We start from the raw sequence: 56,290 nt of genomic DNA, 5'->3' as shown, positions 1-56,290 counted from the left end.
CTGAATAAACACGTTTTGGACCACCCCAAATACCAATAATTAAAAACATTGGGATTAATCCAGCCTCAAAAAATAAATAAAAAACAACTAAATCAAGTGCACAAAAAACACCAATCATGAAACTTTCCATGATTAAAATTGCAATTAAAAAATCTCGTAATCTATTTTTTACTGAATTGTTAACTGAAATGATACAAAGTGGAGTTATAAAGGTTGTTAAGATTATAAATAATATAGAAATTCCATCAACACCAACTTTATAATTAATAAATCCTTCAATCCATGTTCTATCTTCAACAAATTGAAAATTAGATATACTTTGATCAAAAGATATCCACAAATAAATAGAAATTAAAAAATTAACTATACTTGTAAATAAAGCTACATATTTAGCTGTTGAATTATTTCCATCTTTATCTTTAGTAAAAAATAAAAAAAGAGCTCCTATAGTAGGTAACAAGATTAAAGATGATAAAATTGGAAAGCTCATTATTTAACTATCAAAAAGGTTAATAAAGCAGAAAAACCTAACAACATTACAAAAGCATATTGATAGATAAAACCACTTTGAAATTTATTTGCTTTAATTGAACATTTTTTTATAAAAGAAGAAATTCCATCTGGACCAAATCCATCTATTATAGTTCCATCACAGACTTTCCATAAAAATGTCCCAAGTTTTTTCGATGATTTAATAAAGATAACCTCATACAACTCATCGAAGTACCATTTTTTAACAAGGAAATTGTATAAAGGTTTATTTATTGACGCTATTTCATTTGGCAATTCTTTGTTCTTAACAAATAAATAATAAGCAATAGGTATTGATAGGATAACTAAACTAGGTGTTAAAAGTAAAAACCATGTTGGTGGATGATCTGTGCTTAGAGGTTCTAAAAATTTGATTGATTCTGACCAAAAGTAATTGTCACCACCATGTCCAATGAACAAATCTTTAAATAAAACGCCTGCAAAAATTGCACCAATAGAAAGCACAAATAATGGAACAAGCATTACCAAAGGTGACTCGTGCGTTTCCTCAATTTTAATCTCTTTATTGTTATATTCACCATGAAATGTTTTAAATATTAGTCTCCAAGAATAAACTGACGTTAAAAATGCAGTAACTATACCAATACCAGCTGCATAATAACCTGTTGTATTTCCTTTCAAATATGCAAATTCAATAATTGCATCTTTTGAGTAAAAGCCTGATAAGAAAGGAAAACCTGTCAAAGCAAGAGTTCCTATAATCATTAAAGCATAAGTGTAAGGTAATTTTCTCCATACACCTCCCATGTTATTTATATTTTGCTCATCTTTAAAAGCATGAATTACTGAACCTGATCCTAAAAATAATAATGCTTTAAAAAATGCATGTGTAAATAAATGAAACATAGCTACATTGTAAGCGCCTACACCAGCTGCAAAAAACATATAACCAAGTTGGCTACATGTTGAGTAAGCAATTATTTTTTTAATATCTGTTTGAACTAAAGCTACCGTTGCAGCAAAAAAAGCTGTTGTCATTCCAACTACAGTAATCAAATTTAAAATTACTGGAGAAAATTCATAAATAGGTGAGCATCTAACAACTAAAAATACGCCTGCAGTAACCATTGTTGCAGCATGAATTAGAGCAGAAACTGGTGTTGGTCCTTCCATTGCATCTGGCAACCAAGTATGAAGTAAAATTTGAGCTGATTTACCCATAGCTCCGATAAATAACAATAAACAAACCAAATCTATCGCTTTAACTTCAAAACCTAAGAAGGATAAATTTTTATCTACCACTGTTGGGATTTGCTGGAAAACTTCATCATAATTGACAGTCCCAAACAAATAAAAGACTAAAAAAATACCTAATGCAAAACCGAAGTCACCTACTCTATTAACAACAAAAGCTTTAATTGCAGCTGCATTAGCACTTTCTTTTTTAAACCAAAAACCAATTAGGAAGTAAGAACAAAGACCAACTCCCTCCCAACCAAAAAATAGTTGAATAAAATTATCTGACGTTACAAGCATTAACATTGCAAATGTAAATAATGATAGATAAGCCATAAATCTTGGTTTATGAGGATCGTGGGACATGTAACCAATTGAATAAATATGCACTAAAGCAGATACAGAAGTTACAACTACTAACATTACTGCTGATAGAGGATCAATTAACATTGACCAATTAACATCAAGTGAACCTGAATTAATCCAAGTTGCTATAACAATATTTTCTTCATATTGGTTAATGATCACCTGATATAAAACAATTATTGATAAAATCGCAGATATAGTGACTAATGCACTAGTTGCTATTTCGGAATTTCTATCACCAATGTAACGCCCAAAAAAACCTGAAATAATTGATGCTATTAGTGGAAGAAATAAAATTGAAAGTTCCATTACTATCCTTTCAACTCATCAATTTCTTCAACTCTGATAGTTCCAGAGTTTCTATAGTAAACAACGATTATAGCTAAACCAATCGCAGCTTCTGCAGCTGCTACAGTTAAAATAAATAAGGTAAATACTTGACCAGCTAAATCTCCAAGAAAAATTGAAAAAGCAACTAAATTGATATTTACAGCTAATAAAATCAACTCAATACTCATCAATATAACAATAATATTTTTTCTATTAAGAAAAATTCCAATAACTCCAATTGAAAATATAACAGCGCCTAAAGTTAAATAGTGTCCTAAACCTATCTCAGTCATCTATTTTAACTCCTTTGTTAGAAGCAACTTCTACAACACTTACTCCTTCAGCTCTTTCACGAGAAATTTGTTTTATATAACTTTGTCTTTTGACGTTTGACCTTTGTCTAAAAGTCAGAACGATTGCTCCAACCATCGCAACTAACAAAATCATACCGCTAATTTGAAATACATGTATGTAATCAGTGTATAATATTTGACCTAATGAGTGTGTGTTACTTAAGTCTGAAACTTTTGATGAATTGTTAATATCAAAAATATCTGGTTTGTATTTCCATCCGCCAATTACAATAATTAGTTCAAAGAAAATGATTGTGCTAATAATTAATCCAACAGGAATATGTTTTGAGCTAGCAGCAGAGGCAAACCATTGATTTTTTTGTTGAGCAACATTTAGCATCATAACAACAAAAAGAAATAAAACTGCCACGGCTCCAACGTAAACAATTAACATTATCATACCCAAAAACTCGGCACCAATCATAATAAATAGACAAGAAATACTGATAAAATCTAATATTAAAAAGAAAACTGAGTGGACAGTATTTTTTGATACTGTAACCATTATTGCAGACACAACCGCAATTATAGAAAAAGTGTAGAAGAAAATAGCGTGAGCAATCATTTATCTATGTGAACTATCCGCTTTAATATTAGCGTCTAGAATATTCTCCCACCTGTCACCGTTATCTAATAATTTCTCTTTTGTGTAATATAATTCTTCCCTTGTCTCAGTCGAAAATTCAAAATTTGGACCTTGGACTATAGCATCAACAGGACAAGCTTCTTCACATAGACCACAATAAATGCATTTCATCATATCAATGTCATAACGAGTAGTTTTTCTACTACCATCTTCTCTTTGAGCAGATTCAATTGTAATTGCTTGGGCTGGACATACAGCTTCACAAAGTTTACATGCAATACATCTTTCTTCTCCATTTGGATATCTTCTTAAAGCGTGCTCTCCTCTAAATCTTGGGCTAATTTTTCCTTTTTCAAAAGGATAATTGATTGTTTTTTTTGGTTTAAACAATTCTTTTATTGCAATGAACAAACCGCCTACAAAATCAACCATGAAAATAGTTTTAAAAAATCTGGATAAATTCATAATTAGTTTGTTGGTAAAAGGTTAAAGTAAAATAAATAACTTGCAGTTAAAACAACCCAAGTTAATGACAAAGGAAGAAATACTTTCCAACCTAATCTCATTAATTGGTCATATCTATATCTTGGTACAATTGCTTTTACTAAAGCAAATAAGAAAAATAAAAGTAAAATTTTTAAAATTAACCAAATTGCACCTGGAACTAAAGTAAATGGATAAATATCTATTGGAGATAACCAGCCACCTAAGAATAATATAGCTCCCATAGCACACATCAATAAGATGTTTGCATACTCACCTAACCAAAACATTGCATACATCATTCCTGAATATTCTGTCTGGTATCCAGCAACTAATTCTGCTTCAGCTTCAGGTAAATCGAAAGGTGGTCTATTAGTTTCAGCTAAAGCAGAGATAAAAAATATTACAAACATTGGAAATAACGGAATTACAAACCATAGATTTTGTTGAGCAATTACGATGTCATTCAAATTCAATGAGCCTACGCACAACAATACATTGATGATAATAACTCCAATAGAAACTTCATATGATACCATTTGAGCCGCAGATCTAATTGCACCTAGGAAAGGATATTTAGAGTTTGAAGCCCATCCTCCCATAATTATTCCATAAACACCTAGCGATGAAACGGCAAATAGATAAAGTATACCGACATTAATATCAGCTAAGACCTGTGTTGCACTAAATGGTATAACAGCCCAAGCTATCAAGGCTAATGTCATAGTAACGATAGGTGCTAATATGAAGATTACTTTGTTTGAGCTTGATGGGATGATTATTTCTTTAAAAATATATTTCAACGCATCAGCTAATGATTGAAGTAATCCAAATGGTCCAACTACATTAGGTCCTTGTCTTTTTTGGACAAAAGCCCAAACTCGTCTATCTAGCCAAACAATCATAGCTACAGAAACCAAAACTGGAACTAACAAAAATAAAATTTTGTATACCTCTTGAAAGACTATATTTAAATATTCCATCTTAACCTTCTGTGCCTGTTGATTTTAAATTCATTTTTGCATTATTGCACTCAATCATTGTTTTTGATGATTTAGCAACAACATTAGAAAAATAATAATCTTTAATTTCAATTTTTAAATTTTCATTATTAAAATCAGAATTTGATTTGTTATTATTTTGTTCAGTTTGTTTTTCACTTTGCAATTTTAAATAATTTAACATGCTGCTATCTAGCTCTTCTTTATCGTTAAACAATTTTCTATTATTCATGAATTCAGCTAGTTCATTTATTATCTGCCAATCTTCTTTTGCATCTCCAGGTGGATAAGAAGCCTTAAATGCTTTTTGAATTTTTCCCTCTAAATTTGTATAATAACCGTCTTGTTCTGTATAAGCTGAGCCAGGTAAAATTATATCTGCACACTCTGCCCCTTTGTCACCATGGCTCCCTTGATAAATAACAAATTCATTTTTTTTAACAAAATTTAAATTATCTTGACCTATTAAAAACACTATTTCAAATTTATTTGATTTTAAATCTTCTATTAAATTTGTTTTATTATTTAAAACCCCTAAATCAAAATTTCCCACAGTTGCTGCATCACATGATAAAACATTCAAAGGATTCCACTCTTCTGAGAACTTGTTTTTTTTATTCAAAAAATCTTTCAAATTATCAAATAAATATTGTGCATTTTCTAATCTTAGTAAGGACTCACCAATTATGATCATTGGTTTTTTTGCACTTTCTATTTCTTTTGAAAGTTTGTGTGTGTCATCTATAATTTCTTTTATTGTTTTAGTTTGTCCATCTAAGCTTTCATAAGGATAAGTTAGATCTCCACAATCATTTAATGATACAATTCTCGTACTATTATTTAGATAAGATTTTCTAATTCTTGCATTTAAAATTGTGGCTTCATACCTAGGATTGGAGCCTAACAATAAAATTAAATCAGCATCTTCAATTCCGTTAATTGAGGAATTAAACAAATAATTTTCTCTTTTTGAAATATTAATATATCTATTATCTGATCTTGATTCATAATTATCAGTTTCAAGTGTTCGGTCAAAAAATTCTTTAAAAATGTACGCAGTTTCCATGTTTGTTAAATCTCCAACAAAACCAGATACTTTTTCTTTTGATGTATTTTCTAATTTAGATTTTATTATTTTATAAACTTCTTGCCACGAAGCTTTCTCAAATTTACCATTGTATTTAATATACGGGGTATCTAATCTTTGATGAAGTAAGCCATCACACGCATATCTAGTTTTATCTGAAATCCATTCTTCATTAATATCTTCATTAATTATTGGAAGAACTCTTTTTACTTCCCAATCGTATGTATCAACTCTAATGTTTGAACCTATTGCATCCATGACATCAATTGTTTCAGTCTTTTTTAACTCCCATGGTCTCGCTTCAAAAACATAAGGTTTTGATGTCAAAGCTCCAACAGGACATAAATCAACTACATTGGCAGATAATTCTGATTGCATTGATTGCTCAAGATATGTTGTAATTTGCATATCCTCACCTCTACCTATAGCACCAAGTTCTGGAACGCCTGCAACTTCAGTAGCAAATCGCACACATCTTGTGCAATGTATGCATCTTGTCATTTGAGTTTTGATTAATGGGCCCATATTTTTTTCTGGAACTGCTCTTTTATTTTCTTTAAATCTTGATTTATCTACCCCATAAAACATTGATTGATCTTGAAGATCACATTCACCACCTTGGTCACATACAGGACAATCTAAAGGGTGATTTGCTAGTAAAAATTCCATTACACCTTTTCTAGCTTTTTCAACTAAACTTGTATTTGTTTTAATATTCATTCCCTCTGCAGCAGGCATTGCACATGATGCAATAGGTTTTGGTGATTTTTCCATTTCAACCAAACACATTCTGCAATTTCCAGCTATAGATAATTTTTCATGATAACAAAATCTAGGTATCTCAACTCCTGCTTTTTCACAGGCTTGAAGAACTGTTAGCCCTTCTTCAACTTCTACATCAATGTCATTTACTTTCAATTTAAGCATTTTTTTTATCTAATAAATGTTGATCAACCAAATAAGGTATATTATTTTTTTTCTGAACAATTGGGTCTAAATTGTTTCTTTCCTGAATTTCTTTTTTAAAATGTCTTAACAAACCTTGAACTGGCCATGAAGAACCTTCTCCAAATGCACAAATTGTATGACCAGCGATTTGGGTTGTTACATCTCCTAACATGTCTACTTCATCTTTAGTTGCATCACCTTTTGCCATACGCTCAAGCATTCTCCACATCCATCCAGAACCTTCTCTGCAAGGTGTACATTGTCCACAACTTTCATGTTTATAAAATCTAGCAATTCTCGCCATACATTTAATAATGTCTTGATCTTTATTGATAACCACTATCCCTGCTGTCCCTAATCCACTTTTTTCTTCGACACACGCATCAAAATCCATTTTTAATGTTTCACATCTGTCTTTTGGAATTAGAGGCATAGAGGATCCACCTGGTATTACAGCTTGTAAATTATCCCATCCGCCAATCACTCCACCAGCGTGAACTTCTATTAATTCTTTTAAAGGAATGCTCATTTCCTCTTCTACATTACAAGGATTGTTAACATTTCCAGAAATACAGAAAATTTTAGTACCTGTATTTTTTTCTCTTCCTAAAGAAGCAAACCATTTCGCTCCTCTTCGTAAAATAGTTGGTACCACAGCAATCGTTTCAACATTATTAATTATAGTTGGACATCCATATAAACCAATCAAAGCTGGGAAAGGTGGTTTTAGTCTTGGTTGACCCTTTTTACCCTCTAAACTTTCAAGTAATGCTGTTTCTTCACCACAAATATACGCTCCTGCTCCATAATGAATATAAATATCTAAATCCCAGCCAGTTCCAGCTGCATTTTTTCCCAATAGTTTTTTCTCATAAGCTTCATCAATTGCAGCTTGAAGTTTTTGACCATCAACAAAATATTCTCCTCTAATATATATGTAGCAAACGTGTGCTTGAACTGCGTATGATGCTATTAGACAACCCTCTATTAGTTTATGAGGTTCAAATCTTAAAATATCTCTATCTTTACAAGTACCTGGTTCAGACTCATCACCATTAATAACTAAATAATGTGGTCTGGATCCAACTTCTTTGGGTGCAAATGACCATTTTAAACCAGTAGGAAATCCTGCTCCACCTCGACCTCTAAGTTGAGACTCTTTAATTTCATTAATAATCCAATCTCTTCCTTTTTCAGTAATTTCTTTAGTGTTTACCCAATCACCTCTTGATTGTGACGCAGCTACATCAGAACCTTTATCATTATATAAATTTTGAAAAATTCTATCTTGATCTTTAAGCATTTTTTAAATCCATTAGTGTTTTTCTATTATTCTCTGGCTCATTATTAATTCTTCCTCTGTATGAACCAGGTTTTGGAGTCTCTCCGTTTAAAATTTTATCTAAAATCTCAGATGTTTTTTCTTTATCAAGATCTTCGTAATAATCATCATTTATTTGCATCATAGGAGCAGTCACGCATGCACCTAAGCATTCAACTTCCATCCATGAACAACTTTTATCACTTGATAATTCACATTCATTTTCAGAAATTTTTTCCTTACAAGCTTCAACCAATTTATTTGCACCTCTTATCATACAAGGTGTTGTGGTACATACTTGAACAAAATATTTTCCAACTGGAGATAGATTGTACATTGTGTAGAAAGTGGCAACCTCATAAACTTTTATATAAGGCATGTCTAAAAACTTAGCGATATACTTCATTGCAGCTAATGGTATCCAATTATTATTTTGTCTTTGAGCAATATAAAGTAAGGCCATCACAGCACTTTGTTGTTTTCCTTTTGGATATTTTGCAACAATATTATTTGCTGCCTCTAAAGAGGTAGTATTAAATTCGAAACTTTCTGGTTGATCTTTTGCTGGTTTTCTTAAACTCATCTATCCACCTCACCAAAAACAATGTCTAATGAACCTAAAACCGCTGGTACATCTGCTAACATGTGTCCTTTAATTAAATAATCCATTGATTGCAAATGTGAAAAACCTGGGGCTCTAATCTTGCATTTATAAGGTTTGCTTGAACCATCAGAAATTAAATAAACTCCAAATTCTCCCTTAGGTGCTTCAACAGCTGTGTAAATCTCGTCCTTAGGCACTCTATAACCCTCAGTAAATAGTTTAAAATGATGAATTAACGCTTCCATTGATTGCTTAATATCTTTCTTTGATGGCGGGCTAATTTTGCCATCTAATGATTTAATTGGTCCTTTTTCCATTTTAGATAAACACTGTTTGATAATAGAAACACTCTCTTTCATCTCTTCAATTCTGCATAAATATCTATCGTAACAATCACCATTTTTTCCAACTGGTATTTTAAAATCTAAATCTTCATAACAATCATAAGGTTGAGACTTTCTTAAATCCCAAGGTACTCCTGATCCTCTAATCATAACTCCTGAAAAAGAATAATCTAAAGCATCCTCTTTACTTACAATTCCAATATCAACATTTCTTTGTTTGAAAATTCTATTGTCTGTTAAAAGACTTTCCAAATCATTAATCACTTTTGGAAATGTATCGCAAAAGTTTGAGATATCTTCCTCTAAACCTTTTGGTAAATCTTGGTGAACACCTCCTGCTCTAAAGTAGTTGGCGTGTAATCTTGATCCAGAAGCTCTTTCGTAAAATGTCATTAATGTTTCTCGTTCTTCAAAACCCCAAAGTGATGGAGTTAAAGCGCCAACATCAAGTGCTTGAGTTGTTACGTTAAGAATATGACTTAATATTCGTCCTATTTCACAAAAAATAACCCTTATATACTGAGCTCTGATCGGCACATCTATTTTAAGAATTTTTTCTACAGCAAGAGCAAAGGCATGTTCTTGATTCATTGGAGCTACGTAATCCAAACGGTCAAAATAAGGAACAGCCTGCATATATGTTTTGTTTTCAATTAATTTTTCAGTGCCTCTGTGAAGCAAACCTATATGTGGGTCTGCTTTTTCAACAACCTCACCGTCTAATTCTAATATTAATCTTAATACACCGTGAGCTGCTGGATGTTGAGGACCAAAATTTAGATTTAAATTTTTAATTTTTTTTGTCATTATTTTCAATTTCTTCTTTAATGTATTTTGTTCCTTCCCAAGGACTCTCATAATCAAAATTTCTATAATTTTGCTCTAGTTTAACTGGTTCGCTAATAACTTTTTTTTGATCTTCGCTATATCTAACTTCGGAATGACCAGTTAAAGGAAAATCTTTTCTTAAAGGATGTCCTTCGAAGCCATAATCTGTAAGTATTCTTCTTAAATCGGGATGATCTTTGAAATTTACACCATACATGTCAAAAACTTCTCTTTCCATCCAATTTGCTGCAGGAAAAACACTTGTTAAAGAAGGTATAACTTCATTTTCAGAAATGGAGTATTTTAGAACTAGTCTTTGATTAAATTCATGACTTAAAAATAAGTAAACTACTTGAAATCTTTGATTATTTTCAGGATAATCCACAACAGTAATATCTATTAACTGCCGAAATTTTGTATCAAGATTAGTTTTTAAGAATAAAATTACATCTAAAAAATCATCTTTATCTGTTTCTAGATAAATTTGATTATGTTTTATTTCTGAATTATTAATCTTCGTGGTTAATTCAGAATTAATTTTTTTTTCTAGATCCTCTAAACTATTCATGACTATCTTATAAAAGATCCTTTTTTTCTAATTTTTTTTTGTAATTGCAAAATTCCATATAATAATGCCTCTGCAGAAGGAGGGCATCCTGGAACATAAACGTCAACTGGAACTATACGATCACACCCTCTAACAACTGAATATGAATAATGATAATAACCTCCACCATTGGCACAGCTACCCATAGAAATTACATATCTAGGTTCTGGCATTTGATCATAAACTTTTCTTAAAGCTGGTGCCATTTTATTTGTCAATGTTCCAGCAACAATCATTACATCTGATTGTCTTGGTGATCCACGTGGTGCAGCTCCAAACCTTTCTAAGTCATATCTAGGCATTGCTGTTTGCATCATTTCAACCGCACAGCATGCAAGACCAAAAGTCATCCAATGCAAAGAGCCAGATCTAGACCAATTAATTAAATTATCCAGCGATGTAGTTATAAAACCATTTTTACTAAAATCTTTAGCAAGTTGTTTAAACTCATCAGGAACTTGTTCTATTTTATCGTTCATTAAATTAATTTTATTCCCAATCTAGAGCACCTTTTTTCCATTCATAAATAAAACCAACTGTTAGTATGAATAGAAAAATCATCATTGATGAAAAACCTAATAGACCAATGTTTCCTAATGATATTGCCCATGGAAATAAAAAGGCAATTTCAAGATCAAATATGATAAATAGAATTGCAACTAAGTAAAATCTTACATCGAACTCCATTCTAGAGTCTTGAAATGGTTCGAAACCACATTCATATGCAGATAACTTTTCTGGATCAGGTTTTTTTGGAGAAAGTAAAAAATTTAAGACTACAAAAGCAACACTTAAACCAAGAGCAATAACTAAAAATAGAATAATTGGTAGGTAATCTTTTAAAAATTCAGACAACATGGAAATCTATATATCAGTTTTTATCTGATGTTGAAGGGAAGATAAGTCACATTTAATTAATATTAACAGACAGTTTATTGGGAAAAAGTGGCGGGAGTGAAGGGACTCGAACCCTCGACCTATCGCGTGACAGGCGATCGCTCTAACCAACTGAGCTACACCCCCACTTAAGTTCAATATTTTATTTTTAATATGGATTTAGACTAAATTTATGCGCTGCCACCACATCTAAAATAATGTGGGTATTTGTAATCAGAAATTTGATTTAATCAAGCTTTATTATTTAAGTAAAAATTGATGTAAAGTAGATTTTATTTCAGATACTTATAAAAAAGTAATCTATGAAATTAGAAAATTTTGACAACTATTTTAAGCTATATTTAATTACAATTTTTCTATTTGCTAATTATTTTTTGATTCAAAAATATAATAATCCAGTTGAATGGACTATTTCTGAATGGCTTATTAATTATCAAGGTGGATTTACTAGACGAGGCTTAATTGGAGAATTAGTTTATCAATTACATAAAATATTTCCATTTACTCTAAGGGAAATAATTTTAGGTCTACAGATCCTAACATATTTTATTTATTATATTTTGGTATATTTTTACTTAAGAAAAATTAATAAAAATTATCTTTTAATTTTTGCAATATTTTCTCCTCTATTTATCATTTATCCAATTGCTGAAGTCGAGGTTTTAGCTAGGAAAGAAATATTTGTATTTATTGCGTTTGTTTTAATTTCAAATTTGTTCTCTGGTCAAAAAATAAATAATTTAAAATACATTTGTTTTTCAATAATTTTAGCCACAACTACTCTTATTTGGGAGGGAGTGATTATTTATTTATCTTTTTTTATATTAATACTAGTTGTTAAAAATAATTTTTTATTATCCAAAATTTTTTTGTTTAAATTATTTTTAAGTATTCTGCCTGTTTTAATAATATTTTATTTTATGTTTTATTTTAAACTGACTCCGCAAGAATTGAAAATGATGTGTGGCAAAATTGGTGAATGTTATGGTGCTATGACATATCTAAATAATGATTTGGCAAGTAATATTTCAGAAGTAAAATCAAAGATCAAATTTGAATTTATAATAAGATATATTTTAATTTTTTTAATAGGATTTTTACCACTCTTATTGTTGATAAATAAATCCGAATTTTTTTTTAAAAAAAAAAAATATTATAATAAAAGATTTTTTTTAGTTCTTTCTTTAACTTTTTTGCCTACACTGTTTTTCTTTTATATTGCTCAAGATTGGGGTAGATGGATAAATATATCCTATACACTTTTATTACTTACATACGTATTTTGTATTAAAAACAAATTAATAAAATTTAATAAATACAATTTAAATTTAAAATATTTATATAATAAAAAAATAGTAATCTTACTTTTAATAATATTTAGTTTTGGATGGAGTCCAAAAACCTTAATCAATGAGGATGTTGGATCTATACCAATATATAGAAAGGCAGCAATTATATTTAAAAATAGTTTGAATTAAAGTGGTGGGCAGTAAAGGACTCGAACCTTTGACCCCCTCGGTGTAAACGAGATGCTCTACCAACTGAGCTAACCGCCCCAAAATAGAGCTATTTATTACATCAACACTTAAATAAAGTAAATTAATTATTATTGAATGCTAGCTTGAGATTTGTCGTCTTTTTTAGCTAAATCCACCTCAACCCATTCTGTAGGTTTGAGTTCTTTAGTTAAAGCAATCTTAATTACTTGGTCAGCATATTCAACTGGCGTAATTTTAATATCATCTATAATTTTCTTAGGCATATCCACTAAATCTTTTTCATTTTCTTTTGGTATCAAAACTTCTTTAATTCCAGCTCTATGTGCAGCTAACAATTTTTCTTTAAGACCACCTATTGGCAATACTTGACCTGTTAATGTTACCTCACCAGTCATCGCAACATCTCTTCTCACAGGTATATTAGTAATCGATGAAACAATTGAAGTAACCATTCCTATTCCTGCAGATGGGCCATCTTTTGGTGTTGCACCTTCAGGTACATGAATGTGAAAATCTTTTTTCTCAAATAGAGGAGGAATAATTCCATACTCTAAACATTTTGATCTAACAAAAGATTTTGCAGCTTTTACAGATTCTTGCATCACATCACCTAGCTTACCAGTTATTTGCATTCTTCCTTTTCCAGGCATAGTCACAGTTTCAATTTTTAAAATTTCACCGCCATACTCGGTCCAAGCAAGTCCAGTTACTATACCTACTCTATTTTCAGATTCTAATTCACCAAATTTAAATTTAGCTACACCAAGAAAATCAGATAAATTTTTATTATTAATTTGGACTTCTTTTTCCTCGCCTGCTACAATTTTCTTAACTACCTTTCTAGCAAGTTTAGAAATCTCTCTTTCTAAGTTTCGAACTCCTGACTCTTTTGTATATCCTCTAATTACTTCTTTTATGATGTCGTCCTCCAATTTCATTTCTTTTTCTTTAACACCGTTATCTTTAATTTGTTTAGGAAGTAGATATTTATTAGCTATACTAATTTTTTCATCCTCTGTATAACCAGCCAATCTTATCACTTCCATTCTGTCTAATAATGGAGGCAATATATTTAAAGTATTTGCTGTTGTTACAAACATTACATCAGATAAATCATAATCAACTTCTAAATAGTGATCGTTAAAAGTTGTATTTTGTTCAGGGTCTAGTGCCTCTAATAACGCTGATGATGGATCACCTCTATAATCATTTCCAATTTTATCTATCTCATCCAGTAAAATTAAAGGATTTTTTGTTCCAGCTTTTTTCATCATTTGAATTATTTTACCTGGTAATGATCCGATATAAGTTCTTCTATGCCCTCTTATTTCTGCTTCGTCTCTCATCCCACCAACAGACATTCTAACAAATTCTCTATTGGTTGCTTTTGCTATAGATTTTCCTAAAGATGTTTTACCAACACCAGGGGGGCCAACTAAACATAATATTGGACCTTTGATTTTTTCCATTCTTTTTTGAACAGCTAAGAATTCTATTATTCTCTCTTTAACTTTCTCAAGTCCAAAATGATCTTTATCAAGAATATTTAATGCTTTAGTTAAATCTATATCAACTTCACTTTTCTTATGCCAAGGTAATTCCGTCATCCAATCTAGGTAGTTTCTAACCACTGTAGCTTCAGCTGACATTGGACTCATATTTTTCAATTTTTTAAGCTCTTGTAAACATTTCTTTTCAACTTCTTTTGGCATTTTAGCTTTTGTGATAGCTTTATTTAAACTTGTAGTTTCGTCTTTACCGTCTTCAATCTCACCAAGTTCTTTTTGAATAGCTTTAAGTTGTTCATTTAAATAATATTCTCTCTGAGTTTTCTCCATTTGAGTTTTAACTCGTCCTCGAATTCTTTTCTCTACACCAATTATGCTTGTTTCATTCTCCATAATTTTAATTATTGCGTTTAGTCTCTTTTTAACATCAACGGTTTCAAAAATTTGTTGTTTTTCTGAAATTGTAGCAGTGATGTGTGAAGCAATATTATCAGCTATTTGTGAAGGATCTTTTAACTGCTTAATTGTGTTTATTGTTTCGTTCGAAATTTTCTTATTTATTGAAGTTAACTTTTCTAATCTTCTTAAAGCAGTAGCTGCTAAAGGAAATAAATCCTCATCTTTTGGTAAGATATCATTGAAATATGTATATTCGCAGGTAATAAATTTCTCGTTATCTTTAAAGTCTAAAATTTTAACTCTTTTAATTCCTTCAACTAAAACTTTTACAGTTCCATCTGGTAACTTTAATAATTGTAGGATGCTTCCCTCACAACCATACATAAATACGTCTGTTTTCTTGGGATCATCAATCTCTGAGTTTTTTTGTGTTACAAGAATGATCTTCTTATCTTTTTTCATCACCTCATTTAGTGCAGAAATTGATTTATCTCTTCCTACAAACAGAGGTATTACCATGCTTGGGAAGACTACAATGTCTCTTAAAGGTAATAACGGCAATGATATTTTAACGTCCATAGGAATAATATGGATATTATATATTATATTGCAATAGGTTTTTGTTACTTATTAAGGATATTAAGCCGCTGATGTTTTGCCAGACTTAGATTTATTTTCGCCTTTAGAATGAACTAAAATTGGTTGTGATTGACCTTTCGCAGCTCCTGCATCAACAATTACTTCTTCAATGTTGTCTTGACTTGGGAGATCATACATTGTTTTTAATAATATATTTTCTAAAATTGATCTTAATCCTCTTGCTCCTGTTTTTTTGCTAATTGCTTTTTGAGCTATTTCTTTAAGAGCATTTTCTTTAAATGTTAATTTCGCTCCATCTAACTTAAATAATTCTTGATACTGTTTAGTTAAAGAGTTTTTTGGTTCTTGTAAAATTTTGATCAATGATTTTTCGTCTAAATCTTCAAGAGTTGCTATCATTGGTAGTCTTCCGATAAACTCTGGTATCAATCCAAATTTCAATAAATCCTCAGGCTCTAGTCCCTTCATCCACTCTCCTGTTTTTTTATCTTGAGTGTTTTTTACATCCGCTCCAAAACCAATTGAAGTACCTTTGTCTCTTTGAGAAATAATCTTATCTAATCCTGCAAAAGCACCTCCACAAATAAAAAGAATATTTGTTGTGTCTACTTGTAAAAATTCTTGTTGAGGATGTTTTCTACCTCCTTGAGGCGGAACACTTGCAACAGTTCCTTCCATTATCTTTAATAAAGCTTGCTGAACTCCTTCTCCAGATACATCTCTTGTAATGGATGGATTCTCAGATTTTCTACTAATCTTATCAACCTCGTCGATATACACTATTCCACGTTGTGCTTTTTCAACATTATAATCTGAAGCTTGAAGTAATTTTAAAATAATATTTTCAACATCTTCACCAACATATCCTGCTTCAGTCAATGTTGTTGCATCTGCCATTGTAAATGGAACATCTAAAATTCTAGCTAGAGTTTGTGCTAATAAAGTTTTACCACAACCAGTAGGACCAACTAATAAAATGTTGGATTTAGATAATTCTACATTCTTACTAGTTTTGTTTTCATAATTTAGTCTTTTGTAATGATTGTGTACGGCCACCGACAAAACTTTCTTGGCATGTGCTTGACCAATTACATAATCATCTAGCACTGTACAAATTTCTTTTGGTGAAGGTAGACCGTCTTGATGTTTAACAAAAGTGTCTTTGCTTTCCTCTTTTATTATATCCATACAAAGCTCAACACATTCATCACAAATAAATACAGTTGGACCTGCAATTAATTTTCTAACCTCGTGTTGGCTCTTTCCACAAAAAGAACAGTAAAGAATATTTTTATTATTTGTACTCATAATTTTTTAAACGAATCAATTTCATTACTTTATTATAGATGACTCATACTAATCAAGTTTGGATTAGTAAGTTATCAATATATTGTATATTATGATCTTTTTTCTACTACTTCGTCAATAAGACCAAATGATTTTGCGACATCAGCAGTCATGAAATTATCTCTCTCTAAAGCAGATTTTATTTCATCAACAGTTTTACCTGTATGTTTTGAATAAATTTCATTTAATCTTTTCTTTAATGACAAGACTTCATTAGCATGAATTTCTATATCTGTAGCTTGTCCTTGAAAACCTGCTGAAGGTTGGTGAACCATTATTCTTGAGTTGGGTAAAGAAAATCTCTTACCTTTAGTACCTGCAGCCAACAAAAATGATCCCATTGATGCAGCTTGGCCAATACATAAGGTTGATATATCCGGTTTTACATATTGCATGGTATCGTAAATCCCAAGACCAGCTGTAACCAGTCCACCAGGACTGTTGATATATAAATAAATTTCTTTCTTAGGATCTTCAGCTTCTAAAAATAATAACTGAGCTGTTACCAAGGATGCAATATTGTCATTTATCTGACCTGTTAAAAAAATAATTCTTTCCTTTAGAAGTCTTGAATAAATATCGTAAGCTCTTTCGCCTTTGCTTGATTGTTCTACAACCATCGGCACTAGATTGCTCATATGTTCTGATAATTTTGTTATCATAAATTGATTCGTTTTACTTATACAACTTGTGATTACTTTTTGCTAACTTTTTTTGTTTTTTTAGCAGCTGGTTTTGCTTTTGCTGTTTTTGTAGAAGGTTTTTTTTTCTCTGAAGCTTTCACTGCGGGCTTCTTTTTTGTTTCTTTTTTTGGTTCGTGATCATGCGAATGATCATGGTCATGATCGTGATCGTGATCGTGTTTATGAGCCTCTTTTAAGATTTTTTCCGCCTCATCTTTTGAAATTTCTTTTTTATTTGGTTTACCTTTTTCTTTTATAAGATTTAAAATTTTCTCCTCATAAACTGTCCCTCTTAGACTGGCTAAAGCAGATGGGTTTTTTTGATAAAAATCCATAACCATTTTCTCTTGTCCTGGCATCATTCTTAATTGTTTTTGAACTTCTGCTTGAATTTCTTGCTCACTAACTTTGATTTGATTTTTTTCACCAAATTCATTTAAGATTAACCCAGTTTTAATTCTTGTTTTTGCCTTTTCTTCAAAAGATTTTTTATTTTTTTTAGCCTCATCTTCAGACATTCCTTGTGAAAGAATCTTGACCTCTTCCTCTACTAAATTTCCTGGAACTTCTTCTACTTTAATTTTTTCAATTTCTTTTAAAATTTGATTTTTTGAAAGTTGATCTAAAGAATTTTTATATTCATCATTTATTTGTTTTGAAATTAAAGCTTTAAGATCTTTCAAATCTTTAGCTCCTAAATTTTTTGCAAAATCATCATCTATTTTCACCTCTTGTGCTTGTTTAACTGATAAAATTTTACAATTAAATTTAGCTTTTTTATTAACCAATTCTTTTTCAGGGTAATTTTCTGGAAGTGTTGCTTCAACAACTTTCTCATCATCTTTCTTAACACCAATTAGTTGCTTATCGAAACCTTTCAAAAATAAATCTTTACCTAACGTAAGCTGAGTATTTTTTCCTTCACTTCCTTTAAATTCTTTTCCATCAATTGTTGCTTTATAATCTAATGCAACTAGATCACCTTCTTTTGCTTTTGTATCAGGTGCACCTTCCTTGAAATTTGGTTGGTTCTTGGCAATTTCTTTTATTCTTTTATCTGTTTCACTATCATCAATTTTTACAGTGTATTCATCAAATTTAATGTTTTCTAATGATTTGATCTCTACTTTAGGTAATTCTGTAACTGACAAGACATATTCTAATTCTTTATCTTCACCATATGTCTTTAGATCTAATTTTGGCTGACCCGCTGGTTTAATTTTGTTTTCTTCCAACGCTTTTGTGGATGTATCTTTTAAAACTTTGTCTAATACTTCACCAAATACAGCTTTGCCGAATTGTCTTTTTAAAATTTCTTTTGGTACTTTTCCTGGTCGAAACCCTTTTAAATTTACTGTTCCTTTAATCTCTTCATATTTTTCATCCATATAAGAGCTCATAGTCTCTTTATCGATAAAAATTTTTAGATCTTTATTTAAACCTTTTTTATTTTCTACAGTAACTTTCATAATCATTTAATGGTAGGGCGAAAAGGACTCGAACCTTCACCGATTGCTCGACTGGTTCCTAAGACCAGCGCGTCTACCAATTCCGCCATCGCCCCAGTTAAATTAGGTGCTTTATATATTATTGAACTCATTTGTCCAATCCGAATAATAGTGTAAAAGGATATAAAAATATAAATAATATGATTATTTCACCTTGTATTAGTATTTGTAAAACAGATCCCTCAACAGGCTATTGTTATGGCTGTGGAAGAAATAATGATGAAAAAAAACTGTGGAAACTAGAAGAAACTACCGATGAATGGAAACAAAATAATTTAGAAAGTATCAGAAAAAGATTAACTGGTTGGCAATTAGATAGTTTTAACGAGTCTTACGATCATAAAATAAATAACGGAATATCTCTATTCAAAAAAAGTCTTAAAAATGAGTAAATCAACAATTGTAGTTATAATTTATATTATAGGACTAATCTTTGGTGCTTTAGTTTTAGATATGTGGAGCGCTGAGACTAGCCCTAAAGCATTACTGGGTATTGGGTGGACAGCACTTTTTTTAATTGGATTATTTTTTGCTGAAAAAAATGAAAAAAAATAAATTATTTTTTTTTTCTCTCATTTTATTTTCTTTCTCATTTATAAATCATTCATTTTCAGAAATTATAATTTTAAGTAAATGTGATCATAAAGAAGATAAATATTTAAAAAATGAATACATATTTAATCTTAATGAATTAATTATGACTAGAAATTATGTTTATGCAGAAAAAACTTATCAAAAATATAGAATTACTGATTTAAGTGTAAAAAAATCAAACTCCTATGTAAGAAATATTTACGAAGAAGATGGTAAAATTTTTACTTTAAAACATGGTTATCCTCAATTTTATACTCAAATATTAATTGAAAAGAACAAGCCTGAGATTTTTATTAAAAGTGTTATGAACGATATCGAGGGGATTTCAAAAATTTCTACATGTAAAAAAATAGAAAAATTTGCAAACCAAAGTTAGGTTTTCTTTTTTTTATTTTCCTTAAGTTTATCTAAATTTTTTTTTTTAAAATCAAATCTACTATTTGAAATATTAGATCTATGTTTAGCGAATGCTTGTTTTTGTGCTTGTCGCATAGCTCTTTTTGAAGACATAAATTCTAATTTAATATTCTATTTCTAAAGTATCAATTACTTTTAAATTTTTATCTGAAATAACAATCTCACCTGATGATGGTGCGTAGTTTAAAAGCTCAGATATTACAACGTAATGTGTTACAAAAATTATATTTTGTTTTTGATCCCACGTGTTTAAGAATTTATTAAAATCAATAACTTGTTGTTTTCTATTTTTAGCAAATTTTGCACTAAAAAATGAATTCAAAAAATTTTTTGTTTCATAACTTTTAAAGGCTATTTCTGCAGTTTCTTTGCATCTGCACCATTCACTAGAGTAAATTTTGTTTATTAAAATATCATTTTGTTTAAAAAAATTTCCAATTTTTTTTGATTGTACTCTTCCCTCGTCATTTAAGTTTCTTTGGGTTTCACAATTATTGACATCAAAATTAGAAGGATCCCCTCCTCCCGGTGCATAAGCATGGCGAATAAATATCAATTTACCACCTTTTTGAAGCTCACTAACAATTGCTTCATTTGAATCTGCTTTAATTGGAGAATTTAAGAATATAAATATAATTAAAAAATATTTTAAAATTTTCATTAATGAATAATAAATTAAAACAACTTAATAAGAAAATTATTAAATGTAGAAAATGTCCTAGATTAATTAATTTTATTAAAAAAATATCTACCAAAAAAAGAAAACAAAACATTAATGAAACTTATTGGGGAAAACCAGTTCCTGGATTTGGTAAGATAAATTCGAAATTATTAATTTTAGGTTTGGCGCCAGCAGCTCATGGCGGAACCAGAACTGGAAGACCTTTCACTGGAGACAAATCAAGCGACTTCTTGTTTTCTTGTTTAAAAAAAGCAAATATTTCTAATCTACCTTATTCAGAAAGTTTAAATGATGGATTGGAATTAAAATCAACTTTTATAACCAATATACTGAAATGTGTTCCTCCTGGTGACAAACCAACAAATGGAGAATTATCAAATTGCTCAAATCATTTTCAAAATGAGATTGAAACTTTAAGCAAAATCCAAACAATTGTTGCTTTAGGTAAAGTTGCTTTTGATAATTGTATTAAATATTACAAAAGTAAAAATAAATTAAATGGAAAGTATACTTTTAAGCACGGGAAATATTATGATTTATCAAATAAAATCAGATTGTACGCTTGTTATCATCCAAGTCCTAGAAATGTAAATACAAAATTAATATCTGAAAAAATGATAGTTAATTTTTTCAAAAAAATAAAAAAAGTAACAGCTATTTAGATTTTAAAATATAAGGCTCAAAGTTGTTTAAAACTATCTCAGGAATTTTTGTAGGTTTTCCGATTGTATTTACAAATACTAAATGTATTTTTGCATCCACAATTAATAAATCATCTCTGTAAATTGACTGATCCATTACAAAAGAGGTTTTTGACAAAGACGATATAAAAGATTTTATTGTTAAATTATCTTCTAAGTATGCTGATTTTTTATATTCAATATTGCATGACTTAACGATTATTAAAGAATTAAACTCATCTTTAATTTTCAAATTACTTAAACCAATAGCTAATAATGCTTCTGTTCTAGCTCTTTCAAAGTATTTTAAATAATTTGCGTAATAAACTACTCCTCCAGAGTCGGTATCTTCATAGTAAATTTTAACATTATGGCTAAAAGTTTTATGCATTGTTCATTAATATCAAATAATGAGAAATTTTTATACAAACTAAGATATAATAACTACAATGAAAGTTTATATAATTTGGTTAACTGGAGTAATTTTATGGAACTATGGTGTTCCTAACGCTACACCAACAGAGGACGTAATCGTAGCAATCATACTATCTTTTCTAAGTATGGGGCTAAAAAAATATACTAAACTTTAATTAATTTGCTGAAAAATAAATATTCTGAAAATAGGCTATAGATTTCATTTTAGAGTTATCTGTATCTGCCATAACCGCTAAACCATCTAATTCGTCTAAATCTAAATCGTGGAATTTCTTAAAATCTTCTTTTACATTTGATTTAACTGTTACCCATTCATCTAAATTAGTTTTGGTTGTGGCCATAACATTGTCTATAGATTTTTTTGTATATGGACTTGGCCAACTTTGCCCAACATCATTATTACTTGAAAACACATAGTTAACTGCTCTGTTTGATAATGGTGTTGCACCTGTTTTTTTAACAGCAAAAACTCTTGCTGCAAAATCATGTCCTTTTTTAGTGTCTTCTTTAATTCCTGATAAATCTTTCTCAACTTTCCACGTAATATTTATAAAAGGTGTCTTATTTAGATCAATTTTAACTTCTTTACCAAGACCAGATGCTGCATTATCGGCAACAGCCTTAAGGAAATTTCCATTTTCATTCTTACCAACAGTATATTTTGTCTCGTTCTTTGCTCCCCTTACTTTTCTGACAGTTAATTCTGAAAGTTCTGCTTCTGTAAAGTCAAACACTATAACTTCATTTGCAACAACTGAGCTAATTGAAATCAAAAAAATTGAGATGAGTTTAAAAAATATTTTCATAATTTAAGTTCTTAATACATTATTTAGACAAGATTTAAACATGCAAAAATCAGAATTAATTTTTAAATAAATGATATGAAAACAATTTCAATTTTTTTACTTTTAATTTATTGGTCAATAATGATATCTGCACCAATTATGTCTAATGACCTCAAAATGGGTAGTTCTAGAGCTATAAAATTAAATTCTAATTCTAAGGTATCAGTATAATTTTAGGTGCAACACAGGTGCCATCATGAATTTGTTTAAAAGCATCACCACCATTTTTTAAATCTCTAAATTCAATCCAATCTAGAGAGCCTATCTCTTTATTAGCTAATATTGCTAAAGTTTGCTCAAAATCCTTATTAGTATAACAGTAAGTTCCTATAACGGTCACCTCTTGAAGTGTCATTTTTCTAAAATTAAAGGTTCCAGCTGGCTGAGTTAAGCCTATGTGAATAATTGAACCACCTGGCTTAACTACTTCAATAGCCTGTTGTCTTGAAATTTCTAAACCTACTGTATCAAATACAATATCAAACTTATTACTTTCTATTTCGTTATGGTCTGGTGCAACATATTTTGCATCTAAATATTTTGAACACTCATTCAATCTCAATTTATTAGGATCAGAAAGAATTATATTTTTACTATTTTTAATTTTAGATAAAATTAAACCACATAACAATCCTATTGCACCACCACCTTGGATCAAAATTTTACATTCAGATAAAGGTTTTTTTAAAGATTGTTCACCAATTAATACTGCATGCAAAGAAACTGCAGTTGGCTCTGCTACTGGCGCTTCATTTTTATCTAATCCATCTGGGATTTCATAAATATTCTTATCAGGAGTTGAGACAAATTCAGCAAAAACACCTTGTCTTTCAATTGGTTTGCTCATTCCTAATATAATTCTATGAGGGCAAAGATGTTCTCTAGCACTTGTACAGTATTCACATTTACCACAAGTTATTAGAGGATTTAAAACAACGTCTTTACCTTTAAATTTACCATTTTGAACTTCACCACTAACTTCATGGCCTAATATTAATGGAGGAATTCTTCTCTCATCATGTCCATGATACGCATGCATATCTGAACCACATATTCCTGAAGCATGAATTTTTAAAATACTTTCACCTGAAACTTCAATTGGATTAGGTTCATCCCTGTAAACTAATTCTTGTGTTCCGGTATATACTAAAGCTTTCATATTATTTTTTTGCTAACAAGTAATACGTTATCCAAGCTACAAATGCACCAATTAACCATGCATAAGACTGTAAAAACATTAAATTTGTGTTCCAAATTGTTGATGCTGAAAAAACAAAACCTAAAAAAGCTGAGTAAACACCTTTGATATGCCAACCTCTAGAATAATAATAACTACTTTCTTTTTCTACTGAATACAAATCTTTGTTACTCAAACTTTGGTTGTTGATCAAATAATAGTCAGCAACCATCACTCCAAACAATGGTCCAAAAAACGCGCCAAATGTATCTATAAAAGATAAAATGCCTATTTGACTTAAAATTGTAAGCCAAAAAATAGCGACCAACAAACCTAAAAAAGAAATTATGTAACTTGCACTCCTCAAAGATAATTTACTTGGAATAAAATTAATCAGCGAATATTGAGAAGGAATATAGTTAGCTACTAAGTTGGTAGACGCTGAAGCAATTACGATAAAAAAAAGTACCAATGTAGTTATTTGAATATTGTCATATTTACCAATTATATCAGTAGGATTTGTAAAAATTCTGTCTATGTCTGAAAATTTTTGATTTAGAAGTGCATCTGATCCAGAAACAATAAAAATAGATAAAAAAGAGAAAATAATTAAATTAATAAGTAAACTCAAATTTCCTTTATCTAGCTCTTTGGTATTTTTAACATTCCTAGAAATATCTCCAAAACTAATTATTAATATTGAAAAATAAGCAAATACAGTTCCTGCCACAGTTAAAAGTGGTGCTAAATTATTAAGATCTAAAAAGTTTTTGGTATTTAAAATATTTATAAATGCTTTTGATGTTAATTTGACATCACTTAATAAAACAAGAAAGAAAAAAATAACAATTCCTACATAAACACTAATTGCTGAAAAATTAATAATTTTTTTATTATATTGAGCACCAATACTAAACAATAATGTTTGAAAAATAATAACAATTATAATTGACGACCAATCAATTACATTTAGACCATAAAAGTAAAAAATAAATATATCTTGAACTAACAAAGATTCATCAATTGAAAAGAGTAATATTCTAATAAGATATGTTAAAATTTTTGATAAAAAATAAGTTTGAATTCCAAATAAGAAAATTCCAACCAAACTTCTGATTAATCCAAAAAATTTTGCTCCATTAAATCCTAAAGAAGATCTCAACAAAACTACAAAAGGTAATCCAAATTTTTGAGAAGGTTTTCCAATAAAATTAGCAAATAAATAAACAAAAAATGAACCTAATAAAGTTCCAATTAAAACCACAAAGGTATTTAGATTGTACATTATATAAAGCGAGGCAATTAGAGAAAAACCAATTACACTTTGTACATTAACTCCCCAATAACAAAAAAGGTCCTTCCAATTCCAAGTTTTATAATTTGGATTTACTGAAACTAAATCCCAATTTGATAGGGAGTATTTAACTTTTGGTTGATTCACTAAAATTATTTTAAACTAATAATTTCTACTGTCCATATAGGAGAGTTGGTAACCAAAGTGCAATTTTAGGAAATATTATAATTAAAACCAAACCAATTATTTGAAGCACCATAAATTGCATCATTCCATAATAAATATCTTTTAAATCCCATTCAGGCACCACCCCTTTTAAGAAATACGCAGACAATGCCACTGGAGGAGACAGCCAGGCGGTCTGGAGATTGACGGCAACTAATATTGCAAACCAAGTAAGATTAAAGCCAAGAGCTTCAATTAATGGTAAAATAATTGGCACAATAATCATTACGATTGGTACCCACTCTAAAGGCCAACCCAATAAAAATATTGCAACCATTACAATCGCTAATATTAAATATTTGTTCATGTCTAAACCTAACAAGAATTCAGTTAATAAAGTTGGAGTACCTAGTCTTGCAAACACAGCTCCAAAAAAGTTTGATGCAGCAACTAAAACCATAATTAAAGCCGTTATCTCTAAAGTTTTAACAAGAGCTTCTTGAAGTTTTGAAAAAGTTAATTTTTTGTATGCTAAAGAAAGTAACAACGCTCCCATTGCACCACAACCAGCTGCTTCTGTTGGAGTTGCAAAACCAAAAAGTATACTTCCTAATGCAGCAAACACTAACGCTGCTGGTGGAACTAAACCTAAGAAGAATTCAATCCAAACTTCTTTCATACTAGCAGCTCTCATCTCTTCAGGAATTACAGGTCCCAATTTTGGATTGATCATACATCTTATTGTTGTGTATCCAGCGTATAAACTCGCAAGAAGAATTCCTGGAATTATAGCAGCTGCAAATAAATCAATTACTGGAATTTCCATAATTGGGCCCATTACAACAAGCATGATACTTGGTGGAATTAAAATTCCTAAAGTACCACCTGCTGTTATTGTTCCTGCAGCAAGTCTAACGTCATATCCAGATCTATTCATAGATTTTGCGGCCATTATACCGAGTATGGTTACTGAGGCTCCAACAATTCCTGTTGCTGCAGCAAAAATAACTGAAACAAAAAGAACAGCATAATATAATGCTCCTCTAACTCTTGCGAGCATCATTTGAAATGATGAGAATAATCTTTCCATCAAACCTGCCTGCTCCATCATAATGCCCATAAATACAAAGAGCGGTACGGCGGCGAGAGTTTGTTCGGTCATTACCATCGAAAATTGGAGCGTCATTAAATAAAAGACCAACTTTCCAAACCCTAAATATCCAAATACAAAACCTAAAAATATAAGTGTAAATGAAATAGGAAATCCTACGAAAATTGCAAAAAGCATTACTCCAACCAGAATAAAACCTAAATATGCTGGATCTATAAATTCAGCTAACATTATTCATCTTCTCCTGGCCATTTTCCTCTAGTAGCGGCCCAATAACTTTTTAATAATTCTGAAATACCTTGGATTAATAAAAATACGATACCAATCAATAAACAACTCTTAATCGGCCACATATAAGGCATCCATGTAGTATCCATTCCTCTTTCACCTCTTTGAATAGATTCACCTACATAACCAATTGTCATATAAAGAAAGACAATTAGTCCTGGGAAATAAAATAAAATATATAACCAAAAATCAATCGTCCCTTGGTTTTTTGTTTTGAAATTTCTGTATAAAAAATCTGCTCTTATATGAACACCTTTTGAAAGCGCATAACCTGCGCCTAACATGAATAGTGCACCGTATAAAAATCGACTTATGTCATAAGCCCATATTGTAGGTGCATGAAAAAGTTTTCTTGCTAAAACTTCATAAGTCATGGCAAAGATAAGTGGCATCAGTATCCAACAAACAACGTTACCTATCCATTTGCTAAATTTATCAATATTTACAATAGAACTTGCCATCCATGATGGCATGTCATTTGGCATCTTTCCTGAACCACCTCGCCTTTCGGCTATCATTTCATCTGATATATCTAGTTTAGTTGGTTCTTCAGCCATAAAAATTTTGTTAGAAAAATTAGAGCGGACAATTAAGTCCGCTCTAATTGAATTATAGATTAATTATTGGATTACTTTAATGTTGCTGCGTGAGCCATTCCTAGCTTCGCATTAGACATTTGAGCACCACTCCAGAAAGGAACTGCTATATCAGCAAATTCTTTCATAGAGTCCCATACTTCTGCAAAGAATGCATTGTTTGCAGCGTTTGTTTCCAAACTTTTCTTAGCTGCAGCCATGTATTCTGTGAAGTAATCAGAAGGTGTGTCCTCTAATTTAACTCCATGAACTTCAGTAAGCTCTCTTAAAGCTTTACCGTTTTCATAAATTCTGTAACTTAAAGATTTAGCTAATGATGCATTAGCTGCAACTTCAAGAGACTTCTTCTCATGATCGCTCATAGCGTTGTATGTTTTTCCAGTAATATAAAAGTCAGCATTTACGACTACTTGGTGTAAACCTTGTAGGTAGTAGTGCTTTAATACTTTTTGGAAACCAAACGTTAAGTCTGGTTTTGGACAACACCATTCAGCAGCATCAATTGTTCCTGCTTCTAAAGCTGGTAGAATATCTCCACCACCCATAGCTACAGATGCGATACCGATGTCTTTATATGTTTGTCCTGGAATTCCTGGAGGAGTTCTGAACTTATATTTTCTAAAGTCAGCCATATCTTTAATTGGTTTTGGAAACCAACCTAAAGCTTCTGGTCCAACTGGTTGAATCATAAATCCTTTGATGTCTCTTCCCATTTCTTTCCATAGTCTGTCGTATAGCTCTTTTCCACCGCCATACTGGAACCATGATAAGAATGCAATGTTGTCAATACCAACACCACCACCAGCTACTGGAGAACCGAATAGCATAGCTGCAGGATGGTCACCTGACCAATAGTGAGTCCATGCAAAACCACAATCGATTAGACCTTTGTCAACTGCATCTAAAGTTTCTTTTACACCAACAACAGCTCCAGCTGGCATAATTTCAAACTTAAGAGATCCACCAGTTAACGCTGTTACTGTGTCAGTAAAGTCCTTTAACATCTTAACTTCATCAGCTTTTGTGTTAAGAACTGTCTGACATTTTAGTGTTTTTGCAGCATTAGCATTTGAAATAAATCCAAACACCATTGCAACTGCAAATAACATTGAAATGATTTTTTTCATTTGTTTCCCTCTCTTTATTTTTAAAGTCGAAACTGTGTCAAAGAATGAAAACTAAAACAAGTGTTAATATTGGTATATTTTAAAATTTTTAACAGATTTGTTAGAAATATAATTTTTTTAATTTATAAGAGTTCTAATTTATGAATAATTTTGATTTCATTATACTAGGAGCTGGATCAGCGGGCTGTGTTTTAGCAAATAGGCTATCAGAAAATCCTTCACACAAAGTTCTTTTGATTGAGGCTGGAGGTAAAGATAATTATCCATGGATCCATATTCCAGTTGGTTATTTTAAAACAATGCACAACCCTAATACTGACTGGTGCTACAAGACAGAACCAGATGAAAGCATGAATAATATTTCAATACGTTATCCCCGTGGAAAAACTTTAGGAGGAAGCTCTTCTATCAATGGACTTTTATATATCCGAGGACAACACAGAGATTATGATATTTGGAGACAGCTTGGAAATACTGGCTGGGGTTGGGATGATGTTCTGCCCTATTTTATAAAAGCAGAAAATCAAGAAAGAGGCAAAAGTGAATATCATGGAGTTGGTGGACCTCTCTCTGTCTCAGATCAAAGAATACATCTTCCTCTATTAGATGAGTTTCAGAACGCTGCTGAGGAATTTGGTGTACCAAAAACAAAAGATTTTAATACAGGAGACAATCATGGCTGTGGTTATTTTCAAGTAACAGAAAAAGATGGATTTAGATGCAGTACTGCTGTTGGTTATCTAAACCCTGTTAAGCATAGAAAAAATTTAACAATTATTACTCACGCTCATGTTAAAAAAATTAACTTTGAAAATAAAAAGGCAAAATCAGTTGAGTATTGGCAAGATAATGAATTGAAAACAGCTGAAGCAAATAGAGAAGTTATAGTTTCTTCTGGTGCAATCGGTTCTCCTCAAATATTACAAGTGTCAGGAATTGGAAATCCAGAAAAACTAAAAAATTTAGGAATTGATATGGTTCATAATTTAAATGGTGTAGGTGAAAATCTACACGATCACTTAATGTTAAGACCTATTTATAAAATTAACGGTTTAAAATCTCTTAACAAAAAAATTAATAGCTTGTTTGGAAATTTGCTTATCGGATTAGAGTATGTTTTTAAAAGAAGTGGTCCAATGACTATGGGAGCAAGTCAGCTTTGTATGTTTGCAAAAAGTGACCCTTCTTTAGAATTACCAGATTTACAATGGCACGTTCAGCCAATGAGTATGGATACTTTGGGAGCTACAAAAAATCATGATTTTCACGCGTTTACTCCAACTGTTTCAAATATAAGACCTACAAGTAGAGGTCACGTAAGTATTGTTGATAAAGACTCGCGTGTTTACGCAAAAATAAAACAAAACTACCTATCAACTGATCACGATAGAATGATTGCTGCTAAAGGATTAAAATTAACAAGAAAAATTATAATGGAATCTGAAACTTTTAAAAAATATACACCTGAGGAATATAGACCTGGTATTCATATTGATGATGACGAGGAATTGGTGAAAGAAGCATCAAATTTTGCACAAACCATCTTTCATCCTGTTGGTACATGTAAGATGGGACAAGATGAGATGTCAGTAGTTGATGAAAAATTAAAAGTAAGAGGAATAGAAAATCTTAGAGTTATTGATGCATCAATAATGCCTAACATTACTTCAGGAAATACTAATGCACCTACGATTATGATTGCAGAAAAAGGTGCTGACATGATACTACAACAATAATGTTTGCAGAATTTTTTACTCCCGAACAAATTGCTATTTTAACACAAATAATTTTTATTGATTTAGTGTTAGCTGGTGACAATGCCATTATAATTGGAATGGTAGCCTCAAAATTTCCAGTTGAACAAAGGAAGAAAGTTATATTTTGGGGAATTGGTGGTGCAGTAATATTACGGATAATATTAACGTTACTTACGGCTTATTTGTTACAAATTACAGGACTAAGGCTTATTGGGGGAATTTTACTCCTTTATATTGTTTACAAACTTTATGTTGATGTAATCAAAGGCTCAGATTCAGAGGAAGATATAAAAGTAGACAACTCAAGTTTTTTAAAAGCAATTTGGACTGTTTTACTTGCTGATTTTACAATGAGTTTAGATAATGTTTTAGGTGTTGCTGGTGCTGCAGGTGATCATTATGGATTACTTGTATTTGGATTGGTTCTATCGATTGTTTTAATGGCAACTGCTGCAACATTAATTTCTGGATGGATAAAAAAATACAAATGGATTGCATGGGTTGGGTTATTGGCAATATTAATAGTAGCTGTTGAGTTGATTTATACAGATATTAAAATAATATTCTTTTAATGTATCTTCAAAAAATTAATCTTAAAAATAAGTACGCACTAGTTACTGGTGCTGGTAAAGGACTTGGGAGAGCTTGTTCTATCGCACTAGCTGAAGCTGGAGCAACAGTAATAGCATTAAGCAGAACTCCATCTGATTTAAATAAATTAGAAAAAGATATTAAAAAAATCAAAGGTAAAGTAATTAAAGTTCCTTGCGATGTAATGAATTATGAAGATCTAAAAGCAAAATTAGAAAAAATCAAAATTATTGATGTTTTAGTAAACAATGCTGGAACTAATATTCCTGAACCTTTTGAAAAAATTAAACAAAAAAGTATGAACTACTTGGTAGATTTAAATCTAAAAGCTGCATTTAACGTTGCGCAATTAGTAGTTAAGAAAATGCTTAAAAATAAAAAGAGACCTGGCTCTATTATTAATATGTCTTCTCAATTAGGTCATGTAGGTATGGGTGGGAGAAATGTTTACAATATGACTAAATTTGGGATTGAAGGTTTGACAAAAGGTATGGGTGTAGAGTTAGCTAAAAGAAATATAAGAGTTAACACAGTAGCTCCTACGTTTGTTGAAACTCCAATGGTTAAAAATTTCTTTAAAAATAAAAAATTTAAAAAACTAGCACTTGGAAATATTCCAATGGGAAAAGCAGCAACTGAAAGCGATGTAGCGACAACAGTTTGTTTCTTAGCCTCACCTGCTTCCTCAATGATAACTGGAACATCAATTATAATAGATGGTGGATGGACAGCTCAGTAATAAATAGATTTTTTTTAATATTTTTCTTATTTTTTTCAACTGCAAACGCGATAGAATTTCAAGGTAAATTCTTACAAGGTCATTTTATCTTAGGAAAAACAAATCCTGGTGCAAAGATAATTGTTGGAAAAAAAGAAGTAAGAGTATCAAAGGATGGTTTTTTCGTTTTTGGTATTGATAGAGATCAAAAATATGATCTTACTTTTACAAAAATCTTTGATGGAAAAAAAACTACAATAACCAAAAAAGTTTTAAAAAGAAAATACAACATCCAAAGAATAGATGGCTTAGAAGAAAGCAAAGTAACCCCACCCGAGTCAGTCTATAAAAGAATTAAAAAAGAAAATAATGCAATTGGCGAAGCAAGAGCAATTAATTCTGAATTACAGTTTTTTAAGCAAAAATTTATAATGCCTGTTGAAGGAATAATTAGTGGTGTTTATGGGAGTCAAAGAATTTTAAACGGTAAACCTAGATGGCCACATTACGGAATTGATATTGCTGCGAAACAAGGAACAATGATTAAATCATCAGGCTCAGGTAAAGTTACAATGGCTGAAGATGATTTATATTATACCGGGGGTACAGTCATTATGGATCATGGTCATGGTATATCAACAATTTATTCACATTTAGAAAACGTTTTAGTTTCTGTTGGAGATTTAATTAATCAAGGAGATATTATTGGAACCGTCGGATCGACAGGTAGATCAACTGGACCTCATCTTGATTTTAGAATTAATTGGTTTCAAACTAGATTGGACCCAATGTCTGTTTTGGAAAATTAATAAAAAAACATCCAAATACCAACTAGAATTAATATAAATCCGCCAATTTTATTTAAAACTTTTAAATATTTTGATGCTATGAATTCTCTAAACTTGCCAAATACAAATGCATATGAGCTATCAAATATTGTAGCTACTATTATAAAGATAATTCCAAAATAAATTATCTGATAACTAACAGGTTCATTTATATTAATAAATTGAGGAATAAATGCACCAAGGAACAAAAATATTTTTGGATTAGTTAAAATCACTATTAATCCTTGGAGAAAATATTTTTTTTCAAATTTAGTTACTTGAGTTTTGTTTAAATCAATATCTGACTTAATTGCAATTACTCCAAGTGAAATTAAATAAATCGAACCTAGAATTCTTACATAATTAATAATCACTTCTAGAAAAGGAGAAACTATTTCAAATCCAAGTGCTAACAAAAATAACAAAATTAAAACGCCAACTTGGGTACCAAAAACATTTAATAATCCTGCTTTTACACCAGATCTTAAAGAATTAGCAATGATCAGACTAACAGTGGGGCCAGGCACTATCACTATTAAAAAACTTGCTATAACAAAATATAGTAATACAAAATCCATGACAGTCTGAATTAATCAATAACAACTTGAAATAAAATTAAAACAAAAAAAATGAAATTTAAATCAAGAGAAACACTGGGAATTATTTTTGCAATAATTGCTTACTTTTCATTTTCAATCCTTGATGCAATTCAAAAAACTGCGGTTATTCATTACTCTATTTTTCAATTATTATTTATCAAATATATTTTTGTGCTTTTGTTAGGCTTGATGGAAGCAAAAAGAGCTAACAATAATAATTTTTATAGATCTAATAATTTAAAACTTCAAATTATAAGAAGTCTACTATCTATTTTAGAATCTGGTTTTTTTGTTTTATCTTTTAAACACTTGTCTTTAGCTAACGCTCATAGCATAGGTGCACTAGCACCTATAATTATAGTTGCATTATCTGTATTTATTTTAAATGAAAGAGTATCAATCAAAACTTGGATAGCAATCTTTATAGGTTTTATTGGAGTTTTAATAATTATTAGACCTGCATCTGATGTATTTAGTGTAAATTCTTTTATTCCATTGCTAGCAGCTTTTTTTCTGGGTCTTTATCAAATCGCAACAAAAAAAATAACTGAATATGATGCTCCTGAAGTATCCTTGTTCTACTCTTCTTTAGTTGGGATTGTTATAACCTCAATAATGGCGATTAATTTTTGGCAACCTGTTAATTTTAATTCTTTATATTTCTTTGTGCCAATTGGTTTATTTTTTTCATTAGGTATATACTTCCAAATATTAGCACTTAAAAATGCAAGAGCTAGCATAATACAACCATTTCATTATACTTTAATTTTTTGGGCAATAATTTTTGGATTTTTCTTCTATGATGATGTTCCAGATTTATTTACTATTATAGGTGCAATAATAATTACAACTTCAGGAATATTTGTTATTAATCAAACATCAAAAAAATAAATTAAAAATTCTTATGACAAAAACACTTAAAGATAAAATTTCAGATAAATTAGTTAATGCTTTTCTTAATAATAAAATTATCTCTTCTATACCTAGTAGATTTACAAAAAAACTTACTGAGGCGGACAAATTTAGAAAATTATGTGAAAGCAAAATAAAAGATCCAACAATAGGTTTTAAAGCTGGTGGAACTGGCATTCCGTTAATGAAAAAATTAAAAGAAAAAGAGCCTTTTATTGCATCTGTTTTCAAAAAAAACTTAATAAAAAGTGGAAAGAAAGTAAAAATAAATAAATATGCTTTAGGGATCGAACTTGAAGTTTGTTATTTAATCAAAAAAACTTTTTTCACTTCAAAAGGTAAGCTCACAAATAGTAACGTAACTAAATATATTTCACACATGGCACCCTGTATCGAAGTAGTTGGATATAGGCAAAAAAGAAAAGGTATTACTTCTTTTGGAGATTTAAGTAGTGACTTTGGAGGTAATATTAAATTTTTAATTGGTCAAAAGAAAAAATTTAAAAAAATTAACATAGGTAATTTAAAAACAAATATTTCAAATAAAAAAGCTAAGCAAAGTGTAGATGGAAACACAAATGCTGTTTATGTAAATCCAATAAATTCATTAAGATTTGTTTTAAATAAAGTTAAAAAAGATAAAATTAATTTAGACAAAGATTTTTATGTTTTTACAGGATCCACAGTTGGGGTTGTGCCTATTATAAAAAAAGGAACATATACAGCAAAAATTGATAAACTTGGGTCTGTAAGAGCAGTTATTTCATAATATTATAATCAGAAGGATAATTTTATTCATAGAATACGTGTGTAAAAATTAGCTAATCATGAATAATATTTTTCTTTTTATAATCACTCTTTTTTGTTGGTCACCCACCTGGTATCTAATTAAATTTCAATTAGGCTATGTTGATCCACTGGTATCTGTATTTTATAGATTTTTAATAGCTTCATTTATAATCTTTATTTTTTTAATAATTAAAAAAGAAAAATTACAATTTTCAATTAATCAGCATTTTTGGTTTTTGTTTTTTGGAATTTGTTTGTATTCGGTGAATTATGTTTTCTTCTATTTGTCTAACACTTATTTGATTAGTGCTTTTCCAGCAATTGTATTTTCAACTGTGGTAATAATGAATATAGTTGGTGAAACCTTCTATTTTAAAAAGAAACCTTCTATAAAAACTTTAATTGGAGCATCAATTGGTATGGTGGGTATTTTGATAATTTTTAATGATGAAATTTTCAATTTTAGTTTTAGCGAAGGAACTCATATAGGATTGTTTCTAGCTTTGATTGGAACATTTAGTGCATCAACAGGTAATATGGTTCACCAAAGAAACTTAAATAATAATTTTCCTCCAATACAAACAATAGCATATGCTATGTTTTATGGTTCAATTGTTACACTGATAATTACAAAATTTAGAGGAGCTGAATTATTATTTGAAACTAGTTTTAGCTACATCTCTTCACTGCTTTATCTTTCAATTTTTGGTTCAATATTTGCTTTTGTATCTTATTTAAAGTTACTTGAAAAAGTTGGACCTGGAAGAGCTGGTTATGTTGGTGTTGTAATGCCCGTATTAGCATTAATTATTTCAACAATATTTGAAAATTTAGAATGGCAATATGATCTAATAATGGGTCTTCCGATTTTAATCATTGGCGCTGTTCTTGTGATAAATCAAAAAATTAGAATTAATTAGATTTCTGATTTAGCTCTCAAACGTTCATAAACTAATCTAGTTTTTATTCCTAAATTTAAAAATGGTTGCGGTGGTAACCAAGTAGGTTTATTCCTCGCTTCTATTGTTTTTATTTCACTAGTACTTTCATTAATCGCTTTAAGAGCAATTTGTTCACCAAATAAAGTTCCTACACCAATACCTGAACCGTTATAACAACCAGCGGCAAAAATATTACTATCAATTTTTTCAAATATTTGAGAACTATTCCTTGTTCTTGATACTATTCCAGACCATGATGATTTAATTATATCATTGGGTAATTGTGGAAATCTTTTTTGTATTCCAAGTTTCTGATTGAAAGATCTTTTTTTAAGAGTGGAATTTGACATACCAAATGGATTGTGGACTTCTGCTGTATTTCTTATCAAAATTCTTCTATCTTTTGTCATTCTAATTGTTGCACCCATTGGCCTAACAGGTAGTACGCCCCATTCTTTTGGTTCACCAATAGATTTAAATTCTTCATCAGATAATCTTCTTGTCATGCTCGCAGTTAATGTAATAGGAAAATTATAATTTGATTTTATCCCTAGTGATTTTAAGAAACCATTCGTAGCAAAAATAATATTTTTTGATTTAATTATTCCATTTTTGAAATTACAAAAAATGAAATCTTTATTTTTATTCCAATTTAATAAACAAGAATTTTCATACAAAAAAACATTAGTAGGAAGAGCATCAATCATTGCTCTAACTAATTTTCCTGGATGTATTAGAATACCACCGTTTGTGTAAAGTCCGATATTATAAAAACTAGTACCTAATTTTTCAGACAATTCTTTGTTTTTTAATAAGCTGTGTTCAAAGCCTAACTTAGATAATGTATTTGAAAAATTTTCTAAAATTTTTTTATCTTCAATTTTTGATGAAGCAAAATATTTACCAGATTCATTCCAATCACAATCTACTTGATATTCTTTAATAAATTTTTTTACTACATCTATTCCTAATGAATAAATATCAGCTTTCTTTTTGTAATTTTGCAGTTCTTTATTTGATGTAAAACCATCGTTCAAAGTTGTATCAACCAAATAACCAGAATTTCTTCCACTAGCACCCTCACCTGCTAGTTGGGCATCTGCTAGTATAATTTTTAAATTTGAATTTATTTGAGCTAATTTTCTTGCAGCAGACAGACCTGTGTAACCAGCACCTATTATTAACCAATCACACTCATCGTTTGATAGAAGAGACTTGATGTTTGTTCTTGGATTAAGATCATTAATCCAACTACAGCTATTATCGTTAGTCACTTCCATGAAGTGACTTTACGATAATTGATAAATTTTTAAAAGATTTTAAGAGTTTAATGAAGGTTGTTTCTTCATATCTGTTTTGTTGATACCAGCAACTCTTACCGGTTTCTTCATCGCATCTCTTCTAAATGGTTCTCCAAGTTCTTGGTTAAGAATTACTTCTATAAATGTTGTAATTCCTTTCTTTTGATCTTCACAAGATTGCTTGATTGCATTTGTTGTTTCTTCCATAGTTCTAACAGTTACACCTTTTAAACCACATGCATCAGCAACTTTAGCGTAACTTAATTCAGGGTCTAACTCAGTTCCAACAAAATTATTATCAAACCATAGAGTGGTATTTCTTTTTTCTGCACCCCATTGATAATTTCTAAAAATTACCATTGTAATTGCAGGCCATTCTTCTCTTGCACATGAGCTCATTTCGTTCATGCTAATTCCAAAAGCACCATCTCCCGCAAAACCAATTACTGGAGTATCAGGGCAACCAATTTTTGCACCTAGTATAGATGGAAATCCATAACCACAGGGTCCGAATAAACCTGGAGCTAAATATTTTCTTGGTTTTTCAAAAGTTGGGTAAGCATTACCAATGGCGCAGTTATTTCCAATATCACTTGAAATAATTACATCATCAGGCATACCAGATTGAATTGCTCTCCAAGCTTGTCTTGGTGACATTCTGTCTGCATCTCTTTCTCTAGCCTCTTTATTCCAAACTGTTCCCTCATCATCATCTTCATGATCTAAACTTGAAAGTTTTTGTAACCATGCAGATTTTGTTTGATGAATTAAATCTTTTCTAGCTTGTCTATCAGTATCTCCAGCGTTTGAAGATAGTTTTGCTAAAATTTGCTCTGCAACTAATTTTGCATCACCACTAATTCCAACTGTTACTTTTTTAGTTAAACCAATTCTATCAGGATTAATATCTACCTGAATGATGTTTGCATTTTTTGGCCAATAATCAATTCCATATCCTGGTAAAGTTGAAAATGGATTTAATCTTGTACCTAGTGCCAAAACAACATCAGCTTTTGAAATTAATTCCATTGCAGCTTTAGAACCATTATAACCTAAAGGTCCTACTGCTAATGGATGACTTCCTGGAAAACTATCGTTATGCTGATAACCACAACATACTGGTGCATCTAATTTTTCAGCAAGATTTTTAGTAGCATCAATAGCTCCACCAATAACAACACCAGCACCTGAAAGTATTACTGGAAATTTTGCATTAGATAATAAATCAGCAGCTTTAGAAACAGCATCGTTACCTCCACCTTGTCTTTCTAATCTTACAATTGGTGGTAAATCTATATCAATAACCTGACACCAATAATCTCTTGGAACGTTTATTTGTGCTGGAGCTGAACCTCTTATAGCTTTTTCGATTACTCTGTTTAGAACTTCTGCCATTCTTGATGGGTCTCTAACTTCTTCTTGATAACAAACCATATCTTTAAACAGGTTCATTTGCTCTACTTCTTGAAAACCACCTTGGCCCATAGTTTTGTTTGCAGCTTGTGGTGTTACTAATAATAGAGGTGTGTGATTCCAATATGCAGTTTTAATTGGAGTTACTAGTCCTGTTATACCTGGTCCGTTTTGTGCAATGACCATAGACATTTTACCTGTAGCTCTTGTGTAACCATCAGCAATTAAACCACCATTTGTTTCATGGGCTACATCCCAAAAAGTAATTCCTGCATCAGGAAAAATATCTGATATTGGCATGAAAGCAGAACCGATAATTCCAAAAGCGTGCTCAATGCCGTGCATTTGTAAAACTTTTACAAAAGCTTCTTCTGTTGTCATTTTTGTCATAAGACTAGAACCCCTCTAAAGTATAATTATTAAGAATTTATAAAATTCGTTTGTCAATTTTCGCGATTAATATATAAGATTTTCTAAATTTCAAACAAACAATTCGACACAACATTATGGCTACAGACATCATTATACACGACGAAAAAGACAACGTAGGAGTAGTTGTTATTGAAAAAATCACTCCGAAACAGGACTGCTCTTGTTGGATTATGGAAAATGACAAGACAGTTAACATTCAATCTGAAGATGAAATCCCTCTAGGACACAAAATTGCTATGAGCGATTTAAATGAAGGTGACACTATTATTAAATATGGTCATGATATTGGTAAAGTAGTCAAATCAATCAAAAAAGGTGAACACGTACATGTTCACAACGTTAAAACAAAGAAGTGGTAGTAATATGGAAATCCCAAAAAGTTTTTTAGGTTATAAAAGAGAAAATGGAAGAGCTGGAACAAGAAATCATGTAATCATTTTGCCTGTTGATGATATTTCAAATGCTTGTGCTGAAGCTGTCGCAAACAATATTAAAGGCACAATTGCGTTACCTCACTCGTATGGAAGATTACAGTTTGGTGCCGATTTAGAGTTACATTTTCGAACAATGATAGGTACAGCAAAAAACCCAAATGTTGCTGCTGCTATAATTATTGGTATTGAGCCTAAATGGACTAAAAGAATTGTTGATGAAGTAGCAAAAACTGGAAAACCTGTTGAAGGCTTTAGTATAGAGGGTGCTGGTGACATTGAAACAATCATGAAAGCTTCAAAAAAAGCTCAAGAGTTTTCAATGTGGGCTTCTGAAAAACAAAGAGAGGAATGTCCAATAAGTGATCTTTGGATTTCTGTAAAATGTGGAGAGTCTGATACTACTTCAGGTCTTGCATCTAATCCAACAGTTGGAAATTTAATGGATAAATTAGAGCCATTAGGAGTTCATTTATGTTTTGGTGAAACTTCAGAACTTACAGGTGCTGAAACTGTTTGTGAAAAAAGAGGTAAAACTCCAGAAGCACAAGAGAAGTTTAAAAAAACTTGGAATGAATACAATGATTTCATTTTAAAAGAAGCAACAGATGATTTATCAGAAAGTCAACCTACTGCGGGAAATATTGCTGGAGGACTGACTACAATTGAAGAAAAAGCATTTGGTAATTTCCAAAAAATAGGATCAAGACAATTTGTAGATGTATTAACACCTGCTGAAGAGCCACAAAAAGGTCCAGGATTATATTTCATGGATACTTCTTCAGCTGCTGCAGAATGTGTTACGTTACAAGCTGCAGGTGGTTTTAATATTCACTTATTCCCAACGGGACAAGGAAATATTATTGGAAACCCAATTGAACCAGTTGTAAAATTAACAGCCAATCCATTAACAGCTGTAAGTATGAAAGAGCATATTGACTGCGATGTTTCTAAAATACTTTCTAGAGAAATGAATTTGGATCAAGCTGGTGATGAACTAATCAAAGCAACTATAAGAACAGCTAATGGAAGGTTAACTTGTGCTGAAGCTTTAGGTCATAGAGAATTTGTAATGACTAAGCTTTACAGAAGTGCTTAATTAAAAATCCTACTTTATGGCTAAAAATAAGTACCTGGTACTTTTACCTGGTATTATACTTGCGTTTGTTCTTTACACGCTATCGCAAGGTTTTAATAATATTATAGGCACAGAGTTACTAGGATATGAAAAAAGTCCTATATCCACTGCAATGATAGCAATCCTTTTAGGAATGTTCTTTGGAAATGTTTTTAAAATAAGAGAAAGTTTCATAAGAGGTTTGGATTTTACTCAAAAAAATATTTTAAAACTTGGAATAATTTGCTTAGGTATTCAATTAAAACCTTTTGAGTTTCTAGAATTTGGTGCAATTGCTATTCCTTTAATAGTAATTTGTATCGTAAGTGTATTGGTAGTCATTAAACTTTTAATCAATAAATTAAAGATTCCAAGAAATATGGCTTATCTAATTTCTATCGGAAGCACGGTATGTGGAACAACAGCCATCATGGCAACCGCTCCTGTTATTGGTGCTAAAAAAAATGAGATATCCTATGCAATTGCGAACATCACTTTGTTTGGAATTCTCTCAATGTTAATCTATCCATACTTTGCAAATTTTTATTTTAATGGGGAACCACTTCTAATCGGTTTGTTTTTGGGGACTTCTATACATGAAACAGCGCAAGTAGCAGCTGCTGGATTGATCTATGATCAGCAATTCAATAGTCCAGAGACTTTAAATGTAGCAACAGTTACTAAACTAATCAGAAATACTTTTTTGATTATTATGATACCCTTGTTTGCGTATCTTTATAACAGAGGCCAATCTAGAGAAAAAAAATACTCAATAATTAATATTTTTCCCTATTTTGTACTTGGATTTGTTGCAATGATTATTGTTAGAAATGTTGGCGATCAACTTTTTATTACAAACAATAGTGAACTTTGGCTTAGCACTGTAGATAACATTAAATCTTTATCAAAAATATTCCTAACAATGGCAATGGCGGCAATTGGTATGTCTACTAATTTAAGAGATTTAAAAAATATGGGATACAAACCTTTTGTAGTTGGGTTTGTTGGAATGGCCACTGTTGGAATTGTTTGTTTAGGGACTATTGAATTATATCTTTACTTATTTAATTAAGATTTCATCAACATTTGTTTTTTAAAATTTGAAAAAAATCTTCTTATAAAAGCTGCTGCTACACCTAAAAATATTGCAAACATAATTGAAAATAAGCCATAAAAGAATGGCATCTCATTAGAAAAATCAAGAATAAATTGTGAGAAAAAATTTAAATCAGGAATTACAGAAGTGATTGTTGAATTTGTATCATGATCTGCAAAAAATGAATCATAAGCAATAGCAATACCAACTGCTAAAATCAAAATAGCCATCAATGCTCTTAATCCTGAGCTATCAATTTTTTCTCCTAATTTTTGTCCAATCTGAACACCAATTATTGATCCAATAACAAGTAGAAATACTAAAAGTAAATCAATCGAACCATAATTAAATGAATGTAGGAAAGTAACAATTACACTTACAAAAATTGTAACAAAAAGCGATGTTCCAGGAACAAGTTTAGTTGGCATCTTAATTATATAAATCATTGCTGGCACTAATATAAATGCTCCACCTATTCCCATTATTGCAGCAATAAAACCAACTACTAAACCAATAACTATTGGGGTAAAGATACTTTCATATAATTTTGATTTTGGAAATCTCATTCTTAAAGGAAGACCATGGATCCAATAATGAACATGTAATTTTTTTTTAACTAAAATATTTCTTTTGGCTTTATCAATCTCACCAAGGCTCTCGACTAACATTAAAGATCCAATGATTGCTAAAATATACATGTAAGCTAAAGAGATTACCGTGTCTATTTTTCCTATACCTTTAAAATAAGAAAAAGTAAAAATTCCTAATGAGGTTCCTATGGCACCACCAATAACAATCATTAAACCCATTTTGTAATCTAAAGTATTTTTTAAATAATGTGTTGTTGAACCAGAAACTGAAGTAGCTAAGATATTGTTTGCTTCATTTGCTACTGCATAAGCAGGAGGAATTCCTAAAAAAATTAAAAAAGGCGTCATTAAAAAACCGCCACCTACTCCAAACAATCCAGAAAGGACACCAACTATTGCACTTAATATAAGAATTTCTATTGGATTAACAAAAACTTGTGCGATGGGTAAAAATACATCCATTTAAAAAAATAAATTGTTTAAAAAACAACTTAGTTAAAAGTAATAAAAGTTCCAACTATAATAACTCCCCAATAAGCAGCTAAACTTAAAAATATACCTGTTTTTACTAAAGAAACTTTTAAGCTAGTTAGTTTATTGAAAATTTTTACGTTAGAAAATTGCATTAAGTGCGTCAATACACCCAGAGAACAAATTGTCAAATATTATTTTAAAATTACATAAATTTTTTTCTAATAGATCGTTGCGCCAAAAACTTTAACCATTTCATCCTCAACACCCAATACTAACCTTCCTAAAAATTCTCCTGGAATTTCTTTATTGGTCTGTTTTATCAGAACAGTTATATGCTCTCCTCTTCTAAGACACCCAAAAGGCTCAAACGTTTCATGAAGATTAGTGATAAGCTTATTGTTAGCCCATTGTTTTCCAAGCTCTACTTCATTGGCTCCAAAGAGCATCTGAGTTGAAAAATCTCTAGTAAATCCACCATAATCTTTAAGGTTTGATGATTTTACCAAGTTGAACCAAATAGGTTTAGCCAACTCATATATTTCATCATCTTTTTTTGATAAAATATCCATTACTTGTCTAATTCTAATTAAAGTATCTTAAGAAGCTTTTTTCTTCTCGTTCTCATCCACGATGTGGTAGACCGGAACCTTCTCCATACTAAATTTACCAGTTTTTGGATCTCTTCTAGAAACTGTCAGACAATGCCAATTATCATCATCAAGTTTCATATGATCTCCTCTATAATAGTATCCTGGCCATCTAGTTTCTTCTCTAAATAAAGTATGTTCAGTTACACACTGAGAAGTTAAAGCTCTATGTTTCAACTCCCAAGCTCTCATCAATTGGTGATAATCCTCAGCACCCACATGCTCAAGATCTTCTTGAAGCCATTCAAGTAATTCAAGGCCTCTTTTCAACATATTGCCATTAGTCATATAATTAGATGTAATTCCACCTACATATTCATCCATAATCTTCTGTAGTCTTTGTAGACCTTGGATTGGTGATATATAGCTAGGAGAGACAGTTCCACCAGTGATTTCGTTTTGTGCAACAGTGAAGTTTTCAAGTGGTTTGTAGACCATTGCTTTGAAATCCTCACATTGTTTGTCTGAAACCTTAACTCCTTCAGCTTTTTTATCTTCAATATACTTAACAGCAGCTTTAGCAGCTAATCTACCTTCTGTGAAAGATCCAGATGAAAACTTATGAGCACTTCCACCCACAGTGTCTCCAGCACCAAATAAACCATCAATTGTAAGCATTCTGTTATAACCCCAGAAATATTCTGGTGGAGATAAATCTTCAGGACCGCTTACCCAAGCTCCTGAACAAGTAGCGTGTGAACCCATTACATAAGGTTCTGAAGTTGTTAATTCAGGATTTGTGTATTTAGGATCAATGTTTTGAGACGCCCATACAACAGCTTGACCAACAGTCATTCCTAAGAAGTTCTCCCAACCAACTGTTTCTAAATGTGGATCTTGGAAAGCTTCAGTTGTAACCATATGAATTGGTCCACCACCAGCAGCAACTTCTTGAATGAAAGCATGATTTCTTAAACAAGTAGGTGTTGGGTGATGATCAATATATTCGCCAACTAATTCTTTAGTTTGATCATACCATTTCTTCTCATAATTTTCCCCATTAGCGTTCTGGGTATACGTTTTTAAGTGTAAGAAATAAGCTCCAACTGGCCCATAACCATCTTTAAATCTACATAACACAATTCTATTTTCCATTTGTGTCATTTTAGCTCCAGCAGCAATAGGAAGAGCATATGCTGAACCGTTACTCCAAGGGGCATACCAAGTTCTACCCATTCCTTCTCCAACTGCTCTTGGTTTGAAGATATGAGAAGCACCACCAGCTGCAACTATTACAGCTTTTGCTCTAAAAACATGAAAATCACCTGTTCTCATGTTGAAGCCAACTGCTCCACCAATTCTATTATCTTGTGACTCATCCATAAGTAAATGAGTTATCATTATTCTATTATAAATTTTGTCAGCAGATTTTTTTGCCGCCTCAGCAACAATAGGTTTGTAACTTTCACCATGGATCATGATCTGCCATTTACCTTCTCTTAAATATCTTCCAGTTTGTTCATTTTTCATCATTGGAAGACCCCATTCATCAAACATGTGAACAGTAGAGTCTACGTGTCTAGCCATGTCGTAACCTAAATCTTCTCTAACCATTCCCATTAAGTCATTTCTTGCATATCTAACATGGTCTTCAGGTTGATTTTCTCCCCATTGCATTCCCATGTAACAATTGATTGCATAAAGACCTTGAGCAACAGCTCCACTTCTATCTATGTTTGCTTTTTCTACACAAACAATTTTCATATCTCTTCCCCAGTGTCTAGCTTCGAACGTAGCACCTGTTCCAGCCATACCACCACCAACAACTAATATATCGCAATCCTCGTAATGTGTCTTATGTCTAGCCATTAGTAGTAAACTCCTTTTTTAAACGATTCTTTTGGAACTGATGGTAACTCACCATCAATATTTAAACCTTCTGGCTCAGTATAAAGTCTTTGTGAATTAATCTCACCTTGGTTTGGTTTGTCACCTTCAGCAAGTTTTGGAATAAATTTACCCCATGGTTTTGTAGTAATCGGAGAAACAAAGTTTTTCTCTGTTCCATTTCTAAATTTGATCTTCCATGAGATTGTTCCTTTTTCTTCTTCTCTTCTAACTCTAACGCTATGACCCATAGGAGCAAAATCAGCATAGCCTCTTACATCAATTGCATGATTTGGGCATGCTTTTACACATGAATAACATTCCCAACAAAAGTTAGGTTCAATATTTTTTGCACGTCTGATATTTTCATCTATGTGCATAATATCTGATGGACAAATATCCACACAGTGACCACAGCCATCACATCTTGTCATGTATACGAAAGTTGACATAATTATTTATTCTCCTTTTTTAATTTCATCATATTAATAGTGTTTAGGTTGCTCTCTTTTAATACCTAAACCAAACTGTTCAGGCGCGTCAGCAGGAGGAGGTAAGTTGTCTCGTGAACCATCTGCTTCTGCTAAATTTTTTTGGATTGCTGCACCAGGTTTATAAAACATATGTGCAAATTTAGACCAATAAACTCCTCCAAATAAAACTAAATTTGAAAGGACAAATAAAGTCAAAAATAAATAAGATAATCCTGCTTGACCATTAGATTGTGTGTAAGACCACAATAAACCAAAAGTCGAACAAGCTAATAAAGCTAAAACAAATAAATCAGCTTTAATAATTCTGTACCAAGGATGCGCTTCCGCAGATACATCTACTCTTAAAAAAAACCAAAACCAATAACCACCAACACATGTAAGTATTGCTCCTACATGCCAAATCATAGACCAAGTAGATGAAGTAGGTTTATCAGCTCCTGTGTAGCAAAATACTAAAACTGCTGATGCAACCCAAAATAATATTGTTCCATACATTCCAAGAACATGTGCAAGTCTTCTTTTTCCAAATCCAAGTTCTGCAGTTGTGCCGATATCATAAACTGTTGTCTTTGCGATAATTGAAGCTCTTTCTCCTGTACTCAATTCCTTAACAGCATTAGCTTTAGCTTTTTTGGCATTATTAAAAAAATAAGTAACGTTTTTGTGAACAATCATTTGTATAATTGTTCCTGCTGCAATCAAAATTACCATAGCAATTATGAAGCTTTGCATTGCAAAAGGTGAGACTGTTTCAGCTAAAATTGAAAAAGGATTTGTAGATAACATAATTTTTAATTATTTATAAAGTTAATTTGAGATTTTCTAGTCTAGTTAAATAAAGAGTTCAACTAAAACTATTGGTCAATATTGTCATTAATAACAACTTACGGTTTACGTTTGTAATGTTGTTTATTAGGAATTACTGATCTTACCCCACCTTGGGGGTTATCAACGTCACCTTCTCTTCTTGGTATCAAGTGTATATGGCAATGCATTATAGATTGACCTGCAATTTTTCCAGCATTTGTCCCAATATTAAATCCTTTAACATTAGTATCTTTACTTAGAATTTCATTTTTAACTATTTGGATAAGATCATTGCAAGCAATCAATTCATCATTTGTCATGTCAAAATAATCTTTAATATGACGCTTAGGAATTATTAAACAGTGGTGATCAGAAACAGGATAAGAGTCGAAACTTGCATAAGCAAGATCATTTTCGTGAGCAATACCACTTTTTTTTGAATCACAGAATAAACAAGGATTGTTAGGATCTCTCATATTTAAATTAGAGTATTATATATTTTTCTAAGTTTATTAAAGGAAACATTATTTCGACTTTTCCATTTTAATTCATCTATTTTTGACACTGACATAACTCCCTTTCCTGATCCAATAAGAATTATTTCTTCATAATCATTAATTTCTTTAATTGATATATCTTTAAAATTAATTTTAACTTTTTTACTTATAAACTTAAGTGTATTTCCAAAATAACAATTTTTTTTTGGAGAAAATATTTTTCCATTTTTAACAAAGACTAAATTTGAAGTGCCTGTTTCTAATATTTTATTGTTTGCAACTAAAGCAATATCAAATTTAGAAGAGTCAACCTTACTAAGTTTTGCTAAAATTTTTTTGTAATAAAGATTTTTATAATTTGGCTCAACTCTTTTATATTTAAATAATAAAAGACTAAAATTTTTTTTAATTTTTGGTCTTTTTCTTATAGATACAGATATTAGTTTTTTATTTAAAGCAATTCTAAATAAATTATCAGGACCTTTGTAGAGTGTATTTTTTTTAATTAGATCTAAAATAATATTCTTTAAGTTTTTTTTTCTAATTGCATATTTTTTTGTAGATTTAATTAAGTTTTCAATATGTGGTTTTAACAATATTAACTTGGGAGGTTTTCCAACCATACGCATTGTTGTAAATACACCTCTGGATCCCCAAAGATCTTTAAATGCAACTTCTTTAAGATTACTTAGCTGATAAGATTTTTTTAATAAGAGTGTTACCATTTTCTGTTAAAAAAGATTCTGGATGAAATTGAAATCCGTATATTTTGTTTTGATTATCCTCAAGGCCCATTGGTATTTTTGTTTTACTACATCTCATAGTTATTTTAATAGAATTTGATTTAAATGGCTCCATTAATTTTAATGAATGATATCTTCCCACTTTGAACTCTTGATTGTTTTTAAAAATTTTACTTTGATTATTTGTTTTTATTTTAGATTGAAAACCATGGTAAATTTTTTTTTGTTGTATTATTTTGCCTCCCTCATTATGTAAAATCATTTGATATCCAAGACAAATACCAATAATTTTTTTCTTTCCTTTGTATTTTTTATAGATTTTTGAAGTAGTGGGATAATCCATTGGTGATCCGGGTCCTGGTGATAAAACAATCACATCACTTCTATCAAGTAATCTATCATTTACTTCATAATAGTTTGAGCAAATTACTTTATCAAATTTTGCAAATTGATGAACAACATTCCATGTGAAAGAGTCTTGATGATCAATTATGTAAATCATTTAAATAACTCCAATAAAGATTTTGCTTTAATATAATTTTCGTTAAATTCTTTCTTTGGAGAGCTATCTAGCACTACTCCAGACGCAGCTGAAATCTCTGATTGATTTTTATAATTTAATATAGATCTGATTATAATATTAAACTTCATATCTTGATTAAATTTAATAATACCAAAACTCCCTGTAAAAATATTTCTACTTTCTTTTTCTTGATTATTTAAAAGTTCTAAAGTTCTAATTTTAGGACAACCAATCACAGATCCACCTGGCATCATTGCTTTAATAATATCAATCAATTTCGTATTTTTATTTAATATTCCACCGATTGAAGTCACATAATGAAAAAGATGCTTATATTCCTCGACATATTTTTTTTTAAGTATTTTTACACTTCCAGGTTTACAAATTTTTGATAAATCACTTCTTTCCATATCAACTATCATGTTGTGTTCTTTGGTTTCTTTTTCATTATTTTTAAAATACCTAAGAGCTATATTTTTATTTGATAATAATTTTTTCTTAAAGGTACCAGCTATTGGTTTAGTAATTATTTTATTTTTTTTCTTATCTATTAATGTTTCAGGAGAACAACTTACTATAGAGTAATCCTTATCTTTAATCATAAATGACTCTGGTGAAGAATTAACTCGCATTAATTTCCAAAAAAAATTAACAGGATTGATTAAAGATTTATTCTTATATTTTGTGCAAATTTTAATTTGATAAGTCTCTCCTTGTCTTATTTTTTTTGAAAATAATTCAAATATTTTTCTATATTTTGCATAAGAAATATTAATCTTGAAAGGACTTAGTATTTGAGTTTTATTAAATTGATAATTGAAGGTGTGTTTTTTGATATTAGATATAACTTTAATATCCTTTCTAATTTTAATTATTGTCTCGGGTTTATAAAAAATTCCTTTATAAAAATTTATTCTTTTTTTATTTTTTAATTTAATACCAATTAAATTACATAAAATTTCATAACCAAAAAAACCAAGATATAAATCTGTTTCTTTTTTAAAATTTTTTTTCTCGATGGAATTAAGAAATTTATATATATTTTTTTTTGTTAAAATGATCTTTTTAGAAAAATCAGTATAAATATTGTATCCACCATCTACTTTATAAATTATTAAAGGCTTATCTGATTGATACAGATCCTCTAAGTAAGGGTTGAATTTAAGTTTATGCTGGCTGTGTTCTTTCAATTGCTTTCTCTACTATAGGTAAGTGTATCAGACCTGCAAATAATGATAATGCGATAGATCCGTACCATGCATAGTCAAAATTTCCATTTAATTCATAAAATACACCACCTAGATATGCTCCTAAGAAAGAACCAATTTGATGGCTTACGAAAACTATTCCATATAAAAGTCCAACGTATTTTGTGCCAAATATATGGGCCACAATTCCATTTGTTGGAGGAACTGTAGATAGCCATAAAAATCCAAAAGTAACTCCAAAGACGACAGAATTAAATATACTTGGTGGTAAAAAAATAAAATAAATAATTGAAACTCCTCTTAATAGGTAAATTGCACTTAATATTTTTTTCTTACTATACCTTGTTGCTAAATAGCCACTCGTAATCGTACCAGCCATATTAAATACACCAATTAAAGCTAGCACCATTGCTGGTGTCCAGTCAGGCAAACCTTTGTCTGCCATATAAGTTGGAATATGTGTTGCTACTAAAGCAATATGCCAACCACAAACAAAAAAACCTAAAGTAAGATAGATAAAACTTTTATTTGCAAATGCTTCTTTTAAAGCTTCTCTTGCAGTTTGATTGTTATCTTTATTAACACCAACTGGTATTTTTGGAGTGCTAACAAATAAAGATATTACCAAGCCAATTCCTAAAAGAAGAGAAAAGTATAAAAGAGTATTTTCCCAACCTGTTTCAACTAAAGAATATCTTACAAGTAAAGGTGAAACAAAATATCCAAAAGAACCTGCGCATGTAACTATACCTGTTGCAATAGTTCTATTAGATGCTGGAAAATGCTTAGCTACAACTGATACAGGAATACCTATTGCCGTAGAACCTAACCCAATTCCTATCATTACTCCTATAGTTAAAGTAAAGTAACTTCCAGTATTAAATCCAGAATAAAAAAATAAAACTCCAACTAAATAAAAAACAAAACCAATAAATATTGCAACTGCTCCTCCATACTTATCAGTAATTACACCAAATAATGGACTAAATACTCCCCAGAGTAATAACTGCAATCCCATAGCAAATCCAAAATGAGAAATAGAAATATCTAGGTCAGTATTGAAATCAAAATAAAACAAACCAAAAGTCTGTCTTATACCTAAAGAAATTATTACTACTATCGATGCAGCTATTAGAGTAATTAAAGCTTTTTTACTTATAGTAAAATTTTCTGAGCTCATTTAAGACTTTTGAGAGCTTGTTTTATATCAGCTATAAGATCTGCTGGATCCTCTAAACCAATATGCAGTCTAACTATGTACTCGTTTTTTGCTAATTTAAGATAGCTTCTATTTCCTTGTTCTCGAACATTTTGATGCAAAGCTAAACTTTCAAATCCTCCCCAACTATAACCGTGTCCAAATAATTTTAAATTATTTACAAATTTTACAACTGCCTTTTCACTTTTAGCTTTTATTCTTAAACCCATTAAACCTGAGGCACCTGAATAATATTTCTTCCACATTCTAAAATTGTAAGAGTCTTTTTTGTATGGATACAATAATTTTATATTTTTAAATTTAGATAAAAACTCTGCTACTTTTTTTGCATTTTCTCTATGTCTATCTAACCTGACATCTAAAGTTCTTAATCCTCTTGTAATCAAATAAGCATCATCAGGTCCCAATCTTAAACCTGTAACTCTTTCAGTTGCTTTTACTTTTGGAAATACCTTTTTATTGACCGCTAAACTTCCACCCATTACATCAGAATGACCTGAGTAATATTTTGTTGCTGAAACAATTGCCATATCAAAACCGAGTTTAATAGGTTTTAAAAAATATGGAGTTCCCCATGTATTATCAATTGCTGTTAAAATTTTATGTTTTTTTGCAATGGAGACAATCTTCCCTAAATCTTGAAAATCAAAAGTGTTACTTCCTGGGTTTTCCACAAAAATTAATTTTGTTTTTTTGGTAATTGCTTTTTCTAGTGTTTTAAGATCATTTGGATCATAAAAAGTTGTTTTAATATTAAATTCTTTTAAAAAATCTTGTGTCAAAAGTCTTGTTGGACTGTAAACTGGGTCAGCTGCAATAATTTCATCACCAGGTCTTGTAACACTGAAGATTGCAAGGAATACCGCTCCAAACCCAGTAGGTGTTAAAAAAGTAAAATAACTTTCTTCAAGTTTAGATAAAATTTGTTGTAAAATGTGAGTCGTTGAAGTTCCTTGTCTTCCGTAATCAAAATGTCCACCTGTTGGGTTTTTTTTTGCCTTGTCTTGTGTTTTTCTAATATCTTGCATCGATTTGAAAATAATCGTTGATGCTCGTACAATTGGTGGATTAACAGACTGATTATGAAAGTCTTTCGCTGTATGTTTTAAAAATGTTTTAAAAGAATTACTCATAATAAAATTTGATATGTTTAAAAGACAATGCTATATCCCGTAAAAAACGTCAATAAATTAATAAATAGGACTAAATGAGTTATCCGAAGAAACATAGGGGTCGAAGAAAACAAGGCTCCAAAAAGAGAAGAGCAAAAAGAAAAAATAAGAAGAAGTAATTCTTTTATTCTTTAATCCAACCACCGCCAAGAACTCTATGACCATATTGGTCTTTGCTATAGAATACGCATGCCTGTCCTGGAGATATTCCATCCTCAGGATTTAATAGATGAACATTTGCAGTATTATTATCTTTTAAATCTACTTTTGCCTCAAGAAGACTACCTGTTGATCTAACCTTTACAAATATATTTTGATCAAGATCTTTTTTATCAGTTAATAAATTTAAATCTTTTAAAGATATTTCTTTTTTTCCAAGGTTTTCTTTAGGCCCTACTATAATTTCATTTTTATCTGAATTTATTTTTAAAACATATAAAGCTTCTTTATCTGAAACCTTAATTCCTTTTCTTTGTCCAATTGTAAAGTTAATAATACCATCATGAACACCAATTACTTTTCCATCTAAATTTTTAATGTTCCCTTTTTGAAAAGAGTCTGGTCTAAATTTTCTAATTACTGATGCATAATCTCCATTAGGCACAAAACAAATATCCTGACTATCTGGTTTATCAGCTACATTTAAATCTAGCTCTTTGGCAATTTCTCTTGTTTTATCTTTTAACATTCCACCTAATGGAAATCTTAAATAATCTAATTGCTCTCTTGTTGTGTTAAATAAAAAATAACTTTGATCTCTATTTTCATCAATTGCTCTGTACATATTATTGGTGTTGTTTGATGTAATATTTTTTACATAATGTCCTGTAACTAGTGCATCTGCTTTAAGATCTTTTGAAACTTCAAATAAATCTTTAAACTTTACTGTTTGATTACATTGAACACATGGAATTGGAGTTTCACCTTTTAAATAACTGTCAACAAAGTTATCTATTACTCCTTGCTTGAATTTATCTTGATAGTATAAAATTTTATGCTCAATACCTAATTTATGAGCAACACGTTTTGCATCCATTATATCTTGACCTGAACAACACTGTTTAGATTGCGCTACTTCTTTTCCATCATCATAAAGTTTAAGAGTTATTCCAATAACTTTATAACCTTCGTTTTTCATAATTCCTGCTACAGTTGACGAGTCTACCCCACCAGACATTGCAACAACGACTGTTGTATCTTCAGGTTTTTTGTCAATTCCGATAGAGTTTAATTCTTTATTCATTAGGTGGTATTTATACTGATTTACAATATAAGTTAAATTAAATGATTTTAGATTATGAACCAGGTGACAAAGTCACTAATCCTGAGAATAAAGACTGGGGTATTGGACAAGTACAATCAATCATAAAAGATAAGGTTACTGTCAATTTTGAAAATGCAGGTAAAAAAGTAATAAACGCAAAAAATATAGAATTAAAAAAAATTGGTAAATAAAAAATGGACTTACAAAAAATTATTGAAGATTTAGTTGATGCTTTTTTATCAGCAGGAGATTTATCTCTTCAGCTTAGAGAAAAAGGATTAAGTAAAGAAATTAAATCTGACAATACACCGGTGAGTAATGGTGATATTGAAGTAAATAATTTTATATCTTCAGAAATATCAAGAGTAACACCTGACATTCCAATTATTTCAGAAGAAACTTCTGAAAACAAAGATAATTCTAAATTAAAAGATTTTTGGTTGGTGGATCCTATAGATGGAACCTATGATTACATAAACAATTTAGAGGAATTTACTATTAATGCAGGTTTAATTATTAATAATAAACCTGTTGCAGGATTAATAAATGCGCCTGCTAAAAAAAGAATGTTTTATTCATATGGTAAAGGCAATTCTTTTGAACTTACTGATAACAAGAAAATAAACCTTTTTGAGTTACCATCTGAAAAAACAGAGGCACTTAATTTCATTTCTTACAGCAATAAAATTAAACCTGAGATACAAAAGATTTATGATGAATTGGGTGTTAAGGAGCATACTAGAATGAAAAGTTCTTTAAAATTTTGTGTTGTTGCTGCATGTGAATTTGATGGTTATGTTGCTGAGCCTAGAGCTTACGAATGGGATATTGCAGCAGGACATGCAATTTTAGAAAATGCAGGTGGATCTGTGAGAGACTTTGATGGTAATGAAATTTTATATGGTAAGAAAGATTTAAAAAATCCAAGTTTAATTTTAAAAAGTAAAAATATAATTTAATGGATGAGCAATTAAGAATTATTTTAATTATAATAGTATCCGTCTCAATTTTTGGATTACTAGTTTTTGTTTTTGTTAAAAATTATATTAGAAACAAAATAAATCATCTTGTTGATGAAGAGAAAAAAAGAAAATTAAAGTAATTTAATTATCTTTTCATATTCATTTTTATCAATATCCATTACTTTTTTTGATGTTTCAAAATCAAATCCATTTCTTGCTAGTAAAGAAATATCTTTTTTATAAAACAAAGTTCTATTATCCTCTGCTCTTGCTGGTCCTATTCTCTTTTTCTTACATAATTTTATAGCTGAAAAAAAATCCTGATCAGAATTATCTTCTTTTATTTTCTCAACTGTATCTTTAATAAAACCATCATCAATTCCTTTGCCCATTAAATAATTTCTAATTTTATTTATCGAATTTCCTCTTTGGATCATGCTCTTCGCTTTGCTTTCTGAATAAAATTGATCATTGATAAATTTATTTTTTTCTAGATCAGATAGAACAATATCGATTAATTTATTCACATCTTTTTTTCGAGAGTCTGTTGCAGAGAGTTTCGTATATTTTTTTAATAAATATGTTTTAAGTTGTTGTTTTGAAGGTGCATATTTTTCAACATAGGTAAACGCAAAATTCCTCATTTCATCAACAGTAACTTGGAGTGTTTTTCTCTTATTTCTTATAGGAATCATCGTTAGATTTTATATAATATAAATATGATCGAACAAATTTATAACTACTTCACAATTGATGTGCTTTATATGTGGATCAATTTAGGAGTTATACCTTTTTGGTTTATCTTAATAGTTTTTCCCCAGTCACACTTAAGTAGGTATGTAGTAACTACTATATTTCCATTTCTATTATTAAGTGGGGTATATATTTACATTTTATACAGATCTTTCATCGTTGGTTATGACTTCAATGCTAATTTTAGTTTGTATCTTGGTTTGGTTGAATTATCTCGACTGTTTGAAGATAATCTATACCTAACTCTTTTCTGGACTCATTTTGTAGCTATAAATTTATTTGTTGGTGGGTGGATGGTTAAAGACTCTCAAAAATACTATGTAAATAAAGTTTTAATGTCAGTTCCTTTAATAATTACATACCTAATTGGACCTATAGGATTATTAATTTATTGGATAATTAGAATTTTTTACGCCAAAAAATTAAATCTATATGAGTGATCATATAGATTTTTACTTCGATATTATTAGCCCTTACGCTTACATCGCATATAAAAAAATTTTAAAAATTAACAATGTTGATTTTAAATTAAAGCCAATATTGTTAGGTGGTCTTCACAACTTAGCAGGTATTACAGCTCCTGCATTTAACAAATATAAAATGAAAAATATGCAAAATGATTGTGAGCTTGTTTCAAAAAAAAATAACATAAGTTTCAAATGGAATTCTAAATTTCCAATAAACTCTTTAAGTATAATGAGAGGTTATCTTTGTGTTAAGGATGATAAAAAAGAAGAGTACTTAAATAGTTTTTTTGAAGCTTATTGGAAAGAAGATATAGATTTATCTAATGAAGAAAATATCAAAATAATAATAAAAAAATTAAAAATTGATGAGAATGATTTTTTTAATTCTATTGGTAATCAAGATATTAAAGATAAATTAAAAGAATTAACTGAAGAAGCTTTTCAAAAAGAGGTGTTTGGAGCTCCAACTTTTATAGTAAATAATAAAATCTTTTGGGGACAAGACCGTCTAGAATACGCCTTAGATGAAGTTAAAAATATTTAAACTATTTTAAAACTACTGTTACTTATAGATCCAAAACCACCCTCGATGTGAGAGATGTTTTTGAAACCTTTTTCAGTTAGAGACTTTACTGACATTTCAGATCTAACTCCACCAGCACAAAACAAAACTACTTCTTTATCTTTATCAATTTGACCATTTTTATAAACATCACTATTAGGATCAAGAAGAACTTCTAAATTTCCCATAGGTATATGGTTGGCTCCTTCAACTCTTCCAGTAAGTTCTAATTCATTTAATTCTCTAATATCAATTAGATTGCATTTGTTTTCTTGAAACATTTTATATGCTTCATCAGCATTTATAGTTTTAATTTCACTCATAATGTTAATAAATAAAGTTTGAATTGATTTAACTATTATTATTAATTATTTCTAGCTTATGAAAGTTCAAAATAAAACAATTAAATCAAATTTTTTTAAAAAATTGTTTATTAAAATTTGTAGAGTTTTTGATTTTGAAATTATTGATCAAGGTAATTTAACACTTCCTGTTAGTAACAAAAAAGACATAAAAAACCTCTCAAATATAGGTAATGAGTCTTTAATCATTCCGATGGGTAGAATTAAGATTACACGGTCAGTTAAATCTTTAGATATAATTTTAAGAACATGTGCCTCAGTAAATATGCTTTCTCAATCAAAAAAAAGAATTTTTAAAAAAAATAAATCTGAGTATTCTTTGAAAACATTAGTTTCAATTATTAACTCAATTAATAA

64 protein-coding genes, 3 tRNA genes and 1 pseudogene (1 of these 68 cut by a window edge) are annotated in these 56,290 nt (G+C 30.2%); 21 read left to right on the top strand and 47 right to left on the bottom strand.

Features of this window, described 5'->3' with window-relative positions; all coding sequences use genetic code 11:
- The 14 genes from ACTTAY_RS05310 to ACTTAY_RS05245 form a co-directional block, all read right to left on the bottom strand.
- Positions 1 to 490 carry the start of an NADH-quinone oxidoreductase subunit M gene (locus tag ACTTAY_RS05310; RefSeq protein WP_440672630.1) on the bottom strand. 992 nt of this gene lie to the left of the window's left edge, so only the first 490 of its 1,482 coding nucleotides appear in the window; the start codon lies at positions 488 to 490; the stop codon falls past the left edge of the window.
- The gene (gene nuoL / locus ACTTAY_RS05305) at positions 490 to 2,403 is read right to left on the bottom strand and encodes an NADH-quinone oxidoreductase subunit L (protein ID WP_440672629.1); all 1,914 of its coding nucleotides are present in this window, start codon (positions 2,401 to 2,403) and stop codon (positions 490 to 492) included. Before nuoL ends, ACTTAY_RS05310 begins: the two co-directional genes overlap by 1 nt.
- A gap of 2 nt (positions 2,404 to 2,405) precedes the next feature.
- Positions 2,406 to 2,717 (bottom strand): NADH-quinone oxidoreductase subunit NuoK, encoded by a 312-nt coding sequence (gene nuoK, locus ACTTAY_RS05300; RefSeq protein ID WP_075506644.1) that lies wholly within the window; start codon positions 2,715 to 2,717, stop codon positions 2,406 to 2,408.
- The gene (locus tag ACTTAY_RS05295; protein ID WP_440672628.1) at positions 2,710 to 3,342 is read right to left on the bottom strand and encodes an NADH-quinone oxidoreductase subunit J; all 633 of its coding nucleotides are present in this window, start codon (positions 3,340 to 3,342) and stop codon (positions 2,710 to 2,712) included. The genes nuoK and ACTTAY_RS05295 overlap by 8 nt, the downstream gene beginning before the upstream one ends.
- Complete coding sequence (gene nuoI, locus ACTTAY_RS05290) at positions 3,343 to 3,828, bottom strand: NADH-quinone oxidoreductase subunit NuoI (RefSeq protein ID WP_075506642.1); 486 nt, start codon at positions 3,826 to 3,828, stop codon at positions 3,343 to 3,345.
- Positions 3,829 to 3,830: 2 nt separating this feature from the next.
- Complete coding sequence (gene nuoH, locus ACTTAY_RS05285; protein ID WP_262589304.1) at positions 3,831 to 4,829, bottom strand: NADH-quinone oxidoreductase subunit NuoH; 999 nt, start codon at positions 4,827 to 4,829, stop codon at positions 3,831 to 3,833.
- 1 nt (position 4,830) lies between these two features.
- On the bottom strand, positions 4,831 to 6,861 hold the full coding sequence (nuoG, locus tag ACTTAY_RS05280; RefSeq protein WP_440672627.1) for an NADH-quinone oxidoreductase subunit NuoG: 2,031 nt from the start codon (positions 6,859 to 6,861) through the stop codon (positions 4,831 to 4,833).
- Positions 6,854 to 8,185 carry an NADH-quinone oxidoreductase subunit NuoF gene (nuoF, locus tag ACTTAY_RS05275; protein ID WP_075506639.1) on the bottom strand — a complete coding sequence of 444 codons (1,332 nt, stop codon included), beginning with the start codon at positions 8,183 to 8,185 and terminating at the stop codon, positions 6,854 to 6,856. The genes nuoG and nuoF overlap by 8 nt, the downstream gene beginning before the upstream one ends.
- The gene (gene nuoE, locus ACTTAY_RS05270) at positions 8,178 to 8,786 is read right to left on the bottom strand and encodes an NADH-quinone oxidoreductase subunit NuoE (RefSeq protein WP_440634898.1); all 609 of its coding nucleotides are present in this window, start codon (positions 8,784 to 8,786) and stop codon (positions 8,178 to 8,180) included. Before nuoE ends, nuoF begins: the two co-directional genes overlap by 8 nt.
- Positions 8,783 to 9,958 (bottom strand): NADH-quinone oxidoreductase subunit D, encoded by a 1,176-nt coding sequence (locus tag ACTTAY_RS05265; protein WP_218836792.1) that lies wholly within the window; start codon positions 9,956 to 9,958, stop codon positions 8,783 to 8,785. Before ACTTAY_RS05265 ends, nuoE begins: the two co-directional genes overlap by 4 nt.
- A complete protein-coding gene (locus tag ACTTAY_RS05260) occupies positions 9,942 to 10,547 on the bottom strand; it encodes an NADH-quinone oxidoreductase subunit C (RefSeq protein ID WP_075506636.1) in 606 nt (201 codons plus the stop codon). The genes ACTTAY_RS05265 and ACTTAY_RS05260 overlap by 17 nt, the downstream gene beginning before the upstream one ends.
- Before the next feature lie 2 nt (positions 10,548 to 10,549).
- Entirely contained in the window at positions 10,550 to 11,065 is a 516-nt protein-coding gene (locus ACTTAY_RS05255) for a NuoB/complex I 20 kDa subunit family protein (RefSeq protein ID WP_440672626.1), read from the bottom strand.
- Between the two features lie 10 nt (positions 11,066 to 11,075).
- On the bottom strand, positions 11,076 to 11,444 hold the full coding sequence (locus ACTTAY_RS05250; protein ID WP_075506634.1) for an NADH-quinone oxidoreductase subunit A: 369 nt from the start codon (positions 11,442 to 11,444) through the stop codon (positions 11,076 to 11,078).
- An 88-nt stretch (positions 11,445 to 11,532) separates the two neighbouring features.
- Positions 11,533 to 11,609, bottom strand: a tRNA-Asp gene (locus ACTTAY_RS05245).
- A 176-nt stretch (positions 11,610 to 11,785) separates the two neighbouring features.
- Between ACTTAY_RS05245 and ACTTAY_RS05240 the strand changes: the two genes are divergently transcribed.
- The gene (locus ACTTAY_RS05240; RefSeq protein ID WP_440672625.1) at positions 11,786 to 12,961 is read left to right on the top strand and encodes a hypothetical protein; all 1,176 of its coding nucleotides are present in this window, start codon (positions 11,786 to 11,788) and stop codon (positions 12,959 to 12,961) included.
- Between the two features lie 2 nt (positions 12,962 to 12,963).
- On the opposite strand, the gene ACTTAY_RS05235 is transcribed toward ACTTAY_RS05240, so the two are convergent.
- From ACTTAY_RS05235 to ACTTAY_RS05210, 6 genes are all read right to left on the bottom strand, one after another.
- Positions 12,964 to 13,039: transfer RNA gene (locus ACTTAY_RS05235), tRNA-Val, on the bottom strand.
- Positions 13,040 to 13,089: 50 nt separating this feature from the next.
- On the bottom strand, positions 13,090 to 15,468 hold the full coding sequence (gene lon / locus ACTTAY_RS05230) for an endopeptidase La (RefSeq protein WP_440672624.1): 2,379 nt from the start codon (positions 15,466 to 15,468) through the stop codon (positions 13,090 to 13,092).
- Between the two features lie 60 nt (positions 15,469 to 15,528).
- Positions 15,529 to 16,797, bottom strand: a complete 1,269-nt coding sequence (clpX, locus tag ACTTAY_RS05225) for an ATP-dependent Clp protease ATP-binding subunit ClpX (RefSeq protein ID WP_075506632.1) — start codon at positions 16,795 to 16,797, stop codon at positions 15,529 to 15,531.
- Between the two features lie 89 nt (positions 16,798 to 16,886).
- The gene (gene clpP, locus ACTTAY_RS05220) at positions 16,887 to 17,498 is read right to left on the bottom strand and encodes an ATP-dependent Clp endopeptidase proteolytic subunit ClpP (protein WP_440672623.1); all 612 of its coding nucleotides are present in this window, start codon (positions 17,496 to 17,498) and stop codon (positions 16,887 to 16,889) included.
- Between the two features lie 32 nt (positions 17,499 to 17,530).
- Positions 17,531 to 18,988: a trigger factor gene (gene tig / locus ACTTAY_RS05215; RefSeq protein WP_440672622.1), complete on the bottom strand. Its 1,458-nt coding sequence runs from the start codon at positions 18,986 to 18,988 to the stop codon at positions 17,531 to 17,533.
- Between the two features lie 10 nt (positions 18,989 to 18,998).
- Positions 18,999 to 19,083, bottom strand: a tRNA-Leu gene (locus ACTTAY_RS05210).
- Positions 19,084 to 19,167: 84 nt separating this feature from the next.
- Here ACTTAY_RS05210 and ACTTAY_RS05205 point away from each other — a divergent pair.
- The 3 genes from ACTTAY_RS05205 to ACTTAY_RS05195 are packed head-to-tail and all read left to right on the top strand — an operon-like array spanning position 19,168 to position 19,997.
- Complete coding sequence (locus ACTTAY_RS05205) at positions 19,168 to 19,419, top strand: DUF1289 domain-containing protein (RefSeq protein WP_440672621.1); 252 nt, start codon at positions 19,168 to 19,170, stop codon at positions 19,417 to 19,419.
- Positions 19,412 to 19,582 carry a hypothetical protein gene (locus ACTTAY_RS05200; protein WP_179850442.1) on the top strand — a complete coding sequence of 57 codons (171 nt, stop codon included), beginning with the start codon at positions 19,412 to 19,414 and terminating at the stop codon, positions 19,580 to 19,582. Before ACTTAY_RS05205 ends, ACTTAY_RS05200 begins: the two co-directional genes overlap by 8 nt.
- On the top strand, positions 19,569 to 19,997 hold the full coding sequence (locus tag ACTTAY_RS05195; protein ID WP_075506629.1) for a hypothetical protein: 429 nt from the start codon (positions 19,569 to 19,571) through the stop codon (positions 19,995 to 19,997). Before ACTTAY_RS05200 ends, ACTTAY_RS05195 begins: the two co-directional genes overlap by 14 nt.
- Here the strand turns inward: ACTTAY_RS05195 and ACTTAY_RS05190 are convergent.
- Positions 19,994 to 20,131 (bottom strand): hypothetical protein, encoded by a 138-nt coding sequence (locus ACTTAY_RS05190; protein WP_179850441.1) that lies wholly within the window; start codon positions 20,129 to 20,131, stop codon positions 19,994 to 19,996. The genes ACTTAY_RS05195 and ACTTAY_RS05190 overlap by 4 nt on opposite strands.
- 10 nt (positions 20,132 to 20,141) lie before the next feature.
- Positions 20,142 to 20,699 (bottom strand): histidine phosphatase family protein, encoded by a 558-nt coding sequence (locus ACTTAY_RS05185; protein WP_440672620.1) that lies wholly within the window; start codon positions 20,697 to 20,699, stop codon positions 20,142 to 20,144.
- A 2-nt stretch (positions 20,700 to 20,701) separates the two neighbouring features.
- Between ACTTAY_RS05185 and ACTTAY_RS05180 the strand changes: the two genes are divergently transcribed.
- Entirely contained in the window at positions 20,702 to 21,382 is a 681-nt protein-coding gene (locus ACTTAY_RS05180) for a uracil-DNA glycosylase (protein ID WP_440672619.1), read from the top strand.
- Here the strand turns inward: ACTTAY_RS05180 and ACTTAY_RS05175 are convergent.
- Entirely contained in the window at positions 21,375 to 21,791 is a 417-nt protein-coding gene (locus tag ACTTAY_RS05175; protein ID WP_440672618.1) for a YbgC/FadM family acyl-CoA thioesterase, read from the bottom strand. The two genes, ACTTAY_RS05180 and ACTTAY_RS05175, sit on opposite strands and share 8 nt — an antisense overlap.
- 58 nt (positions 21,792 to 21,849) lie before the next feature.
- Here ACTTAY_RS05175 and ACTTAY_RS05170 point away from each other — a divergent pair, with 58 nt between their 5' ends.
- Complete coding sequence (locus ACTTAY_RS05170; RefSeq protein ID WP_440672617.1) at positions 21,850 to 21,990, top strand: hypothetical protein; 141 nt, start codon at positions 21,850 to 21,852, stop codon at positions 21,988 to 21,990.
- Here the strand turns inward: ACTTAY_RS05170 and ACTTAY_RS05165 are convergent, their stop codons facing one another.
- From ACTTAY_RS05165 to ACTTAY_RS05140, 6 genes are all read right to left on the bottom strand, one after another.
- Positions 21,991 to 22,641, bottom strand: coding sequence for a DUF3047 domain-containing protein (locus tag ACTTAY_RS05165; RefSeq protein WP_440672616.1), 651 nt, complete (start codon positions 22,639 to 22,641; stop codon positions 21,991 to 21,993). It abuts the gene before it with no gap.
- 193 nt (positions 22,642 to 22,834) lie between these two features.
- Positions 22,835 to 23,839: an alcohol dehydrogenase catalytic domain-containing protein gene (locus ACTTAY_RS05160; RefSeq protein WP_440672615.1), complete on the bottom strand. Its 1,005-nt coding sequence runs from the start codon at positions 23,837 to 23,839 to the stop codon at positions 22,835 to 22,837.
- A gap of 1 nt (position 23,840) precedes the next feature.
- On the bottom strand, positions 23,841 to 25,298 hold the full coding sequence (locus tag ACTTAY_RS05155) for a cytosine permease (RefSeq protein ID WP_440672614.1): 1,458 nt from the start codon (positions 25,296 to 25,298) through the stop codon (positions 23,841 to 23,843).
- 25 nt (positions 25,299 to 25,323) lie between these two features.
- Positions 25,324 to 26,658 carry a TRAP transporter large permease gene (locus tag ACTTAY_RS05150; RefSeq protein WP_440634050.1) on the bottom strand — a complete coding sequence of 445 codons (1,335 nt, stop codon included), beginning with the start codon at positions 26,656 to 26,658 and terminating at the stop codon, positions 25,324 to 25,326.
- Entirely contained in the window at positions 26,658 to 27,272 is a 615-nt protein-coding gene (locus ACTTAY_RS05145) for a TRAP transporter small permease subunit (protein WP_075506706.1), read from the bottom strand. The genes ACTTAY_RS05150 and ACTTAY_RS05145 overlap by 1 nt, the downstream gene beginning before the upstream one ends.
- Before the next feature lie 71 nt (positions 27,273 to 27,343).
- Positions 27,344 to 28,438, bottom strand: coding sequence for a TRAP transporter substrate-binding protein (locus ACTTAY_RS05140; RefSeq protein ID WP_262589327.1), 1,095 nt, complete (start codon positions 28,436 to 28,438; stop codon positions 27,344 to 27,346).
- Between the two features lie 140 nt (positions 28,439 to 28,578).
- On the opposite strand from ACTTAY_RS05140, the gene ACTTAY_RS05135 reads away from it, so the two are divergent.
- From ACTTAY_RS05135 to ACTTAY_RS05120, 4 genes are read left to right on the top strand one after another with little or no spacing between them, the layout of a single operon-like run.
- Entirely contained in the window at positions 28,579 to 30,174 is a 1,596-nt protein-coding gene (locus ACTTAY_RS05135) for a GMC family oxidoreductase (protein ID WP_440651289.1), read from the top strand.
- Positions 30,174 to 30,767: a TerC family protein gene (locus ACTTAY_RS05130; RefSeq protein WP_075506621.1), complete on the top strand. Its 594-nt coding sequence runs from the start codon at positions 30,174 to 30,176 to the stop codon at positions 30,765 to 30,767. Before ACTTAY_RS05135 ends, ACTTAY_RS05130 begins: the two co-directional genes overlap by 1 nt.
- Complete coding sequence (locus tag ACTTAY_RS05125) at positions 30,767 to 31,525, top strand: SDR family NAD(P)-dependent oxidoreductase (RefSeq protein ID WP_440614478.1); 759 nt, start codon at positions 30,767 to 30,769, stop codon at positions 31,523 to 31,525. Before ACTTAY_RS05130 ends, ACTTAY_RS05125 begins: the two co-directional genes overlap by 1 nt.
- The gene (locus ACTTAY_RS05120; protein ID WP_440672613.1) at positions 31,510 to 32,313 is read left to right on the top strand and encodes a M23 family metallopeptidase; all 804 of its coding nucleotides are present in this window, start codon (positions 31,510 to 31,512) and stop codon (positions 32,311 to 32,313) included. Before ACTTAY_RS05125 ends, ACTTAY_RS05120 begins: the two co-directional genes overlap by 16 nt.
- Here ACTTAY_RS05120 and ACTTAY_RS05115 read toward each other — a convergent pair.
- The gene (locus ACTTAY_RS05115; RefSeq protein ID WP_440634928.1) at positions 32,310 to 32,909 is read right to left on the bottom strand and encodes a LysE family translocator; all 600 of its coding nucleotides are present in this window, start codon (positions 32,907 to 32,909) and stop codon (positions 32,310 to 32,312) included. The genes ACTTAY_RS05120 and ACTTAY_RS05115 overlap by 4 nt on opposite strands.
- 51 nt (positions 32,910 to 32,960) lie before the next feature.
- Here ACTTAY_RS05115 and ACTTAY_RS05110 point away from each other — a divergent pair, with 51 nt between their 5' ends.
- The 3 genes from ACTTAY_RS05110 to ACTTAY_RS05100 are packed head-to-tail and all read left to right on the top strand — an operon-like array spanning position 32,961 to position 35,551.
- Positions 32,961 to 33,821 (top strand): DMT family transporter, encoded by an 861-nt coding sequence (locus ACTTAY_RS05110; protein ID WP_440672612.1) that lies wholly within the window; start codon positions 32,961 to 32,963, stop codon positions 33,819 to 33,821.
- A gap of 13 nt (positions 33,822 to 33,834) precedes the next feature.
- On the top strand, positions 33,835 to 34,611 hold the full coding sequence (locus tag ACTTAY_RS05105; RefSeq protein WP_440618535.1) for a fumarylacetoacetate hydrolase: 777 nt from the start codon (positions 33,835 to 33,837) through the stop codon (positions 34,609 to 34,611).
- Between the two features lie 58 nt (positions 34,612 to 34,669).
- The gene (locus ACTTAY_RS05100) at positions 34,670 to 35,551 is read left to right on the top strand and encodes a DMT family transporter (RefSeq protein ID WP_440634930.1); all 882 of its coding nucleotides are present in this window, start codon (positions 34,670 to 34,672) and stop codon (positions 35,549 to 35,551) included.
- On the opposite strand, the gene ACTTAY_RS05095 is transcribed toward ACTTAY_RS05100, so the two are convergent.
- Together ACTTAY_RS05095 and xsc are read right to left on the bottom strand one after the other, a co-directional pair.
- Positions 35,548 to 36,852: an NAD(P)/FAD-dependent oxidoreductase gene (locus ACTTAY_RS05095; protein WP_440672611.1), complete on the bottom strand. Its 1,305-nt coding sequence runs from the start codon at positions 36,850 to 36,852 to the stop codon at positions 35,548 to 35,550. The two genes, ACTTAY_RS05100 and ACTTAY_RS05095, sit on opposite strands and share 4 nt — an antisense overlap.
- Positions 36,853 to 36,891: 39 nt before the next feature.
- Positions 36,892 to 38,676, bottom strand: coding sequence for a sulfoacetaldehyde acetyltransferase (xsc, locus tag ACTTAY_RS05090; RefSeq protein ID WP_440672610.1), 1,785 nt, complete (start codon positions 38,674 to 38,676; stop codon positions 36,892 to 36,894).
- 116 nt (positions 38,677 to 38,792) lie between these two features.
- Between xsc and ACTTAY_RS05085 the strand changes: the two genes are divergently transcribed.
- From ACTTAY_RS05085 to ACTTAY_RS05075, 3 genes are read left to right on the top strand one after another with little or no spacing between them, the layout of a single operon-like run.
- Positions 38,793 to 39,077 (top strand): UxaA family hydrolase, encoded by a 285-nt coding sequence (locus ACTTAY_RS05085; RefSeq protein ID WP_075506614.1) that lies wholly within the window; start codon positions 38,793 to 38,795, stop codon positions 39,075 to 39,077.
- A gap of 4 nt (positions 39,078 to 39,081) precedes the next feature.
- A complete protein-coding gene (locus tag ACTTAY_RS05080) occupies positions 39,082 to 40,248 on the top strand; it encodes a UxaA family hydrolase (protein ID WP_075506613.1) in 1,167 nt (388 codons plus the stop codon).
- 16 nt (positions 40,249 to 40,264) lie between these two features.
- Complete coding sequence (locus ACTTAY_RS05075; RefSeq protein WP_440672609.1) at positions 40,265 to 41,338, top strand: YeiH family protein; 1,074 nt, start codon at positions 40,265 to 40,267, stop codon at positions 41,336 to 41,338.
- On the opposite strand, the gene ACTTAY_RS05070 is transcribed toward ACTTAY_RS05075, so the two are convergent.
- From ACTTAY_RS05070 to mnmA, 13 genes are all read right to left on the bottom strand, one after another.
- Entirely contained in the window at positions 41,335 to 42,414 is a 1,080-nt protein-coding gene (locus ACTTAY_RS05070; protein ID WP_440672608.1) for a TSUP family transporter, read from the bottom strand. The two genes, ACTTAY_RS05075 and ACTTAY_RS05070, sit on opposite strands and share 4 nt — an antisense overlap.
- 29 nt (positions 42,415 to 42,443) lie before the next feature.
- Positions 42,444 to 42,578, bottom strand: a complete 135-nt coding sequence (locus ACTTAY_RS05065) for a hypothetical protein (protein WP_440672607.1) — start codon at positions 42,576 to 42,578, stop codon at positions 42,444 to 42,446.
- Between the two features lie 66 nt (positions 42,579 to 42,644).
- Positions 42,645 to 42,995, bottom strand: coding sequence for a hypothetical protein (locus ACTTAY_RS05060; protein ID WP_075506610.1), 351 nt, complete (start codon positions 42,993 to 42,995; stop codon positions 42,645 to 42,647).
- 27 nt (positions 42,996 to 43,022) lie between these two features.
- Positions 43,023 to 44,882, bottom strand: coding sequence for an adenylyl-sulfate reductase subunit alpha (gene aprA, locus ACTTAY_RS05055; RefSeq protein WP_262589350.1), 1,860 nt, complete (start codon positions 44,880 to 44,882; stop codon positions 43,023 to 43,025).
- On the bottom strand, positions 44,882 to 45,352 hold the full coding sequence (gene aprB / locus ACTTAY_RS05050) for an adenylyl-sulfate reductase subunit beta (protein WP_075506608.1): 471 nt from the start codon (positions 45,350 to 45,352) through the stop codon (positions 44,882 to 44,884). Before aprB ends, aprA begins: the two co-directional genes overlap by 1 nt.
- Positions 45,353 to 45,385: 33 nt before the next feature.
- Positions 45,386 to 46,180, bottom strand: coding sequence for an adenylyl-sulfate reductase (locus tag ACTTAY_RS05045; protein WP_440634933.1), 795 nt, complete (start codon positions 46,178 to 46,180; stop codon positions 45,386 to 45,388).
- A gap of 98 nt (positions 46,181 to 46,278) precedes the next feature.
- Complete coding sequence (locus ACTTAY_RS05040; RefSeq protein ID WP_440634934.1) at positions 46,279 to 46,677, bottom strand: HIT family protein; 399 nt, start codon at positions 46,675 to 46,677, stop codon at positions 46,279 to 46,281.
- A gap of 2 nt (positions 46,678 to 46,679) precedes the next feature.
- A complete protein-coding gene (locus ACTTAY_RS05035) occupies positions 46,680 to 47,423 on the bottom strand; it encodes an aminotransferase class IV (RefSeq protein ID WP_440634935.1) in 744 nt (247 codons plus the stop codon).
- Complete coding sequence (locus tag ACTTAY_RS05030) at positions 47,383 to 47,943, bottom strand: aminodeoxychorismate/anthranilate synthase component II (protein WP_440654362.1); 561 nt, start codon at positions 47,941 to 47,943, stop codon at positions 47,383 to 47,385. Before ACTTAY_RS05030 ends, ACTTAY_RS05035 begins: the two co-directional genes overlap by 41 nt.
- A complete protein-coding gene (locus ACTTAY_RS05025) occupies positions 47,940 to 49,154 on the bottom strand; it encodes a chorismate-binding protein (RefSeq protein ID WP_440672606.1) in 1,215 nt (404 codons plus the stop codon). Before ACTTAY_RS05025 ends, ACTTAY_RS05030 begins: the two co-directional genes overlap by 4 nt.
- Positions 49,132 to 50,352: an MFS transporter gene (locus ACTTAY_RS05020; RefSeq protein ID WP_440648669.1), complete on the bottom strand. Its 1,221-nt coding sequence runs from the start codon at positions 50,350 to 50,352 to the stop codon at positions 49,132 to 49,134. Before ACTTAY_RS05020 ends, ACTTAY_RS05025 begins: the two co-directional genes overlap by 23 nt.
- A complete protein-coding gene (locus tag ACTTAY_RS05015; protein WP_440672605.1) occupies positions 50,349 to 51,524 on the bottom strand; it encodes a trans-sulfuration enzyme family protein in 1,176 nt (391 codons plus the stop codon). The genes ACTTAY_RS05020 and ACTTAY_RS05015 overlap by 4 nt, the downstream gene beginning before the upstream one ends.
- 163 nt (positions 51,525 to 51,687) lie before the next feature.
- A complete protein-coding gene (gene mnmA / locus ACTTAY_RS05010) occupies positions 51,688 to 52,806 on the bottom strand; it encodes a tRNA 2-thiouridine(34) synthase MnmA (protein WP_440654366.1) in 1,119 nt (372 codons plus the stop codon).
- A gap of 41 nt (positions 52,807 to 52,847) precedes the next feature.
- On the opposite strand from mnmA, the gene ACTTAY_RS05005 reads away from it, so the two are divergent.
- Together ACTTAY_RS05005 and ACTTAY_RS05000 are read left to right on the top strand one after the other, a co-directional pair.
- Positions 52,848 to 53,018 carry a DUF3553 domain-containing protein gene (locus tag ACTTAY_RS05005; RefSeq protein WP_075506600.1) on the top strand — a complete coding sequence of 57 codons (171 nt, stop codon included), beginning with the start codon at positions 52,848 to 52,850 and terminating at the stop codon, positions 53,016 to 53,018.
- Between the two features lie 3 nt (positions 53,019 to 53,021).
- Entirely contained in the window at positions 53,022 to 53,786 is a 765-nt protein-coding gene (locus ACTTAY_RS05000) for a 3'(2'),5'-bisphosphate nucleotidase CysQ family protein (RefSeq protein ID WP_440672604.1), read from the top strand.
- Between the two features lie 134 nt (positions 53,787 to 53,920).
- Here the strand turns inward: ACTTAY_RS05000 and ACTTAY_RS04995 are convergent, their stop codons facing one another.
- Positions 53,921 to 54,484 (bottom strand): regulatory protein RecX, encoded by a 564-nt coding sequence (locus ACTTAY_RS04995; RefSeq protein WP_440672603.1) that lies wholly within the window; start codon positions 54,482 to 54,484, stop codon positions 53,921 to 53,923.
- 24 nt (positions 54,485 to 54,508) lie between these two features.
- Between ACTTAY_RS04995 and ACTTAY_RS04990 the strand changes: the two genes are divergently transcribed.
- Both ACTTAY_RS04990 and ACTTAY_RS04985 read left to right on the top strand, forming a co-directional pair.
- Entirely contained in the window at positions 54,509 to 54,982 is a 474-nt protein-coding gene (locus ACTTAY_RS04990; RefSeq protein ID WP_440672602.1) for an ABA4-like family protein, read from the top strand.
- Positions 54,975 to 55,553, top strand: coding sequence for a 2-hydroxychromene-2-carboxylate isomerase (locus ACTTAY_RS04985; RefSeq protein ID WP_440672601.1), 579 nt, complete (start codon positions 54,975 to 54,977; stop codon positions 55,551 to 55,553). The genes ACTTAY_RS04990 and ACTTAY_RS04985 overlap by 8 nt, the downstream gene beginning before the upstream one ends.
- Here ACTTAY_RS04985 and ACTTAY_RS04980 read toward each other — a convergent pair.
- A complete protein-coding gene (locus tag ACTTAY_RS04980) occupies positions 55,550 to 55,894 on the bottom strand; it encodes a rhodanese-like domain-containing protein (RefSeq protein WP_440634946.1) in 345 nt (114 codons plus the stop codon). The genes ACTTAY_RS04985 and ACTTAY_RS04980 overlap by 4 nt on opposite strands.
- 58 nt (positions 55,895 to 55,952) lie before the next feature.
- Here ACTTAY_RS04980 and ACTTAY_RS04975 point away from each other — a divergent pair.
- Positions 55,953 to 56,290: pseudogene (locus ACTTAY_RS04975) on the top strand (glycosyltransferase family 2 protein); the annotation flags it as partial.

The organism is Candidatus Pelagibacter sp. HIMB1715, from assembly GCF_052047595.1.
Taxonomy (GTDB): Bacteria; Pseudomonadota; Alphaproteobacteria; order Pelagibacterales; family Pelagibacteraceae; genus Pelagibacter.
This window is presented reverse-complemented; position numbering and strand designations above follow the sequence as displayed.

Coding starts and splice junctions, on each gene's coding strand:
- nuoL (WP_440672629.1), bottom strand. CDS start 2,403: ATGGAACTTTCAATTTTATTTCTTCCACTAATAGCATCAATTATTTCA.
- nuoK (WP_075506644.1), bottom strand. CDS start 2,717: ATGACTGAGATAGGTTTAGGACACTATTTAACTTTAGGCGCTGTTATA.
- ACTTAY_RS05295 (WP_440672628.1), bottom strand. CDS start 3,342: ATGATTGCTCACGCTATTTTCTTCTACACTTTTTCTATAATTGCGGTT.
- nuoI (WP_075506642.1), bottom strand. CDS start 3,828: ATGAATTTATCCAGATTTTTTAAAACTATTTTCATGGTTGATTTTGTA.
- nuoH (WP_262589304.1), bottom strand. CDS start 4,829: ATGGAATATTTAAATATAGTCTTTCAAGAGGTATACAAAATTTTATTT.
- nuoG (WP_440672627.1), bottom strand. CDS start 6,861: ATGCTTAAATTGAAAGTAAATGACATTGATGTAGAAGTTGAAGAAGGG.
- nuoF (WP_075506639.1), bottom strand. CDS start 8,185: ATGCTTAAAGATCAAGATAGAATTTTTCAAAATTTATATAATGATAAA.
- nuoE (WP_440634898.1), bottom strand. CDS start 8,786: ATGAGTTTAAGAAAACCAGCAAAAGATCAACCAGAAAGTTTCGAATTT.
- ACTTAY_RS05265 (WP_218836792.1), bottom strand. CDS start 9,958: ATGACAAAAAAAATTAAAAATTTAAATCTAAATTTTGGTCCTCAACAT.
- ACTTAY_RS05260 (WP_075506636.1), bottom strand. CDS start 10,547: ATGAATAGTTTAGAGGATCTAGAAAAAAAAATTAATTCTGAATTAACC.
- ACTTAY_RS05255 (WP_440672626.1), bottom strand. CDS start 11,065: ATGAACGATAAAATAGAACAAGTTCCTGATGAGTTTAAACAACTTGCT.
- ACTTAY_RS05250 (WP_075506634.1), bottom strand. CDS start 11,444: ATGTTGTCTGAATTTTTAAAAGATTACCTACCAATTATTCTATTTTTA.
- ACTTAY_RS05240 (WP_440672625.1), top strand. CDS start 11,786: ATGAAATTAGAAAATTTTGACAACTATTTTAAGCTATATTTAATTACA.
- lon (WP_440672624.1), bottom strand. CDS start 15,468: ATGGACGTTAAAATATCATTGCCGTTATTACCTTTAAGAGACATTGTA.
- clpX (WP_075506632.1), bottom strand. CDS start 16,797: ATGAGTACAAATAATAAAAATATTCTTTACTGTTCTTTTTGTGGAAAG.
- clpP (WP_440672623.1), bottom strand. CDS start 17,498: ATGATAACAAAATTATCAGAACATATGAGCAATCTAGTGCCGATGGTT.
- tig (WP_440672622.1), bottom strand. CDS start 18,988: ATGAAAGTTACTGTAGAAAATAAAAAAGGTTTAAATAAAGATCTAAAA.
- ACTTAY_RS05205 (WP_440672621.1), top strand. CDS start 19,168: ATGATTATTTCACCTTGTATTAGTATTTGTAAAACAGATCCCTCAACA.
- ACTTAY_RS05200 (WP_179850442.1), top strand. CDS start 19,412: ATGAGTAAATCAACAATTGTAGTTATAATTTATATTATAGGACTAATC.
- ACTTAY_RS05195 (WP_075506629.1), top strand. CDS start 19,569: ATGAAAAAAAATAAATTATTTTTTTTTTCTCTCATTTTATTTTCTTTC.
- ACTTAY_RS05190 (WP_179850441.1), bottom strand. CDS start 20,131: ATGTCTTCAAAAAGAGCTATGCGACAAGCACAAAAACAAGCATTCGCT.
- ACTTAY_RS05185 (WP_440672620.1), bottom strand. CDS start 20,699: ATGAAAATTTTAAAATATTTTTTAATTATATTTATATTCTTAAATTCT.
- ACTTAY_RS05180 (WP_440672619.1), top strand. CDS start 20,702: ATGAATAATAAATTAAAACAACTTAATAAGAAAATTATTAAATGTAGA.
- ACTTAY_RS05175 (WP_440672618.1), bottom strand. CDS start 21,791: ATGCATAAAACTTTTAGCCATAATGTTAAAATTTACTATGAAGATACC.
- ACTTAY_RS05170 (WP_440672617.1), top strand. CDS start 21,850: ATGAAAGTTTATATAATTTGGTTAACTGGAGTAATTTTATGGAACTAT.
- ACTTAY_RS05165 (WP_440672616.1), bottom strand. CDS start 22,641: ATGAAAATATTTTTTAAACTCATCTCAATTTTTTTGATTTCAATTAGC.
- ACTTAY_RS05160 (WP_440672615.1), bottom strand. CDS start 23,839: ATGAAAGCTTTAGTATATACCGGAACACAAGAATTAGTTTACAGGGAT.
- ACTTAY_RS05150 (WP_440634050.1), bottom strand. CDS start 26,658: ATGTTAGCTGAATTTATAGATCCAGCATATTTAGGTTTTATTCTGGTT.
- ACTTAY_RS05145 (WP_075506706.1), bottom strand. CDS start 27,272: ATGGCTGAAGAACCAACTAAACTAGATATATCAGATGAAATGATAGCC.
- ACTTAY_RS05140 (WP_262589327.1), bottom strand. CDS start 28,438: ATGAAAAAAATCATTTCAATGTTATTTGCAGTTGCAATGGTGTTTGGA.
- ACTTAY_RS05135 (WP_440651289.1), top strand. CDS start 28,579: ATGAATAATTTTGATTTCATTATACTAGGAGCTGGATCAGCGGGCTGT.
- ACTTAY_RS05130 (WP_075506621.1), top strand. CDS start 30,174: ATGTTTGCAGAATTTTTTACTCCCGAACAAATTGCTATTTTAACACAA.
- ACTTAY_RS05125 (WP_440614478.1), top strand. CDS start 30,767: ATGTATCTTCAAAAAATTAATCTTAAAAATAAGTACGCACTAGTTACT.
- ACTTAY_RS05120 (WP_440672613.1), top strand. CDS start 31,510: ATGGACAGCTCAGTAATAAATAGATTTTTTTTAATATTTTTCTTATTT.
- ACTTAY_RS05115 (WP_440634928.1), bottom strand. CDS start 32,909: ATGGATTTTGTATTACTATATTTTGTTATAGCAAGTTTTTTAATAGTG.
- ACTTAY_RS05110 (WP_440672612.1), top strand. CDS start 32,961: ATGAAATTTAAATCAAGAGAAACACTGGGAATTATTTTTGCAATAATT.
- ACTTAY_RS05105 (WP_440618535.1), top strand. CDS start 33,835: ATGACAAAAACACTTAAAGATAAAATTTCAGATAAATTAGTTAATGCT.
- ACTTAY_RS05100 (WP_440634930.1), top strand. CDS start 34,670: ATGAATAATATTTTTCTTTTTATAATCACTCTTTTTTGTTGGTCACCC.
- ACTTAY_RS05095 (WP_440672611.1), bottom strand. CDS start 36,852: ATGGAAGTGACTAACGATAATAGCTGTAGTTGGATTAATGATCTTAAT.
- xsc (WP_440672610.1), bottom strand. CDS start 38,676: ATGACAAAAATGACAACAGAAGAAGCTTTTGTAAAAGTTTTACAAATG.
- ACTTAY_RS05085 (WP_075506614.1), top strand. CDS start 38,793: ATGGCTACAGACATCATTATACACGACGAAAAAGACAACGTAGGAGTA.
- ACTTAY_RS05080 (WP_075506613.1), top strand. CDS start 39,082: ATGGAAATCCCAAAAAGTTTTTTAGGTTATAAAAGAGAAAATGGAAGA.
- ACTTAY_RS05075 (WP_440672609.1), top strand. CDS start 40,265: ATGGCTAAAAATAAGTACCTGGTACTTTTACCTGGTATTATACTTGCG.
- ACTTAY_RS05070 (WP_440672608.1), bottom strand. CDS start 42,414: ATGGATGTATTTTTACCCATCGCACAAGTTTTTGTTAATCCAATAGAA.
- ACTTAY_RS05065 (WP_440672607.1), bottom strand. CDS start 42,578: ATGCAATTTTCTAACGTAAAAATTTTCAATAAACTAACTAGCTTAAAA.
- ACTTAY_RS05060 (WP_075506610.1), bottom strand. CDS start 42,995: ATGGATATTTTATCAAAAAAAGATGATGAAATATATGAGTTGGCTAAA.
- aprA (WP_262589350.1), bottom strand. CDS start 44,882: ATGGCTAGACATAAGACACATTACGAGGATTGCGATATATTAGTTGTT.
- aprB (WP_075506608.1), bottom strand. CDS start 45,352: ATGTCAACTTTCGTATACATGACAAGATGTGATGGCTGTGGTCACTGT.
- ACTTAY_RS05045 (WP_440634933.1), bottom strand. CDS start 46,180: ATGTTATCTACAAATCCTTTTTCAATTTTAGCTGAAACAGTCTCACCT.
- ACTTAY_RS05040 (WP_440634934.1), bottom strand. CDS start 46,677: ATGAGAGATCCTAACAATCCTTGTTTATTCTGTGATTCAAAAAAAAGT.
- ACTTAY_RS05035 (WP_440634935.1), bottom strand. CDS start 47,423: ATGGTAACACTCTTATTAAAAAAATCTTATCAGCTAAGTAATCTTAAA.
- ACTTAY_RS05030 (WP_440654362.1), bottom strand. CDS start 47,943: ATGATTTACATAATTGATCATCAAGACTCTTTCACATGGAATGTTGTT.
- ACTTAY_RS05020 (WP_440648669.1), bottom strand. CDS start 50,352: ATGAGCTCAGAAAATTTTACTATAAGTAAAAAAGCTTTAATTACTCTA.
- ACTTAY_RS05015 (WP_440672605.1), bottom strand. CDS start 51,524: ATGAGTAATTCTTTTAAAACATTTTTAAAACATACAGCGAAAGACTTT.
- mnmA (WP_440654366.1), bottom strand. CDS start 52,806: ATGAATAAAGAATTAAACTCTATCGGAATTGACAAAAAACCTGAAGAT.
- ACTTAY_RS05005 (WP_075506600.1), top strand. CDS start 52,848: ATGATTTTAGATTATGAACCAGGTGACAAAGTCACTAATCCTGAGAAT.
- ACTTAY_RS05000 (WP_440672604.1), top strand. CDS start 53,022: ATGGACTTACAAAAAATTATTGAAGATTTAGTTGATGCTTTTTTATCA.
- ACTTAY_RS04995 (WP_440672603.1), bottom strand. CDS start 54,484: ATGATTCCTATAAGAAATAAGAGAAAAACACTCCAAGTTACTGTTGAT.
- ACTTAY_RS04990 (WP_440672602.1), top strand. CDS start 54,509: ATGATCGAACAAATTTATAACTACTTCACAATTGATGTGCTTTATATG.
- ACTTAY_RS04985 (WP_440672601.1), top strand. CDS start 54,975: ATGAGTGATCATATAGATTTTTACTTCGATATTATTAGCCCTTACGCT.
- ACTTAY_RS04980 (WP_440634946.1), bottom strand. CDS start 55,894: ATGAGTGAAATTAAAACTATAAATGCTGATGAAGCATATAAAATGTTT.